Genomic DNA, 57671 nt, shown 5'->3' with positions numbered 1-57671 from the left:
AAGACGCTCAAGCTGGTCCGCGACTTCTGCCTGGACACGGTCGCCGAGGTGCGCAGCGCGGTGATCTACGAGAAGTCCCACTCGCTGGTGAAGTGCGAGTACGTGTGGAAGCGCACGGACGACTGGATCAACTTCCCGTGGAGCGTCGAGAAGCCGGTGGTCAGCCGGCCCGGGCAGGTGCTCGACTCCTGACGGGCACGGGCACGGGCACGGTCCCGGGCACGGGCACGGTCCCAGGCACGGACGCCGGCACGGGGCCCAGGCGCGGACCCGGACCCGGACCCGGCCCCGGAGACACGGAGGAGGCCCCCGGCCGCGTGCGGAACGCGGTCGGGGGCCTCGTGCGTGCGCGGCCGGAGGGCGGCGTCAGAAGGTGCCCAGCTTGACGATCGAGAGCAGCGCGATCAGCTGGATCGCGGAGGCTCCGAGCGCCTTCGGCCAGGGGAGCTCGTGCGAGCGGGTCACCATCAGGGTGAGGAGCGCGCCGCCGGCCAGCCAGGTCAGCCAGCCGAGGACCTGCACCACCGGGGCGTCGCCGCCCATGAACATGGCGACCAGCAGACGCGGCGCGTCCGAGATGCACATGATCAGCATGGACAGGCCGACCGTCGGCTGCCAGGCGCCGTTGCCGCCGAGCTGGCGGGCGACGGTGTGGGTGACCACGCCGAGGATGAAGGAGCTCAGCGTCATCGCCAGGCCGGTCGCCAGCACGATCGGGATCGCCGTACTGAGGGTGGCGTCGATCGCGTCCTCGCGGGCGCCGTCGAAGCCGAAGACGGCGAGCAGGCCGTAGACGAAGGCGACGGTGAGCGCCGGACCCCACATGCGGTAGTCGCGCATCCGCAGGAAGGTCTGGTTGGGGGAGAGGACGATGCCCTTCAGCAGGTCCTTCCAGTGCAGCGGCGGGCCGATCGGGCCCGAGGGGGCCTCCTCGCCGTACTGCCCGGCGTAGGGGTCCGCGTCGGGGTGGACGGAGAACGCCTGGGTGTGACCCGGGTTGTTCGCCGCGTACGGGTCGGGGCGGTGGGGCCGCCCGTGGCCCTGCGGGTGTCCGTGGCCCTGCGGGTGCCCGTGGGCCGGGCCCTGGTGGTGCCCCGGGTGGTGCGGGTAGGCCCCGTCGTCGAAGTACTCGGGCCCGTCACCTCCGGGCGCGCCGTAGCCGCCGCCGTACGGCGGCCGCTGGGCGCCCTGGGGCGGGTACCCGTACGAGGGCGGCCCGGCCGGCTGTCCCGGCCGTCCGTACGGCTGCTGCCCGTACGCCTGCTGTCCCTGCGGGGCGCGGTCGTCCCGCCCGCCGCGTCCGATCCTGAATCCAGCCACGTCTTCGAACGTACCTGGTGTTCCGGCCGGACGTGCGGGGACGAGGGGGCACGGGAGCGCTTTGCTGCCGAGATGTGACATCCCGTAAGGGGAGAGTCAGGGGAAACCCTGAGGCGGGCCGCCGACCGGGCGGCCCGCCCCCGGGTGAGGGCGATCAGTCGGCGAAGGTCTCGCCGAACTGCGGGTTGCCCGCCGTGGAGACGCCGACGGAGGTCGGGGAGACCGACCGCGACCCGGTGCCGGTGATCCTCGAGCCCGAGGAGGGCAGCTGGACGACGCTTCCGTTGGAGTTCTCGAAGGTGCCGACCAGCAGGTCCGCCCGGCCGTCGCCGGTGACGTCGTCCAGCTTCACGTCCCGGCCGAACTGGTCGTAGTCCTCGTTGGCGCCGGGGACGCCGGCGGTGTCCTGGTGGATCGCCTGGGCGCCGGTGCCCGTGATGCCCTTCGCGGAGCCGTAGAGCACCACCACGCTGCCGGCCCGGTAGGCGTCGCCCACGGTCTCCTGGATCGTCCCGACCGCCAGGTCGAGGTAGCCGTCCTTGTCGACGTCGCCCAGGTCCACGTCCCACCCGAAGCAGTCGCCCTCCTCCGAGGCGCCGGGGACGCCGGCGGTGTCCTGGGAGACCGCGGCGATCCTGCCGACGCCCGTGGCGGAGCCGTAGCCGATCCACACCTGGCCGCCGGTCGCCGTGTACGGCCAGGAGGTGCCGTCGGAGCTGGTGGTGGCGTGGTAGGCGCCGGAGACGACGTCGCCGTAGCCGTCCCGGTCGATGTCGCCGATGGCGCTGATGTTTCCGGGGCGCAGCTTCTGCACCGGCAGCGAGGACAGGCCGTCCGGGCCCCCGGTGTACAGGCGGTTGGTGAGGCCGTCGTCCTCGCCGAGCTGGCTTCCGGAGGTGACCAAGTCGGTGGCGCCGTCGCCGTTCACGTCGCCGGCGGTCAGGTCCGAGGGGTAGTAGCCGGTCGGTGTGCGCAGCGCGTAGCGGGTGCTGTGCGTGCCGGCCTTCGTGATGCCCTCGAAGACCTGCAGGGACTGGTCCCGGTCGAGGACCAGCAGGTCGTCCCGGCCGTCGCCGTCGAAGTCGCCGGCCGCGAGCGAGGAGCCCCACCGGTCCCCGCCGACGGGGTCGTCGATGTTCACCGCGTTCTGCCCGGAGAGGCCGGCGGCGGAACCCCAGAGGACGGTGACGGATCCGGCGTCGGCCCGGTCGCCGATGTCCTCCTTGGGGGCGGAGACGGCGAGGTCGTCGTAGCCGTCGCCGTCGAAGTCGCCGTGGGCGAGGTCGTCGCCGAAGGTGTCGTCGGGCTCCGGGGTGCCGGGCACGCCCGCGGTGTTCTGGGCGATCACGGTGCGCCTGGTGGCGGCCACACCGGTGCCGCTGCCGTACAGCACGACGATCTGGCCGGCCTCGGCGTGCCCGCCGACGTGCGTGCGGAAGCCGCCGAAGGCGGTGTCCCCCTTGCCGTCGCCGTTGAAGTCGGGCGTGGCCACCCGCGTGCTGTCGGCGGCGGTCGCGGGTGCGGTGGCGAGGGTCAGGAGGCCGCCGGTGAGGGCGACGGAGGTGAGGGCCGCCAGGGTGGTGCGGGCCGCCAGGGTGGTGCGGGTTCTGTTGCCGGGACGCAAAAGCACTCCTCGTTCTCGGCGGACGGGGCGGCGCGGCCGGGGGGCCGCGGCCGGAGGACGGACGTCCGCGCAGGAGCGGACATCCGTCGGGGACCAAGACCTCCGGCGGGGCCGAACGGTTGCCTCCGGTTCCGGGAACGGCGCGGCCGGGGCGCCTGCGAGCCGCGCCCCGGCCGGGGATGGTGAGCCTGCGGGCCGCCGGACCCGCTCGGTGAGCGGAGTCAGTCGGCGAAATTGACGCCGAAGCCCGGGTTGCCGGCGGTGGAGACGCCGACCGCGCTCGGGGAGATCGAGCGGGAGCCGGTGGCGGTGATCTTGCCCGTGGTGGTGTTCACGGGCAGGTACACGATGGAGCCGTTCGCGTTCTCCCAGGAGCCCGCCACCAGGTCGGCGCGGCCGTCGCCGGTGACGTCGTCCAGCTTCACGTCCATGCCGAGCTGGTCGCCGTGCTCGTTGCCGCCGGGGAAGCTCGCCGAGCCCTGGTGGAAGGACTGGGCGCCGGCGCCGGTGATGCCGTCGGCGGAGCCGTAGAGGACGACGACGCTGCCGGCGTCCTCGTAGCCGTCCACGTCCTCGCCGGGGACGCCGACCGCGAGGTCGAGGTAGCCGTCCTTGTCGACGTCGCCGAGATCCAGCTCGTAGCCGAACATGTCCGCGGTCTCCGAGGCGCCGGGCACGCCGGAGGTGTCCTGGGTGATGGACGTGATGTCGCTGACGCCGGTCCCGGTGCCGTAGGTGATCCAGACCTGGCCGCCGCGGGCGCCGTAGGGGGCCTCGCCGAACTCGTCGGCCTCGTCCCACTGGGCGCCGCTGACGATGTCGCCGAAGCCGTCCCGGTCGACGTCGCCGATCGCGGTGACGATGCCGGGGCGGAGCTCCTGGTAGCTCTCCGCCTGCAGGCCGGACTTGCCGCCGAGGAACAGGAAGTTGTGCGGGTAGCCGTCGTACTCGTCGAACTCGAGGCCGTCGACCACGAGGTCGGTGGCGCCGTCGCCGGTGACGTCACCGGCGTGCAGGTTGTACGGCGGGTAGTCCGGTATCTCGTTCAGCGGGTCGGGCTCCCCGGTGAACAGCGGGGTGACCACGCTGTACCAGCCGCCGGTGGCGCCCGCCTTGGTGATGCCGCCCTTGTAGACGTAGAGCAGCGTCTTGGTGGTGGTGGCCGCCAGGTCGGCCTTGCCGTCGCCGTCGAAGTCGCCGACCGCGAGGGTGCTGCCCCACTGGTCGTGCTTGGTGGAGGCCGGGTCGGCGACCGTGACGGATCCGCTGCCGGTCAGGCCGGAGGCCGAGCCCCACAGGATGGTGACCGAGCCGCCGTCCTTGTCGCCGGAGACGTCCTCGCCGGGCGCGCCGACGGCGAGGTCGTCGCAGCCGTCCTTGTTGAAGTCGCCGTAGGCGGTGTCCAGGCCGAAGTTGTCGCCGGCCTCGGCGGAGCCCGGAACGCCGGAGGTGTCCTGGCTGATCACGGTGCGCTTGGTGGCGGACACGCCGGTGCTCGTGCCGTAGAGGGCGACGATCTGGCCCGCCTCGGCCTTGCCGCCGACGGAGGCGTAGGCGGCGCCGGTGACGACGTCGCCCTTCTTGTCGCAGTTGAAGTCGGGCTTGAGCACGGTGGCCGCGTCGGCGGCGACCGCGGTGGAGGCGGTCGCCACGGTGAGCAGGCCGCCGGTGAGCACGGCCGCGGCGGCGGTCGCCAGGGCGGTGCGGGTTCTGTGGTGCACGTGGATCCCCCCAGGTCGCACGGGGAGCGCGGGCGGTGCGTCCCCGGAGAACGAAGCGGCCGAGTGCGGCCGGCAGTGATCAAGACGGGTGAACGGAGGGGATGGTTGTGCTGAGCCCCCGAACACGTGGGTGACGGATCGGCCGGGGCGCCGTGGTGGCGCCCCGGCCCCGGGTGGTGGTCCGGCCCCGGGTGGTGGTCCGGCTCCGTCGGTCAGTCGGCGAAGGTCCAGCCGAAGCTGGGGTAGCCGGTGGTGGAGACGCCGACCGAGGTCGGGGAGATGGAGCGGGAGCCGGTGGCGGTGATCTTGCCGCCGCTCGCCGGCAGGTAGAGGACCGCGCCGTTCTCGTTCTCGTCGGAGCCGGCGATCAGGTCCGCCCGGCCGTCGCCGGTGACGTCGTCCAGCTTGACGTCGACGCCCAGGAAGTCCCAGGTCTCGTTGTTGCCGGGCACGCCCGCGGAGCCCTGGTGGAAGGACTGCGCGCCGGTGCCGGTGATGCCGTCGGCGGAGCCGTAGAGGACGACGACGCTGCCGGTGTCCGCGTAGCCGTCCACGTCCTCGCCGGGCACGCCGACCACCAGGTCGAGGTAGGCGTCGCCGTTGACGTCGCCGAGGTCCAGGTCGGCGCCGAAGGCGTCCTCGGTCTCCGAGGCTCCCGGGACGCCCGCGGTGTCCTGGTTGATGTTGCTGGTCCTGGCGATGCCGTCGGCGGAGCCGTAGGAGACCCACACCTGGCCGCCCTTGGCGGCGCCCGTGACCGGCACGCCGTCCAGGGTGTCGTCCCAGCCGATGCCGCTGACGATGTCGCCGTACTTGTCCCCGTTGATGTCGCCGATACCGGTGATCAGGCCCGGGGCCAGGCGCTGGTGGCCCTCGGCGGTCAGGCCGGAGGCGCCGCCGAACACGAGGATGTTCTGCTCCGGCGTGTAGTGGTCCGCGGTCGGGTCCGGCTCGCCGGGCTCGGGCACGCGGTCGCCGTTCACCACCAGGTCGGTGGCCCGGTCGTTGTTCACGTCGCCGGCGTGGAGGTTGTAGGCGCCCCAGTACAGCGGCACGTCGACGGTGTAGCGGCCGCCGGTGCCGCCGGTCTTGGTGAAGCCGCCCTTGAAGACGTGCAGGGAGCTGTCGGCGGCGCCGACGGCCAGGTCGGTCCGGCCGTCGCCGTCGAAGTCGCCGGCGGCCAGGGTCGCGCCCCAGTACCGCTCGGTGCCGGCCGCCGGGTCCTTGAGGGTGATCGCACTCGTGCCGGTGAGGCCGGAGGAGGTGCCCCACAGGACGGTGACCGAGCCGGCGTCCTCGCCCGCGGTGGCGTCCTCGCCCGGCGCGCCGACGGCCAGGTCGTGGTAGCCGTCGCCGTTGAAGTCGCCGTAGGCCATCTCGGCGCCGAAGGCGTCCTCCGCCTCGGCGGCGCCGGGGACGCCGGCGGTGTCCTGGCTGATCACGGTGCGCTTGGTCGCGTTGACGCCGGTGCTGGTGCCGTAGAGGGCGATCACCTGGCCGGCGGAGGCGTACCCGTTGACGTGGGCGTCGGCGGCCGAGGTGGCCACGTCGCCCTTCTTGTCGTTGTTGAAGTCGGCCTTCGCGACGACGGTCGCGTCCGCGGCGACGGCCGACGCGGCGGTGAGGCTCAGCAGCCCGCCGGTCAGCGTGGCCGCGGTCACCACGGCCAGGGCGGTACGGGTCTTCTGGTGCACGTGGGTCCCCCCATGTCACGCGGGGAGGACGCGGTGGCGCGTCGCATCCCCGGGAAACCGAGGCCGGCCGAAGGTGGCCGGCGATGATCAGACCGGTGACGTGCGGGGATGGTTGTGCGGGTGTGGCGGGCGGGAGGTAAAGGATCGGCAAACGGGCCGGGGCCGGGGCGCCGTGGTGGCGCCCCGGCCCCGGGGTGAGGATGCGGAGCGGTCCCCCGTCAGTCGGCGAAGTTGGCGCCGACCATGGGGTAGCCGGTGGTGGCGACGCCGAGCGCGGACGGCGAGAGCGAACGGCCGGTGCCGCTGATCTTGCCGTTGGTGGACGGCACGTAGACGATGCTGCCGTTGCCGTCGTTCTCCGTGCTGCCGACGACCAGGTCGGCGCGTCCGTCGCCGGTGACGTCGTCCAGCTTCACGTCGATGCCGAAGGAGTCGTAGGCCTCGTTGGAGCCGGGGACGCCCGCGGTGTTCTGGTCGATGTACTGGGCGCCGGTGCCGGTGATGCCGTTGGCGGTGCCGAAGAGGACGACGACGGAGCCGGTGTCGGTGACGCCGTCGACGTTCTCGCCGGCCACGCCGACCGCCAGGTCGAGGTAGGTGTCGCCGTTGACGTCGCCGAGGTCCAGCTCGTAGCCGAACATGTCGTTGGTCTCGCCGGAGCCGGGGACGCCGGAGGTGTCCTGGGTGATGCCCTGGACGGTGCCCACGCCGTACGCGGAGCCGTAGGTGATCCAGACCTTGCCGCCCTTGGCGGTGTGCGGCTCGGACACGCCGTTCTCGACGGGGTCGAGGTCGAAGCCGCTGACGATGTCGCCGAAGCCGTCCTTGTTGATGTCGCCGATGCCGGTGATGACGCCCGGACGCAGCTCCTGCGCGCTGTACTGGTCCAGGCCCGAGCCGGTGCCCAGCAGCAGGTAGTTGCGGTTGCGGTAGTAGTTGTCGGCCTCGGGCTCCGGCGTGTAGCCGTTGACCACCAGGTCGGTGAGGCCGTTGCCGTCGACGTCGCCCGCGGTGATGTTGTACGCCGGGCCCTCGGTCCAGACGGGGGCCTGGAGGGTCTGGCGGCTGCCGGAGGTGCCCGAGCGGGAGATGCCGCCCTTGAAGACGTACAGCTTGGTCTTGCTGGTGCCGACGACCAGGTCCTGGCGGCCGTCGCCGTCGAAGTCTCCGGCCGCGAGGGTCCGGCCCCACAGGTCGTGGGAGGAGGAGGCCGGGTCGTTGACCTGGACGGCGCCCTTGCCGGTGATGCCGGAGGCGGAGCCCCAGAGGATGGTGACCATGCCGGCGTCCTTGTCGGTGCCGAGGTCCTCCCCGGGCGCGCCGACGGCGAGGTCGTCGTAGCCGTCGCCGTCGAAGTCGGCGTAGGCGGTGTCGGAGCCGAAGCCGTCCCCGGCCTCCGCGCCGCCGGGAACGCCGGAGGTGTCCTGGCTGACCACGGTGCGCTTGGTGGTGGTCAGGCCGGTGCCGCCGCCGTAGGCGACGACGACCTGGCCCGCCTCCTTCTTGCCGCCGACGTACGCGCCGGCCGCCGAGGTCGCGACGTCGCCGACGCCGTCGTTGTTGAAGTCGGCCTGCGAGGCCACGGTGCCGTCGACGGCGGTGGCCGTGGTCGCGGTGGCGAGGGTGAGCAGCCCGCCGGTCACCGCGGCGGCGGCGACGGTCGCGAGGGTGGTGCGGGTCCTACGGTGCATATGGGTTCTCCCTGGCCGGCGGGAGGCCGCGTCGAGGGGCCTGTCCCGCGCAGAGGACGTCCGGCTCGATCGTCCGGACGCCGATCAAGACCCACGATGCGTACAGATGGTTGTACGAAAAATGAGAGCGAAGTGAACTCGTGTGCCGACCGCCCCCCGGCCCCCGGCCGCCCCCTCCGGGGCAGGCGGAAAAAGGGCCGGGGCCCGGCCGAGCGTGATGCTCGGCCGGGCCCCGGCCACCGGTGCGGGTGCCGTTACCGGACCGGCTGCGGCTCCGGCGCGTCCTCGGTCTCCGCCTCGCCCGCCGGGTCGGACGGCGTCTTGACGGACTCCAGCAGGAGCTGGGCGACGTCCACGACCTGGATGGACTCCTTCGCCTTGCCGTCGTTCTTCTTGCCGTTGACCGAGTCGGTCAGCATGACCAGGCAGAACGGGCAGGCCGTGGAGACGATGTCCGGGTTGAGGGCGAGGGCCTCGTCGACGCGCTCGTTGTTGATGCGCTTGCCGATCCGCTCCTCCATCCACATCCGCGCGCCACCGGCGCCGCAGCAGAAGCCGCGCTCCTTGTGGCGGTGCATCTCCTCGTTCCGCAGGCCCGGGACGTTGGCGATGATCTCGCGCGGCGGCGTGTAGATCTTGTTGTGGCGGCCCAGGTAGCAGGGGTCGTGGTAGGTGATCAGGCCCTCGACCGGGGTGACCGGGATCAGCTTGCCCTCGTCGATGAGGTGCTGGAGCAGCTGGGTGTGGTGGATGACCTCGTAGTCGCCGCCGAGCTGCGGGTACTCGTTGCCGATGGTGTTGAGGCAGTGCGGGCAGGTCGCGACGATCTTCTTCGCGGACCTCGGCTTCCGCGACTCGTCCGTCACCTTGCCGTCGTCGTCCATCTCCTCGCCGAACGCCGTGTTCAGCGCCATGACGTTCTCCATGCCGAGCTCCTGGAACAGGGGCTCGTTGCCGAGGCGGCGGGCGGAGTCACCGGTGCACTTCTCGTCGCCGCCCATGATCGCGAACTTGACGCCCGCGATGTGCAGCAGCTCGGCGAAGGCCTTGGTGGTCTTCTTCGCGCGGTCCTCCAGGGCGCCGGCGCAGCCGACCCAGTAGAGGTACTCGACCTCGGTGAGGTCCTCGATGTCCTTGCCGACGACCGGGACCTCGAACTCGACCTCCTTGAGCCACTCCAGCCGCTGCTTCTTGGCCAGGCCCCAGGGGTTGCCCTTCTTCTCCAGGTTCTTGAGCATCGTGCCCGCCTCGGACGGGAACGCCGACTCGATCATCACCTGGTAGCGGCGCATGTCGACGATGTGGTCGACGTGCTCGATGTCCACCGGGCACTGCTCGACGCAGGCGCCGCAGGTGGTGCAGGACCACAGGACGTCCGGGTCGATGACGCCGTTCTCCTCGAGCGTCCCGATCAGCGGGCGCTCGGCCTCGGCGAGGGCGGAGGCGGGGACGTCCTTGAGCTGCTCCGCGGTGGCCTTCTCCTCGCCCTCCATGGTCTTGCCGCCGCCGGCCAGCAGGTAGGGGGCCTTGGCGTGCATGTTGTCGCGCAGCGACATGATCAGCAGCTTGGGGGAGAGCGGCTTGCCGGTGTTCCACGCGGGGCACTGCGACTGGCAGCGGCCGCACTCGGTGCAGGTGGAGAAGTCCAGCAGGCCCTTCCAGGAGAACTGCTCGACCTGGGAGACGCCGAAGACGTCGTCCTCGCCGGGGTCGGCGAAGTCGATCGCCTTGCCGCCGGAGGTCATCGGCTGCAGGGCGCCCAGCGCGGTGGAGCCGTCGGACTCACGCTTGAACCAGATGTTGGGGAAGGCCAGGAAGCGGTGCCAGGCGACACCCATGTCCGTCCGCAGCGAGACCACGATCATCCAGATGAAGGACGTCCCGATCTTGATCATCGCGAAGAGGTAGATCAGGTTCTGCAGCGTCGGGACGCTCAGCCCGTCGAAGGCCAGGACCAGCGGGTACGAGGCGAAGTAGGCCGGCTCGTAGTGCGGGACGTCCAGCAGGGCGCCCTCGAGGCCGCGCAGCACCATGATCGCGACGCCGATGGTCAGGATGACCGTCTCGACGAAGTAGGCCTGGCCGGCGTTGGACCCGGCGAAGCGGGACTTGCGGCCGGGGCGGGTCGCCTTGGAGAGCTGGCGGATGACGATCAGGGTGAGGATGCCGAGCGTGGTCATCGTGCCGATGAACTCGACGAACATCTCGAACGGCGTCCAGTGCCCGATGAACGGGATGGCGAAGTCGGCCCGGAAGAGCTGGCCGAAGGCGGTGATCAGGGTGGGCACCAGCGAGAAGAAGCCGACGGCGACGAACCAGTGGGCGATGCCGACGATGCCCCAGCGGTTCATCCGCGTGTGGCCGAGGAACTCCTTCACCAGCGTCACGCTGCGCTGGTAGGGGTTGTCGGTCCGGGTACCCGCGGGCACGGGCTGACCGAGCCTGAAGTACCGGACGAACTGACCGACGGCACGCGCGAGCAGCGCGACACCGACCACGGCCAGGACCAGCGACACGATGATCGCGGCGAGTTGCATGGGAGGCTCCTCGGGCCTGCGAGGTCTACGACTGAGCGACTGGCGACTGCATGGGTATTACTAAGCGGTAACTTATCCAGTCCGTTCGAGACTATCCATATCTTGCGCCGCCCCGCAGCCGCCGGAGCGGTGATCTGCGTCGCTGAGGGTTACCTCAGTATCCCTCCGGGCAGGGGCGGGAGGCGTCCGCCCCGACCGGGCCCCGCGCACTTCCCTCCGATGCCCCGCCCGATGCCGGCGTCCGGATCCCGGTGCGGACGGGGTCGTTCGCCGGCGCCATGCAAAAAGTTGAGCCGAACCGGCTCAGCTCTGTTGCTTCGGGTCGTGGGGATGCGGCACACTTGAGCCTGTTCCACTCAAGTCAGCTGGAGGAAGATCACCATGGCACGTGCGGTCGGCATCGACCTGGGTACGACCAACTCGGTCGTCAGCGTTCTGGAGGGCGGTGAGCCCACCGTCATCACCAACGCCGAGGGCGCCAGGACCACGCCGTCCGTCGTCGCCTTCGCCAAGAACGGCGAGGTGCTCGTCGGCGAGGTCGCCAAGCGCCAGGCCGTCACCAACGTCGACAGGACCATCCGGTCGGTCAAGCGCCACATGGGCACCGACTGGAAGATCAACCTGGACGGCAAGGACTTCAACCCGCAGCAGATGTCCGCGTTCATCCTGCAGAAGCTGAAGCGGGACGCGGAGGCCTACCTGGGCGAGAAGGTGACCGACGCGGTCATCACCGTCCCGGCGTACTTCAACGACTCCGAGCGCCAGGCGACGAAGGAGGCCGGCGAGATCGCGGGCCTGAACGTCCTGCGCATCGTCAACGAGCCCACCGCGGCCGCCCTGGCGTACGGCCTCGACAAGGACGACCAGACCATCCTGGTCTTCGACCTCGGTGGCGGCACCTTCGACGTCTCGCTGCTGGAGATCGGCGACGGCGTCGTCGAGGTGAAGGCCACCAACGGCGACAACCACCTCGGTGGTGACGACTGGGACCAGCGCGTCGTCGACTACCTGGTCAAGCAGTTCCAGAACGCGCACGGCGTGGACCTGGGCAAGGACAAGATGGCCCTGCAGCGTCTGCGCGAGGCCGCCGAGAAGGCCAAGATCGAGCTGTCCTCGTCCACCGAGACCTCGATCAACCTGCCCTACATCACGGCCTCCGCCGAGGGCCCGCTGCACCTGGACGAGAAGCTCACCCGCGCCCAGTTCCAGCAGCTGACCGCGGACCTGCTCGAGCGCTGCAAGGTGCCGTTCCACAACGTCATCAAGGACGCCGGCATCCAGCTCAGCGAGATCGACCACGTCGTCCTCGTCGGCGGCTCGACCCGCATGCCCGCCGTCGCCGAGCTCGTCAAGGAGCTGACCGGCGGCAAGGAGGCCAACAAGGGCGTCAACCCGGACGAGGTCGTCGCCATCGGCGCCTCGCTCCAGGCCGGTGTCCTCAAGGGCGAGGTCAAGGACGTCCTGCTCCTCGACGTCACCCCGCTGTCCCTCGGCATCGAGACCAAGGGCGGCATCATGACCAAGCTGATCGAGCGCAACACCACGATCCCGACCAAGCGCTCCGAGATCTTCACGACGGCCGAGGACAACCAGCCGTCCGTGCAGATCCAGGTCTACCAGGGCGAGCGCGAGATCGCGGCGTACAACAAGAAGCTCGGCATGTTCGAGCTGACCGGCCTCCCGCCGGCCCCGCGCGGCGTCCCGCAGATCGAGGTCTCCTTCGACATCGACGCCAACGGCATCATGCACGTGACCGCGAAGGACCTGGGCACGGGCAAGGAGCAGAAGATGACCGTCACCGGCGGCTCCTCGCTGCCGAAGGACGAGGTCGACCGCATGCGCGAGGAGGCCGAGCGCTACGCGGAGGAGGACCACAAGCGCCGCGAGGCCGCCGAGACCCGCAACCAGGGCGAGCAGCTCGTCTACCAGACCGAGAAGTTCCTCAAGGACAACGAGGACAAGGTCCCGGGTGACGTGAAGACCGAGGTCGAGGGCGCGGTCGCCGAGCTGAAGGAGAAGCTCAAGGGCGAGGACATCGCGGAGATCCGCACCGCCACCGAGAAGGTCGCGGCCGTCTCCCAGAAGCTGGGCCAGGCGATGTACGCCGACGCCCAGGGCGCCCAGGCCGCCGGTGGCGCTCCCACCGACGGTGACACCAAGGCCGCCGACGACGACGTGGTGGACGCCGAGATCGTCGACGACGAGCGCAAGGACGGTGCCGCGTGACGGAGGAGACCCCGGGTTTTGACGAGAAGCCCGACGTCCCCTCCGGCAGCGGTTCCGAAGACGCCGAGCCGCAGGCCGCGGACTCCTCCGCCAAGGAGGAGCCGGCGGCCCCGGCCGGGGACGCGGCACAGTCCGCAGGCCTGACGGCGCAGCTCGACCAGGCCCGCAAGGCGCTCGAGGAGCGCACCGCGGACCTGCAGCGGCTCCAGGCGGAGTTCCAGAACTACCGCCGCCGGGTCGAGCGCGACCGGATCGCGGTCCGGGAGATCGCCGTGGCGAACCTCCTGACCGAGCTCCTGCCGGTGCTCGACGACATCGGGCGGGCCCGTGAGCACGGCGAACTGGTCGGCGGCTTCAAGTCGGTGGCCGAGTCGCTGGAGACGGTGGCGGCCAAGATGGGTCTGCAGCAGTTCGGCAAGGAGGGCGAGCCCTTCGACCCGACGATCCACGAGGCGCTGATGCACTCCTACGCGCCGGACGTCACCGAGACCACCTGCGTGGGCATTCTGCAGCCCGGGTACAAGATCGGCGACCGGATCATCCGCCCCGCGCGGGTGGCCGTGGCCGAGCCCCAGCCGGGCGCCCAGGCGGGCCAGTCCGAGGAGTCCGGCACGTCCGGAACCGAGGACGCCAAGAAGTCCGAGGACTCCGCCGCGGGGGACGACAAGGAGAACGGTGGCCCGGACGAGGGCTGACGTGAGGCGGCGCGCGCGGTCCGCGCGCGCCGGTGACGGACGGAAGGAGGGACGTCGGGGATGAGCACCAAGGACTTCATCGAGAAGGACTACTACAAGGTTCTCGGCGTCCCGAAGGACGCCACCGAGGCCGAGATCAAGAAGGCGTACCGGAAGCTCGCCCGCGAGTTCCACCCGGACGCCAACAAGGGCAACGCGGCGGCCGAGGAGCGCTTCAAGGAGATCTCCGAGGCCAACGACGTGCTCGGCGACCCCAAGCGGCGCAAGGAGTACGACGAGGCCCGCACGCTCTTCGGCAACGGTGGCTTCCGGCCCGGACCGGGCGCCGCCGGAGGAACGTTCAACTTCGACCTGGGCGACCTCTTCGGGGGCGCCCAGGGCGGGGCCGGCGGCGGCGGTGGCGGCTTCGGCGGCGGGGGTGGCCTCGGCGACGTCTTCGGCGGCCTCTTCGGCAACCGCGGCGGCGCGCCGGGCGGCGCCCGCACGCAGCCGCGGCGCGGGCAGGACATCGAGTCCGAGGTGACGCTCAGCTTCACCGAGGCGGTGGACGGCGCGACGGTGCCGCTGCGGATGTCCAGCTCCCAGGCGTGCAAGGCGTGTTCGGGGACGGGCGACAAGAACGGCACGCCCCGGGTGTGCCCGACCTGTGTCGGCACCGGCCAGGTGGCCCGCGGGTCGGGCGGCGGCTTCTCGCTGACCGACCCGTGCCCGGACTGCAAGGGCCGCGGCCTGATCGCCGAGAACCCCTGCGACATCTGCAAGGGCTCCGGCCGGGCCAAGTCCTCGCGCACGATGCAGGTCCGCATCCCCGCCGGGGTGAGCGACGGACAGCGCATCCGGCTGCGCGGCAAGGGAGCCCCCGGCGAACGGGGCGGCCCGGCGGGCGACCTGTACGTGGTCGTCCACGTCGACGACCACCCGGTGTTCGGCCGCAAGGGCGACAACCTGACGGTGACCGTGCCGGTGACCTTCACCGAGGCCGCCCTGGGCGGCGAGGTGCGGGTGCCCACGCTGGGCGGGCCGCCGGTCACCCTGAAGCTGCCTCCCGGCACGCCCAACGGGCGCACCATGCGCGCCCGGGGCAAGGGCGCGGTCCGCAAGGACGGCACCCGCGGCGACCTGCTGGTCACCGTCGAGGTGAGTGTTCCCCAGGACCTGTCGGGGAAGGCTCGGGACGCACTCGAGGCGTACCGCGAGGCGACCGCGGGGGAGGACCCGCGAGCGGAGCTGTTCGAAGCCGCGAAGGGAGCATGACGAGATGGACGGCCGTCGGCGCAACCCGTACGAACTGACCGAGGACACCCCGGTCTACGTCATCTCGGTGGCGGCCCAGCTGTCCGGCCTGCACCCGCAGACCCTGCGTCAGTACGACCGCCTCGGCCTGGTCTCCCCGGACCGCACGGCCGGGCGCGGCCGGCGCTACTCGGCCCGCGACATCCAGCTGCTCCGCCAGGTGCAGCAGCTGTCGCAGGACGAGGGCATCAACCTGGCGGGGATCAAGCGGATCATCGAGCTGGAGAACCAGGTCGCCGCCCTCCAGTCCCGCGTCGCGGAGCTGCAGTCCGCGGTCGAGGGCGCGGCGGCGACGATCCGGGCCCGTGAGGCGGCGGTGCACGCCTCCTACCGGCGGGACCTGGTCCCGTACCAGGAGGCGGCCCGCACCAGCGCGCTGGTCGTGTGGCGCCCGCCGACGCGTCAGCAGGACCGCTAGGGCCCTCCCGGCCCACCACCCGTACGGCCCGAGGGGGCCGGAGGACCTCACGGTCCTCCGGCCCCCTCGGCGTGCACGGCGCTCCCGGTGGCGGGTCAGACCACGTCGTGCCGGATCACCGAGGTGTGGACGGCCGGGAGTTCCGTGCCGTCGGCGCGGACCGCGACCACCCGGTACCAGTTCACCGTGTGCGGAAGCTGGTACGGGTCCTCGTGGCGGATCCACCCCTGGACCCCGCCCGGGGCGGTGCCCAGGGACTGCCAGCCGCCGCCGGTCCAGCGGCTCACCCGGTAGCCGGTGATCCCGGCGCACTCGTCGACGCCCGAGCAGAACCAGACCGGAGCCAGGGGCGTGGTCGACGTCCGCGGGCCGGCGGAGACCGGTCCGGACCTGTCCACCACCGGCTCACCGGGGGTGACGACGCGTTCGGTGGTGGTCGCCCGCGGCAGGCGCGCGTCGTCCAGCGGGATCATGTTGCCGAAGTGGTCCTCCGCGCGCACCGTGTAGGTGACCGTCTGGCCGTCGGGGAGGTCCGGGCACAGCCGGGCGTGCGGCGTCTCGTACATCACGGTGCAGGTGACGTCCTGCCAGGTGGTCGAGCCGTCGCTGCCGGTGATCCCGCGCCGGATCCGGTAGCGGTCGATGTCGTCCTCCGGCGGCGTGTCCCAGCGCAGCTCCACGCCGTTGTCACGGGGCGTGGCCGTGAGGCCGGTGAGCGGGGCCGGCGCGGTCCGGTCGGTGCTGAGCAGGGTGACCGGCGCCGACGGGGCGGACGCGTTGCCCGACCCGTCCTCGATCCGTGCCGTGTAGGTGTACGTGGTGTCCTCGGCGCGGGTCCGGTCGGCGCACTGGAAGACCACCTCGTCGCGGTCCACGGTGTGCGAGGCGCCGGTGACCGGGTCGCCGTCCTCCACGTCGCAGTCGACCGCCACGGTCCTCGCCGCGGCCCCGGTCCCCTCGGTCCGGTACAGCAGGCCCTTCGCCCCGTTGTCGATCTCCTCCAGGACCGGGTTGAGCGGCGCCCTGAAGGTCGTGTGGACGACACCGGGCCGTGCGGAGGCGCGCAGCGCGGAGGGCGCGGCCGGCGCCACGGTGTCGGTGCCGTCGAGGGTGACGGCGTCGGAGAGGGCGCCCGGGTTGCCCGCGGCGTCGATGCCGCGCACCTGGTAGACGCCGGTCATGTGCTCGCGGTCGTGGTACGCCGTCCCGTGGAGGTCCGTCGCCACCACCGCCTGATCGCCCGTCCTCGGGTCCTCACGGACGACCTCGTGGCGGACCGCGTCGACGACGGAGCTCCACGTCAGATGGGCGCCGTCGAAGTCGGTGGCCCCGCGGAGGCCGGTGGGCGCGGCGGGGCCGGTGAGGTCGACGGTGGTGACGCCCTTGTCGGCGGTGCCGGTGGAGGCGTTGCCGGCCTTGTCGTAGGCGCGGACCTCGTAGAAGTAGGCCTTGCCGTCCTTGGGCGGGGTGTCCGTCCAGGACGTCGAGGCCGAGGTCGTGGTCGCGAGCGGCTGGGCGGGGTAGGAGCCGCCGGAGACGCGGCGGTAGACGCGGTAGCCGGCGAGGTCCATCTCCGGGCTCCTGGTCCAGGACAGCTTCGCCTTGTGGGTGGTGGTGCTGTAGGTCAGCGCCGCCCCGCCCGGGGTGAGGGGCTTGACCTTGTCCACGGTGGCCGAGGTGCGCGGCGCGTAGGCGAACGTGACGTTGGCGGAGCCGGTCCAGTTGACGAAGTCGATCCGCAGGCTGTGCCGGCCGGCCGGGACGGTGAGGTTGACCGTCCTGGAGACCGTCGAGGAGACGTTCTTCCACAGGTCGACCTTGCGGACGCCGTCGAGGTACACGCGGATGCCGTCGCGTGAGGAGGCGGTGAAGGTGAAGGGGCCGCCGGAGCCGAAGTCGCGGGTGACGGACCAGCGGACGCCGAAGTTGTTGGACGGCAGGCCGGAGGCCGGCGCTCCGGTACCCCAGTTCTGGTCGATCGCGCTGTCGCAGTCGGTCTTCTTCGGGGTGCCGGAGAAGGCCGTGTTGGCGAAGAACTGCCGTTTGAACACCGGGGAGGTGCAGGTGACCGCCGCGGAGGCGGTGCTGACGGCCGCGCCGAGCAGGCCACCGGAGGTGGCCAGGACCACCGCGGTGGCGGTGGCCGCGCGAGCCGGGGAGAAGCGCTTCACGGGAGGGGAGCTCCTCAAGGGGTCCGTGGGAGACGTGCCGTCGGCCGGGACGGCCGTGGGAAGAGACCTCCAAGGGGCGGCCGGGGTTGTGCGCGGGATGTGTGATCTTGGCGCTGATTCCCCGGCAGACCCAGGGAGACGTGTGAAAGCGCACTGGCTATGATTCCGCTCTGTCTTCACACGAGCCGCCGAACGTCGTCCCGGCAGCGCCGCCGGCCGGTTCCGCTTCAGGCGGTTTCCGGCCACGACGCACCCGTCGGCCCGGTGTCGTGGTGGGACACCCTGACCCGAACGCAGAAGTGGGCCCTCCAATGCGTCGTTATGCCATATCCGTGGCCGCCGTCACGCTGTCCTTGTCGCTCGCCGCGTGCGGAAGCTCTCCGGGGGAGGACGACGCCGCCGCCCTGGCCGACGAGAACGACATCACCATCGGCCTGCTGATGCCGGAGAAGGTGATCTCCCGCTACGAGCAGTTCGACTTCCCGATCTTCAAGGACAAGGTCGAGGAGCTCACCGACGGCAAGGGCGAGGTCCGCTACGCCAACGCCGTCGGCGACCAGGACGAGCAGAACCGCCAGATGCGCTCGATGGTCGAGGACAAGGTCGACGTCATCGTGGTGGACCCGGTGGACGCCAAGGCGGTGGCGCCGGAGGTGACGCGGGCCAAGGAGGCCGGCGTCCCGGTGATCGCCTACGACCGGCTGGCCGAGGGCCCGGTCGACGCGTACGTCTCCTTCGACAACACTGTGGTCGGCGAGGTCCAGGGCCGCTCCCTGGCCCAGGCAATCCCGGGCGACACGTACGTGATGATGAACGGGTCGCCCGCCGACCCCAACGCCAAGATGTTCAAGGACGGCGCCCAGGGCGAGCTGAGCGGCCTCACGGTCCTGAAGTCCTACGACACCAAGGGCTGGGACCCCGACGAGGCCAAGAAGAACATGCAGGACGCGATCGCGGAGTTCGGCGTCTCCAAGATCAAGGGCGTGCTCTCCGCCAACGACGGCATGGCCGGCGGCGTGGTCGCCGCCCTGAAGGAGGCCGGCGTCACCGAGATGCCGCCGATCACCGGTCAGGACGCCGACATCGAGGCCGTGCAGCGCATCATCACCGGTGAGCAGTACATGACGGTCTACAAGCCGTACCCGAACGAGGCCGAGGCCGCCGCGGAGATGGCCGTGGCCAAGGTCCGCGGCCACAACATCCAGTTCGACGCGCTCACCCGCGACTCGGTGGACAGCCCCACCCACAAGGACATCCCGGCGGCGCTGGTGCCCGTGGTCGAGCTGACCCGGGACAACATCAAGGAGACCGTCGTCGCGGACGGCATCCACACGGTGAAGCAGATCTGCACGGCGAAGGTCCGCGCCGCCTGCCAGGCCGCCGGCCTTCTCTGAGCGGTCCGGCGTCCGTCCGCCGACCGGCCCCGGGTTCCCTCGGGGCCGGTCGCGTATTGCGGCACGGGTGCGCCGCCGCGCATAGTGGCGCTGCGAACAGGCGGCGCTACCGGGGGTGGAGAACTGAATGTCCGGTGAGGCGGGCGCGGTCCGTGCTCCGCAGGGGCATCCGCACGGTCCCGAGCGCCTCTGCGACGACGGCGACCGGGTGTACTCCCGTGCCGTCCGCCGGGGCCGGGTACCGCGGCGCGAGGCCGAGGCGGTGCCCTGCCTGCTGGACCTGGGCCTGCTGCACCCCGACCCCGACGACCTGGGGCAGCTGCTGCCGACGGCCCCGCAGGAGGTCATGACGCGGCTGCTGCGGGAGCTGTGCGCGGAGCTGGGGGACGCGCACCGCAGGATGGGCTCGGCCCTGTCGGCCGCCGACCGCTACGCGGTGCTGGAGAGCCGCTTCCCGCCGACGGGTGCGGCGGAGGGGGTCGCCGGGGCCGGCACGGGGGCGTCCCTGCGGGTGCTGGACGGGCTGCCGAGGATCCAGACGGCGATCGACGAGGCGACCGGCGCCTGCGTCTCGGAGGTGCTGACCGTGCAGCCGGGCGGGATCCGCCCCGAGCACGAGCTCAGCGAGGGCCTGCCGCGCGCCATGGAGCTGCGGCGCCGCGGGGTGCGGATGCGCGACCTGTACACGCACGTCGCGCGGCACGGGCAGGGGCTGCTGGGCTACCTGGAGCTGATGGGCGACGCCGTGGAGGCCCGCACCCTGGACGAGGTGCCGGAGCGGCTGATCCTCTTCGACCGCACGGTGGCCTTCGTGCCGGCCAACAACAGCCGGACCATGGCGCTGGAGCTGCGGCACCCGGCGCTGGTGGACTACCTGGCCACCGTCTTCGAGCGGCTGTGGTGGCTGGCGGTCCCGGTCGGCTCGCCCGTCCCCGCGCCGGAGAACGGCGTGCCGGGGGTGTCCCACCGGGAGCGGTCGATCGCCGCGCTGCTGGCCGAGGGGCACCAGGACGCCGCCATCGCCGAACGGCTCGGCATCAGCGTCCGCACCTGCCGGGCGCACATCGCGCGCCTGTCCGAGCGGCTGGGCGCCACCAGCCGGACCCAGCTCGGGGTCCGGATCGCCCACGCGGGCCTGGACCGGCCGCCGGGGGCGGACGGGCTGGCGGGCGGACTCACCGCGTAGCTCCACGGGCCCGGGACCCGCGTGCGGGCCCCCTGGCCGCGCGCGACGGGCGCGGGGGCCAGGGTCCCGCTGGGCCGCGTGCGCCCATGCCTGCGCGCCGCGGGGCGCGGGTCCGCCGCGCCCGGCCCTGCCCGCTCCCTCCGCCGCCGCGAGACTCCTTGCCCGCCTCCCTGGTCGGCGCGGGCTCCTGTCCGGTCGCTGCGAGGCCGCGGGTCCCTGGCGGCGCGTGGGCCGTCGGCGGGCTCCTGCCCGGTCGCTGCGGCGCCGAGGGTCCCCTGGCCCGCCGCGTGGGCGGCGCGGGCTCGTGCCCGGTTGCTGCGAGGCTGCGGGTCCCTGGTGGACCGTGGGTCGTCGGCGGGCTTCTGCCCGGTCGCTGCGGCGCCGCGGGGCCCCTGGCCCGCCTCCCTGGGCGGCGCGGGCTCCTGCCCGGTTGCTGCGGGGCCGCCGGTCACCTGGCGGCCCCCGGGGCCGGGTGGGACTTGGGCCGGGGCCGGGGGTCCTACGCCCCCGGGGTAGGGCCGCGGGTCCTACGCCTCCGGGGTGGCGCCGCCGTTCGGGGCGTCGGTCCCGCACGCGGGCGGGACGGCCGCCGAGCCGTCGGCCGGGGTGTCCGCGTCGCCGTCGTCCAGCAGGCCCGAGCGGGCGATCAGGTAGCCCAGCTGGGCCCGGCTGCCGCTGCCCAGCGCGGCGGCCAGCTTCGCGATGTGGGCGCGGCAGGTCCGGACGTTCATGCCCAGGCGGCGCGCGATGGCCTCGTCGACCTGGCCCTCGACCAGCAGCCGGGCGATGGTCCGCTGGACCTCCGGGACGCCGTCCACGGCGGCCTCGCGGGGCTGCTCCTGGAAGAGCGGGACGGCGTTGCGCCACTGCTGGTCGAAGACCTTGACCAGGTAGTCGACCAGGCCGGGGTGGCGCAGCTCCAGGGCCACCTTGCGGTCGTCCTGCGCGGGGATGAAGGCGACGGAGCGGTCGAAGATCATCAGCCGGTCCACGAGTTCCTGGGCGGTACGGAACTCCACGTGGGCGTCGTTCATCAGGCGGGCGTAGGTGAGTGTGCCGGGGCTGTGCCGGGCGGTGTGCTGGTACAGGATGCGGGCCCCGATGCCGCGCTCCAGGGCCTCCTGGCCCAGCCGGAACGCCGTGGTCAGCGTGTGCTCGCTGCGGCCGCCGCCGGGCTGCACCGACAGGATCTCCGAGCGGCAGTTGGACTGCGCCAGCAGGATCGCCTCGTTGATCCGCTCGACCCCCTCCAGGACGGTGAGCGCGTGGGTGTCGGGCCGGCTGTGCGTCGCGATGGAGAGGAACGGCTCGAAGGCGTGCGTGAGCTGGATCGCCTGCTCACGGCGCTGACGGATCTCCCTCTCCAGAGGGTGCAGCCGCTGGGACAGGGCTGTCATCGGCGGCACGGGGCGGAGCCAGGCCGAGTCGTCGGGATCCGGCTGGAGCAGGGCCAGCTCCAGCAGGCAAGGTGCGGTTTCGGCCTCGGAACGCCGGATGCGGCCCAGCCGGAGGGCATCGGCGTAGAGGCGCCCGCCGTTGTCGCACAACTCCTCCATCCCGTGGGGATGCGTCCCTGTTGTGCCGGTGTGTCGCATATCTCCGCCCCCCAGGGTCCTGAACGTGCAGGAACATGATGCATCTTCGAACTGGCCATCGTGTGCCGGTATGGGCCATCGTTTTGTTTCGGCGGGGGACCGAATTGGGAAGTGAGGACGAAGCCCATCATGTGCAAGAGATTGCTTCTCTCGGCGCTTGCTGTTGCCTTCTCAGCGGGCGCCATCCTCGGTGCCGCCGGCCCGGCGGACTGGGTGTGGGACGGTCCTGGCAAGGACTCCGGCACCTCCGCTCGGGCCGACTGGGTGTGGGACAGCATCTCGGCAGACCCGGAGATCCACGCCCAGGGCGACTGGGTCTGGGACAGGATCACCGTGGACCCCGCCGGCGGCAAGGCCGAGGCGGGCGTGAGGGCATGACCACGCCGCCGGACGACCGCTCGTTCCGTCGCGAGATGGCCGTGGCCTACCGGTCCGGCTGGCACTTCGTCGACCTGGTCACCGCGATCCCCCACTCCGGTGACTCCCTGATGGTCACCGTGTTCGGGGAGCCGGTCGTGGTGACGCGGGACGAGGAAGAGGACGTGCGGGCGTACCGGTGCCTGCGGCGGCCCCGCGGGGCGCCGCAGCCGGTCCGATGCGCCATCCGTTATGGAATGATTTTCGTGAACCTGGACCAAAGGGACCATCGGGAGTTCGCCCCCCACGAGCTTCCGGGAATCCCCTCAGCCACCCCCCGCAGTGCCTGACGGCGATACCCCCAACGTCGACGATCGCCTCAGGCGCTTCCCCCCGGCAGCGGCGCCACCGTGACCTGAACACGGTGGCGCCGCTGTCGTATGTCCGTGGAACTCTTCCCCGCGCCCACGCATTGAGTGGAATAGACTCAAGTTTGTGGACGTTGGCCGCGTCAGAGTGGGTATCCGAGGGGTATCCGCCGCCTGATCGTGTGGCTGCCAGGGAGGAGAAACAGGACGTGGACGCCGAGCTGACCAACAGGAGCCGGGAGGCGCTGAACGCGGCGAGCAGCCGCGCGGTGACCGAGGGACACCCGGACCTGACGCCGGCCCATCTGCTGCTGGCCCTGCTGTCGGGCCAGGAGAACGAGAACATCGTGGACCTGCTGGCCGCCGTCGAGGCGGACCTGGCGGCCGTGCGGCAGGGCGCCGAGAAGGTGCTCGCCGGCCTGCCCAGCGTGACCGGCTCGACGGTCGCGCCCCCGCAGCCCAACCGCGACCTGCTCGCGGTGGTCGCGGACGCCGGCCTGCGGGCGAAGGAGCTGGGCGACGAGTACGTCTCCACGGAGCACCTCCTGATCGGCACGGCCGACAAGGGCGGCGCGGCCGGCGACGTACTCTCGCGGCAGGGAGCCGACGCCAGGAAGCTCCTGGACGCGTTCCAGAAGATCAGGGGAGGACGCCGGGTGACGACCCCCGACCCGGAGGGCCAGTACAAGGCGCTCGAGAAGTTCGGCACCGACTTCACCGCCGCCGCGCGGGACGGCAAGCTGGACCCGGTCATCGGCCGGGACCACGAGATCCGCCGCGTGGTGCAGGTGCTGTCGCGCCGCACCAAGAACAATCCGGTGCTCATCGGCGAGCCCGGCGTCGGCAAGACCGCCGTCGTCGAGGGCCTCGCCCAGCGGATCGTGAAGGGGGACGTGCCGGAGTCGCTGAAGAACAAGCGGCTGGTGGCGCTGGACCTCGGCGCGATGGTCGCGGGCGCCAAGTACCGCGGCGAGTTCGAGGAGCGGCTGAAGACGGTCCTGGCCGAGATCAAGGACTCGGACGGGCAGATCATCACCTTCATCGACGAGCTGCACACGGTCGTCGGCGCGGGCGCCGGCGGCGACTCGGCGATGGACGCGGGCAACATGCTGAAGCCGATGCTGGCCCGCGGCGAGCTGCGCATGGTCGGCGCGACCACGCTCGACGAGTACCGCGAGCGGATCGAGAAGGACCCGGCGCTGGAGCGGCGCTTCCAGCAGGTGCTGGTCGCCGAGCCGTCGGTCGAGGACACCATCGCGATCCTCCGCGGCCTCAAGGGCCGCTACGAGGCGCACCACAAGGTGCAGATCAACGACAGCGCCCTGGTCGCCGCGGCCACCCTCTCCGACCGCTACATCACCTCCCGCTTCCTGCCGGACAAGGCGATCGACCTGGTCGACGAGGCCGCCTCCCGGCTGCGCATGGAGATCGACTCCTCGCCCGTCGAGATCGACGAACTCCAGCGCTCCGTCGACCGGTTGCGGATGGAGGAGCTGGCCCTCTCCAAGGAGACCGACCAGGCCTCCAAGGAGCGGCTGGAGCGGCTGCGGCGCGACCTCGCCGACAAGGAGGAGGAGCTGCGCGGCCTCAACGCCCGCTGGGAGAAGGAGAAGCAGTCCCTCAACCGGGTCGGTGAGCTGAAGGAGAAGCTGGACGACCTGCGCGGCCAGGCCGAACGCGCCCAGCGGGACGGCGACTTCGACACCGCCTCCAAGCTGCTCTACGGCGAGATCCCGACGCTGGAGCGCGAGCTGGAGGCCGCCTCGGAGGCCGAGGCGGAGGCCTCCCGGCAGGACACCATGGTCAAGGAGGAGGTCGGCCCGGACGACATCGCGGACGTGGTCGGCTCCTGGACCGGCATCCCGGCCGGGCGGCTGCTGGAGGGCGAGACGCAGAAGCTGCTGCGGATGGAGGACGAGCTGGGCCGCCGCCTGATCGGCCAGAAGCAGGCCGTGGCGGCCGTCTCCGACGCGGTGCGGCGCACCCGGGCCGGCATCGCGGACCCGGACCGCCCCACCGGGTCGTTCCTCTTCCTCGGCCCGACCGGTGTCGGCAAGACGGAGCTCGCCAAGGCGCTCGCGGACTTCCTCTTCGACGACGAGCGGGCGATGGTCCGCATCGACATGTCGGAGTACAGCGAGAAGCACAGCGTGGCCCGGCTGGTCGGCGCGCCCCCCGGGTACGTCGGCTACGAGGAGGGCGGTCAGCTCACCGAGGCGGTGCGGCGGCGCCCGTACAGCGTGGTGCTGCTGGACGAGGTCGAGAAGGCCCACCCCGAGGTCTTCGACATCCTGCTCCAGGTCCTCGACGACGGCCGCCTCACCGACGGCCAGGGCCGCACGGTCGACTTCCGCAACACCATCCTGATCCTCACCTCCAACCTGGGCAGCCAGTTCCTGGTGGACCCGCTGAGCAGCGAGGAGACCAAGCGGGAGCAGGTGCTGGAGGTCGTGCGGGCGTCCTTCAAGCCGGAGTTCCTCAACCGGCTCGACGACCTGGTCGTCTTCACCGCGCTCACCAAGCCGGAGCTGGAGCGGATCGCCGAGCTGCAGATCGGCCGGCTGGCCAAGCGGCTCGCGGAGCGGCGGCTCACGCTGGACGTCACCCCCGCCGCGCTGGCCTGGCTCGCCGAGAAGGGCCTCGACCCGGCCTACGGCGCGCGTCCGCTGCGCCGCCTGATCCAGACGGCGATCGGCGACAGCCTGGCCAAGGAGATCATCTCCGGCGAGATCAAGGACGGCGACACCGTCCGCGTCGACCGCGCCCCCGGGACGGGCGCCGGCCTGACGGTCACGGCGGGCTGACACCGCACCCGTGCCACCGCACCGCCCCGGGGTCCGCCCCGGGGCGGTTCCGTTCGCTCAGATCCCGATCGCCCGCCACGTCACGGTGGAGGTCCCGTCCGCGCGGGGCGTCACCTCCACGTGGACGGTGGACGCGGTGCCGGGCGTCTCCCCGAGGCCGACCTCCAGGTGCAGGACCCGGTCGCCGTCCGTCCAGGGCTCCTCGCCCGGGTAGGCGTCGGCCACCCAGGACCGCGCCCGGTCCGCCGGGAGGCGGAAGGTGACGTCGTAGGTCGTCATGTCCCACGTCTCGACCTCGCACCTGAGGTCCGTGGCCCGGGCCGGCGGCGGCCCGGCCGCGCCGTAGGCCAGGGCCTTGCCGCAGTCGGCTGCCGACGGTGACGCGGCCGCCCACCACCACCAGAGGCCCGTCAGGAGCGACCCCAGGAGCAGCGCCGCCAGCACGAGCACGACGATCTGCGTGCAGCTCGGCCGGTTGTCCGGATCTCTCATCGCGCCCCTTCACCACCCCGCCGACCGGGTCGGATCACGCCATACACGACGCCCCGGCCGCCACAGGGGTTGCAGCCCCCCTCCCCCCGTGGGGGAGACTGGCGGGAGATCCGTACGAAGGGAAATTCACGGTGAGCATCGACCCGTCCTCGATTCCGAACTTCGGGGGCCAGCAGCCCGAGCCGCAGCCCCAGGGACCGGCGGGCCCCGTTGTCCCGGATCAGGACCTGGTGAAGCAGCTTCTCGACCAGATGGAGCTGAAGTACGTGGTGGACGACGAGGGTGACCTCGCCGCCCCGTGGGAGAACTTCCGCACGTACTTCATGTTCCGCGGCGAGAACGAGCAGGCGATCTTCTCGGTGCGGACGTTCTACGACCGCCCGCACCCCATCGAGGCCAAGCCGCAACTCCTGGAGGCCATCGACGACTGGAACCGCCGCACCCTCTGGCCCAAGGTCTACACCCACACCCACGACGACGGCACGGTCCGCCTCATCGGCGAGGCGCAGATGCTGATCGGCATGGGCGTGAGCCTGGAGCACTTCGTGTCCTCCACCGTCAGCTGGGTCCGCGCCGCCATCGAGTTCGACAAGCACCTGGTCGAGACCCTCGGCCTGGAGCAGCAGATCGACGAGGCGGAGAAGCCCGACGACGAGGCCTGAGCCACGGTGCCCGTGCCGCGGTGCCCGTGCCGCGGCGCCCCGCAGGTCCCTACAGCGGTGACGTCGCCATGACGACGAGGTACGCCCCGTAGGCGAACGAGAGCCCGGCCAGGGCCGCGACCACCAGCGTCGCGTGCCGCGGCCGGGCTCTCGCCGTGCGGGTCAGCGCGGCGGCGAGCGGCAGCAGCAGCGGGAACGCGGGCAGCAGGAACCGCGGCTTGGACGCGAAGTAGCCGGAGCCGCCCACCGTGATCAGCAGCAGCACCCCGCTGTGGACGACCAGCGGCAGCGGCGCCCGGTCGGCGATCAGCAGCCCGAAGAGCAGCAGCGCCAGCAGGACGATCACCAGGGCCACGGTGAACACCAGCTTGTCCGGGTGGCGCAGCAGGTGCCCGACGAACTCCAGGTTCCCCCGGCCCAGGTCGAAGGCCGATCCCCACTTGCGCTGGACCTCGAAGTAGCCGCCCAGCGGATCCCCCTGCCGCACCCCGACCCACAGGACGAAGCCGGCCCATCCGAGGGGCGCGAGCGCCACCGCGGACAGCGGTTTCCCCAGGCTGTGGACGGACAGGCGGCGCTCCCGCACCAGGGCGGCCACGTGCAGGGCCGCGGCGGCCGCCACCGCCGCGGCGACGGCCGCACCGCTGGGCCGCGACAGTCCGGCCAGGCAGGCCAGCGCGCCCGCCCAGAGCCACCGGCCGGTCATCGCGGCGTACAGCGCCCAGGCGGCGAGCGCGGTCAGCAGCGGCTCCGTGTAGGCGAGGCTCAGCACCACGGAGTGCGGCATCAGCCCCCACAGCACCGCCAGCAGCACCCCGGCGCCGCGGCCGTGCAGCCGGCGGCCGATCCGGTAGATCCCGCAGGCCGCCGCCCCGGCCGCCACCCAGGAGACCAGCACCCCGGCGGCTCCGCCGCTCAGCGGGAGCACCGCCGTCACCCCGCGGATCAGCCAGGGGTAGAGGGGGAAGAACGCCAGGTCGTTGAGGACCAGCCGGGTGTACTCGCGGACCTCGCCGTACCCGTCGGCGGCGATCCCGATGTACCAGAGCGAGTCCCAGGTGCGGCCCAGCAGCGTGGTGGCGTCCTTGCCCTCGGAGTGCGCCAGCAGGGTCAGCACCAGCACGCCGGCGAACCGGGCGGCGAGGAACAGCCCCAGGGCGGTGACCACCGTGGGCACGGTGCGGCGGACCGGCCGGGCCGGTGGGTGCGGGCCCGGAGCCGCGGGCCCGGGCGCGGCGGTCTTCCGGCGGGAGGGCGACGGCACGAGGGAGGCGAGCATCGGCTTCACATCACGCACGATGCAGGGCAAACCGGACAGGGGTGGTCGCGGCACGCCGGGCGGCTCCAGGGTTCCCGCCCGCACCGCCGCCCCGCGCCGGGGTCGCCGGGCCGGCGCTGCCTCGGAGCCGGCGCTGCCTCAGCGCCGGCGCTGCCTCAGAGCCAGCGCTGGGTGGCCGAGCCGTCGCAGGCCTGGCGGAGCAGGAGGAATCCGTTGACCCCCAGGCACTCGCCGGTCCTGTTCACCCGGAGGGTGCCGGTGGAACCGCGGGTCCAGACCTGTGTGTCCCCGACGCCGCACGGTGCCATGTGGACGCTGCCGTAGGAGGTCAGGCAGTGTCCGGTGTTCTGCGAGACGATCTGGACGCCGCCGGAGACCGACCGGAACGTCCAGGAGGCGGCGGCGCCGGAGCAGGACCCGGCGGAGGCGTTGCCCTGCCCGGCGACCAGGCACCTGGAGGTCGAGGCGTTCTGGATGGTGGGGCCGGTGGTGACGCCGTCCGCCGTGCCTCCCGGGGCGCCGCCGACCGAGGACCCGCCGCTCGACCCGCCCGACGAGCCGCCCGAGGAACCGCTCGACGACCCGCCCGAGGACCCGGTCGACGACCCGCCGCCGGAGCCCGAACCGGTGTCGGCGCCGGGTTCCTGCCCGCCCGGGCCGCCGTCCCCGGCGCGGTCGTCGCCCGTGCCGTCCTGGCCCTCCCGGTCCTCGTCCTTGTCCCCGTCCCCGTCTCCGCCCTCGTCCCCGTTCTCGCCCTCGTCGGAGGGGCGGGACGACGGCGACGCGCTCGCGTCCCCGTTCTCGCCCTCGTCGGAGGGGCGGGACGACGGCGACGCGCTCGCGTCCCCGGACGGGACGCCGGAGGAGGCCCCGCCGGCCGCCGCGGGGGCGCTCGCCGTGACCCCGGGACCGGACGCCCGTCCGTCGGCGTCCGCGTCGTCGATGACGTACGGGAGCAGTTGCACCGCCAGGGTGGTGCCGACGCCGATCACCACGGGGATGATCACCGGCAGGAACCGGGTCCGGCGCTTCGGCCTCTTTGCCGCCCCGACCGGTTCCCGCGGCTCGTCGCGGACGTCCTCCGGCTGCCGGGACGGCTTCCCGGCCGGCTCCTCGGGCGTTCCCGGCTCTTCCCGCTCCCCCGGCTGCTCGCCCCCCTCGGTCTCCGGCGGGCCGGCCGGCACGGGCCGCGCGGCGAAAGCCGCGCGCTCCGCGACCACCTCGGCGACCGGCTCCGGCCAGAGCGGCGCCGTGAACGGCCCCTTCGCGGCGGCCGACCGCAGCAGCTCGGCGGCGGTCGGACGGTCCTCGGGCCGCTTCTCCAGGCAGGACCGCACGACGTCGGCGAGTTCCGCGTCCACCTCGGCCAGGTCGCCCAGGTCGGGCTCCTCGTGGACGATGCGGTAGAGCACGGCGGGACCGGACTCGTCCCCGAACGGCGGAGTGCCGGTCGCGGCGCAGGCCAGGACGGAACCGAGGGCGAAGACGTCGACCGCGCCGGTCAGCTCGCCGCCCCGCTTCCCCGACGCCTGCTCGGGCGCCATGTAGGCGGGGGTGCCGATCACCATGTCGGTGCGGGTCAGCTGGGTCTGGTCGGCCGCGCGGGCGACGCCGAAGTCGATGAGCGTCGCCCCGTCGGGGGTCAGCATCACGTTGGACGGCTTGAGGTCGCGGTGCACCATGCCCAGCTCGTGCACGGCGGCCAGGCTCTCGGCCGCCTCGCGCAGGAGCAGCCACAGCGCGGACGCGGGGAGGGCGCCGCCGCAGAGCGCCCGCGCGTCGCTCAGCGTGATCCCGGGGACGTAGGCGGTGGCGAACCAGGGCGGTCCGGAGGGGCCGGCCGTCCGGTCGCTCACCAGCAGCGGGGCGGTGGAGTCGGCCGGCAGCCTGGCGAGGTTGTCCAGTTCGTGCCCGAAACGCCGCAGGAACAGTTCACCCTCGTTGCTGAGCGAGGGCAGCACCTGCTTGACGGCGACGTACCGGTCCTCGTACACGCCGAGGTACACCCGCCCCATGCCGCCCGCGCCGAGGCGGCCGAGGACGCGCACCGGGCCCACGCGGCGTGGGTCCGGCGCCTCCAGCGGTGTCGCACCGCTGCCACGCAGGCCGTCGTGCTCGGTACCGGTCACAGATGCCCCCGTTCGGCGATGCCGCGGCCCGACGCCGCGCCGGCCGGCCCCGCGCGAGCCCCGTGGGGGTGCCACCGGCGAGGCGCGGTCCGGAACGCGTTCAGTGTGCACGGACCGCGCCGGGGGCGAGAGATCTTTCGCAAAGCTTCACCGGACGGTGCCCCGGCCTCCGTGGGGCCCCGGCGAGGCCGGGGCGGGAGGGATCAGCCGGCGAGGGAGGCGAGCCGGGTCGCCGCCTCGCGCAGCACCTCGTCCTTCTTGCAGAACGCGAACCGGACGAAGGGCGCGCCCGCCTCCCGGTCGTCGTAGAAGACCGCGGTGGGGATGGCCACCACGCCCGCCCGCCGGGGCAGCTCCCGGCAGAACGCGACGCCGTCGCCCTCCCCGAGCGGGCGGATGTCGGCGGTGACGAAGTAGGTGCCCGACGGGCGGAACACACCGAACCCGGCGGCCTCCAGACCCGCCGTCAGCAGTTCCCGCTTGGCGGTGAGGCCGGCGCGCAGCCCGTCGAAGTAGGAGTCGGGCAGCGCGAGCGCCTCGGCCACCGCGTACTGGAAGGGGCCGGCGGAGACGTAGGTGAGGAACTGCTTCGCCGAGCGCACCGCGGTGACCAGCTCCGGGGAGCCGGTGATCCAGCCGACCTTCCAGCCGGTGAAGGAGAACGTCTTGCCGGCGGAGGAGATGGTGACCGTGCGCCCGCGCATGCCGGGGAAGGAGGCGAGCGGGACGTGCTCGGCGTCGTCGAAGACCAGGTGCTCGTAGACCTCGTCGGTGATCACCAGCAGGTCGCGCTCCACCGCGAGTTCGGCGACGGCGGCCAGCTCCTCGCGGGTGAGGACCGTGCCGGTCGGGTTGTGCGGGGTGTTGACCAGCAGCAGCCGGGTGCGGTCGGTGACCGCGTCCCGCAGCTCGTCCAGGTCCAGGCGGAACGCCCCCTCGTGCGGGCGCAGCGTCACCGGCACCCGGCGGCCGCCCGCCATGGCCACGCAGGCGGCGTACGAGTCGTAGTACGGCTCCAGCGCCACCACCTCGTCGCCCGGTTCCACCAGGGCCAGCAGGGCGGCGGCGATCGCCTCGGTGGCGCCCGCGGTCACCAGCACCTCGGTGTCCGGGTCGTACGCCAGGCCGTACCGCCGCCGCTGGTGGTCGACGACCGCCCGCCGCAGCTCGGGAACGCCCGGCCCCGGCGGGTACTGGTTGCCCCGGCCGTCCCGCAGGGCCCGCACCGCCGCCTCGCGGACCTCCTCCGGTCCGTCGGTGTCGGGGAAGCCCTGGCCCAGGTTGATGGAGCCGGTGGCCGCCGCCAGGGCGGACATCTCGGCGAAGACGGTCGTCCCGAACTCGGCGAGACGGCGGTTGAGGAGGGGGCGGTGTGCGGCCCTGTCGGGAGTGCTCATGGCGGCCATCCTCCGCCCAAGCTCTGAGCTTGCTCAACTATGTGTTGGGCGTTCCCGCGCTCGGGCATCACCCCGGCACGCTGAGCGAGCGAGGCGCCCACGGGGGGCCGCTTCGGGGGAAGCGTGGAAGGAGGGCGGTGGCTGTGCTGACTGCCATCATCATGATCGTCGTGGTGCTACCGGTGCTGCTGTTCGTCGGCTGGGTGGCCTGGATGGCGACGAGGACGGCCCGGCGGCCCGGGGGCGGGGGCGCCGTGCACCGGTCGGGCGGGAGCCGGAGCCGCTCCGGCCGCTTGAGCTCCGGTCACTCCGGCTCCGGTCACACGGGCGCCTGGTGGGCCGGTGACAGCGGGTCGTCGGGGTCCTCCTGCGGGAGCGGCTCCTCGTCCTCCTGCGGGAGCAGTTCCTCCTCGTGCGGGAGCAGTTCCTCGTGCGGCGGAGGGGGCGGGGGAGGCTGCGGCGGCGGAAGCTGACCGTGCCCGGCACCGCGCGCCCGTCGGGGGCTCCGGCCCCCGGCGGGCGGTCGCGCGTTCGGACAAGTGGGCGAATCCGGTGCGACGTTGAACAGGTGAGCCTAAGAGCCCACCGAAGGATGGAAAGCCGATGAACTTGGGTAAAAACGCTGTGGCGTTGCCGGGGTTCGTGATTCCCTCTACTCGCCGACGCAGCCCCGCGGACGGCCGCGCCCACTGACGCGGCCGCCTTTCCCGGCCGGGGCAGAACCGTCTCCCCCGGTGCCGACCCCAGGGGCGCCGGTCCGACATCCCCTTCTGCGTGCTTGCGGAGCCGATCCATGCTCACGACCCTTCAGACCTCGTACAGCGACACGCGCGCCTCCGACCTGGCCTGGGCGCTCGGGCAGGAGCCGCTGCCCGCACTGGCCAGCCTCGACCTCCGATTCACCGACGTGCGACTGGAGTTGAGGCTGCTCGGCGCCTCCCACCAGGTCATCGTCGAGCGGGAGGACGGCAGTTGCTCGGAGACGGTCGCCTGCATCCCGGGATCCAGCACGCCGCTGCCGCTGGGCGTGGCCAAGCGGGTGGGCGGCTGGGACTACCAGTTCGCGGCCCGGGTGGAGGTGCTCTCCCCGGGGGCGTTCGCCGGGCGGGCGCAGGAGCTGATCGCGCTGGTGTCCGACCATCCGAACGGCCTGGTCGGCGTCTTCCCGGGCAGCCCGCACGCCTTCACGGCGCTGCTCGCCCAGCGCACCCAGGGCGAGACCGTCTGGCGGACCTGGCACTCCTACCCGCAGGACGGCCAGCTGGTGGCCACCCGCACCACGCTCGGTCTGGGCGTGGGGGCCGAGACGGTGGCGGGCCTCGGCCGGCTGCCCCTGGCGACACTGGGCTGAGCCGGGGCGCCCGGTGGTGCACGCGGCGGCGCGCTCGGCCGGGCGCCGCGCGCCGCGCGTGCGCCAGTACCACCCGAGCGAGTGACGTAGAGCATTCGATCGGTGACGTACGGTCGTCATGTGATCGAACCGCACGCCCCACCAGCACCACCTGCCCGTGCGTCCGGGGAGGAGGGCGCTGGCGGAGTCGGAGAGGGCCGCCGTGCGGCCGGCACCGGCACCGGCACCGGCGGGGCGGCCGGGGTGGGCGGCGCGGGCGGCACCGGCGGTGCGGCCGGCGGGGGTGGCGCGTCCGGGGCGGGCGGGGCGGCCGGGAGCGGTGTGCGGGGCGGCGCGGGGGCGGCGCGGCTGCCGTTGCGGCCGGGGGCGGCGCGGTTCCTGGTGCTCACCGGGGTGTTCGTCTGCGCGGCGTGCGGGCTGGTGTACGAGCTGGAGCTCGTCGCCATGGCCTCGTACCTGATGGGCGACTCGGTCACCCAGGCCTCCGTGGTGCTGTCGGTGATGGTCTTCGCGATGGGCCTGGGCTCGCTGGCCGCCAAGCGGCTGCGGCGCCGTGCGGCGGCGGCCTTCGGCGCCGTGGAGGCCGCGCTCGCCCTGGTCGGCGGGTGCAGCGCCATGGCGCTCTACGCCGTCTTCGCCTGGACCGGCGCGTGGGGCGGGATGTGGCGGGACGGTCCCAGCCTGGTGCTGGTCGCGATCTCGCTGGCGACCGGGCTGCTGATCGGCGTCGAGGTGCCGCTGCTGCTGGAACTGATCCAGCGGATCCGGCGGCAGGACCCGGGCGGCGCGGTGGCCGACCTGTTCGCGGCCGACTACGTGGGCGCGCTGGTCGGCGGACTCGCCTTCCCCTTCCTGCTGCTGCCCCGGTTCGGGCAGCTCGGCGGGGCGCTGCTCACCGGCGCGGTCAACGCGGTGGTGGGCGCGGCGCTGGTGCTGTGGCTGTTCGGGCGGGACCTCGGCCGGCGGGCCCGGCGGGTGCTGCTGGTCGCCAACGTGCTGGTGCTGGTGCTGCTCGGCTCGGCCGCGGTGCTCGCCGACGACTTCGAGCGGGCCGCCGGACGGGCGCTCTACGGGGGCGACCTCCGGGTGGCGGTGCGCACCGAGGCGCAGGACGTGGTCCTCACCGGCGGGCCGGGCCGCCCGCTGGGCCTCTACCTGGACGGCACGCTGCGGGTGGACGCCCGTGACGAGCGGCGGTACCACGAGGCGCTGGTGCACCCGGCGATGAACGGTCCGCGGGAGCGGGTGCTGGTCCTGGGCGGCGGGGACGGCCTCGCGGTCCGCGAGGTGCTGCGGTACCGGGGCGTGCGCGAGGTGCACGTGGTGGACGCCGACCCCGAGCTGGTGCGGCTGGCCCGCACCGACCCCGGGCTGTCCGCGCTCAACGGGCGGGCGTACGGCGACCCGAGGGTGCGGGTCACCGCCGACGACGCGTTCGCGCGGCTGCGGGTGGAGCGCGGCGGGCCGTACGACGTGGTGATCGCCGACCTCCCCGACCCGGGGGACACCGCCGCCGCCAAGCTCTACTCGCGGGAGTTCTACGGGCTGGCGCGGCGGGTGATGGCGCCGGGCGCGCGGCTGGCCGTGCACGCCGGGCCGGTGGCGGCGCGGCCGCGGGAGTACTGGACGGTCGAGGCGACGCTGCGGGCGGCGGGCCTGCGGACGGTGCCGTACCGGGTGGCGGGCGCCGAGGGCCGCGAGTGGGGGCTGTTCCTCGCCTCCTGGGGGCAGCGGGCCCCCCGGCTCGGCCTGGCGCCCGGCGGGCCGCGTCCGCGCACCCTGGAGGAAGGTTCCCTCACGGCGGCGGCCCGGGCGGCCGAGCGCACCAGGATCCGGGGGCTGCCGGCCTCGACGCTGGCCCACCCGCGCCACTGAGGCGGGGGCCGGGGGCGGGCGCGGGGGTGCCTTCCCGGGTGCGCCGGGCGTCTACCGGGGGCCTGCGGTGCCGGGGGTGTACTGGGGGTCTGCGGTGCCGGGGGTGTTCCGGGGCGTCGGGGGTGTCGCGGGCGTTCCGGGGCGTGGGAAACATGTGCCGATCGGCCTTCGGCCGGGGTGCGGTTCGCGTCCCCGTCGGTAATGTCGGGCCCCATGGAGCATGAGGTGTTCGTTCCGGTACCCGCCGACCACCTGGCCGCCGCGCTCGCCGACCCCGGCCGGGTCGCCCTGGCCCTCCCCGAGCTCCAGCGGGACGCCGCGGCGGAGGGCGTCGCGGGCCGGCTCAAGCTGCGGGTCGGCGGCAGCAGCGTGACGTACCGCGGCTCCCTGGGCATCACCCGCCAGGACGACGGCACCTTCACCGCCGAGGCGGCGGGCGGCGAGGCCCGCGGCGACGGCACGGTCCGCGCGACCGTCCGCGTGACGCTGCACCCCCGGCCGGACGGCACGGTCCTGCACTTCGCCGCCACCGGCAGCGCGGGCGGGCGGATCACCGGCTTCGAGCCCGACGCCGTGCGGTCCGCCCTGACCCGTCTGATGGAACGGTTCGCCGCGGACCTGCCGGGGCAGTCAGGAGAGGACGCCGACGACAGCCGGGGAGGGGTGAGCGCAGCGGTGACCGCCGACGGCCACGACGAGGTCCTGCCCGGTGCGGGCGAGCCCCTGGTCCCGGAGTTCGCCCCCGCCGCCGACGGCGACTTCGACGCCCGCCCCGACGCGGAGGACCCCACCCCGGCCGGACCGGACCGGGACGGGGCGCCCTCCCGCGAGGACGCGGCGGACGCCGGGGGCGGGCCCGCGGACGGCGCGGGAGCCGGGACGGACGGGAACGTGGACGAGCAGGGGGAGACCGTGGAGCACCAGGACGGACGCGAGCCGGACGGCGCCGACACCGGGGCGGCGCCCGCGAACGCGGACGCCGCGGACGGGAACGCCGCGGACGGGAACGCCGCCGCGGGCGAGGACGCGGCGGCCCGCCGGGGAGCGGCCGCGGGCGAGCACGCGGGCCCGGAGTCCGGTCCGGGCACGGGCCGGGAGGTGAACACCGCGGCGGACTCCGGCGTCGAGGCGGCGTCGGACACGGGTGCCGCCACGGGTGCGGACCCGCGTGCGGGCGCGGCGGGCACCCCGGCGGCGGGCACCGACGAGGAAGCGGCGGCCGACGCGGACGCGGGCCCGGCGGACACGGGTGCCGCCACGGGTGCGGACCCGCGTGCGGGCGCGGTGGACACCCCGGCGGCGGGCACCGACGAGGAAGCGGCGGCGGACGCGGACGCGGGCCCGGCGGACACGGGTGCCGCCACGGGTGCGGATCCGCGTGCGGGCGCGGTGGACACCCCGGCGGCGGGCACCGACGAGGAAGCTGCGGCGGACGCGGACGCGGGCGCGGCGGTGAATGCGGGCGCGGGCGCGGCGGAGAACGCTGCGGCGGACCCGCGTGCGGGCGCGGTGGACACCCCGGCGGCGGGCACCGACGAGGAAGCGGCGGCGGACGCGGACGCGGGCCCGGCGGTGAATGCGGGCGCGGGCCCGGCGGAGAGCGCCGGGGCGGACACCGGCGCGGATGCGGAGGCGGGCCCCGGTGAGGGCGCGGCGGCGGAGGTGGGCGAGGAGGGGGACCCCGGTGAGGACCGGGCGGCGGAGGACGGGGAGGACGACGGTGGTGAGGGGGACGCGGCGCGCCGGCCGTCGGTGTTCGACGCCCCCGTCCCGCCCCCGTCCCTCGACCCGGCCGCGGAGTTCGACGAGGTCGACGGGGAGGACCCCCTGGAGTTCCCCGGGGAGGACGCCCCGGTGGCCGACGCCGCCCAGGCCCGGCGGACGATGATCGGCCGCAGCGCCGAGGAGGTCGACCACGCCCCGCCGCGCGGACGGTACGCACCCGTGCCGGTGCCCCCCTCCGGCATGGCGGACCGCACGCTCCGCTGGGCCGGCCCCGCCGCGGCCGCGCTGGCCGTGGCCGCCGGGGCGATCGCCGTCACCCGCGCGCTGCGCCGCGGCGGCCGGTGACCGCGCGCCGCTCCCGCCGCCCCCAGTAGGGTCGTGGGCCGTGAGCACCCAAGACGACTTCACCCTGACCGCCGGCGACGCGGAGGCGACCGTGAGCCCCCGGAACGGCGGACGGATCACCAGCCTGCGCGTCGGCGGCGTCGAACTGCTGCGGCAGGGGGAGCGGTACGGCTGCTTCCCCATGGCCCCCTGGTGCGGCCGGATCCGCGACGGCCGGTTCCGCGACGGCGGCACCCTGCACCGGATGCCGCTGAACGCCCCGCCGCACGCCATCCACGGCACCGCCCGCGACCACGCCTGGCGCACCGCCCGCCGGGAGCAGGACGAGGCGGTGATCACCCTGGACCTCACCGACCCCTGGCCCTACCCGTCCCGCCTCACCCAGGTGGTGGCGCTGACCGAGGAGTCGCTGACCCTCACCCTGGCGATCGAGACGTACGAGTCCTCGTTCCCGGCCCAGCTCGGCTGGCACCCGTGGTTCAACCGCACCCTGGAGGGCCCGCTCGGCGGGGGCGAGGGCGCGCGGATCGAGTTCGAGCCGGCCTGGCAGGAGGAGCGCGGCGAGGACCACCTCCCCACCGGCAACCGCCTGGAGAAGCCGCTGCCCGGCCCGTGGGACGACTGCTTCGGCATGCCGCGGGGCGTGGACGTGGCCGTGGTGTGGCCGGAGCGGCTGGAGCTGCGGGTGACCAGCCCGGAGAAGTGGGTGGTGGTCTACGACGAGCAGGACGCCGCCGTCTGCGTGGAACCGCAGACCGGCCCGCCCAACGGGCTGAACACCGCTCCGCGCCTGGTCACGCCGCTGGAGCCGCTGGAGGCCACGACCACCTGGCGCTGGCGCGCGCTCTGAGGCGAACTAACCTTGCCGCCATGAGCGACGTTCGCGGCGAGCTGCTGCAGCAGATCAAGGACAAGGCCGTGGTGCACGGCAAGGTGACCCTCTCCTCCGGGCTGGAGGCCGACTACTACATCGACCTCCGCCGCATCACCCTGGACGGGACGGCGGCCCCGCTGGTCGGCCAGGTGCTGCTGGACCTCACCGAGGACCTGGAGTTCGACGCGGTGGGCGGCCTGACCATGGGCGCCGACCCGGTGGCCGCCTCCATGCTGCACGCGGCCGCCGCGCGCGGGCGCTCCCTGGACGCGTTCGTGGTCCGCAAGGCCGCCAAGGCGCACGGGCTGCAGAAGCGGGTGGAGGGTCCGGACATCGCCGGGCGCCGCGTGCTGGTGGTGGAGGACACCTCCACCACCGGCGGTTCGCCGCTGACCGCCGTCGAGGCGGTGCGGGAGGCCGGCGCGGAGGTCGTCGCGGTGGTCACCATCGTCGACCGGGCCACCGGCGCCGCGGAGATCATCCAGGACAAGGCGGGCGTGCCCTACCGGTTCGCCTACTCCAAGGACGACCTCGGCCTGGACTGACGCCGGGACCGCGGGGGCACGGGGATCCTTGCCGCCAGGGCCGCCAGGGCCGCCAGGGCCGCCAGGGCCGCCAGGGCCGCCAGGGCGCTGCCGGGACCGCCCCGTGACGCCGGGAACGGCCGGGAACGCCCGGCTCGGGCGCCACTGTCCGGGACGCGCGTCCGGGCGGGCTCCCGCGTCTGGAAAGATGGTGCCGACGACGACGTCACCTAGGTCAGGGCTGGCAAGGACAACACCCGCAGAACCATCAAGGAGCGGACAGGATGCCCATCGCAACCCCCGAGGTCTACAACGAGATGCTCGACCGGGCGAAGGCAGGCAAGTTCGCCTACCCGGCCATCAACGTGACCTCTTCCCAGACCCTGCACGCGGCCCTCCGCGGCTTCGCCGAGGCGGAGAGCGACGGCATCATCCAGGTCTCCACCGGCGGCGCCGAGTTCGCCGGCGGCCAGTACAGCAAGGACATGGTCACCGGCGCCGTCGCCCTGGCCGAGTTCGCGCACATCGTGGCGGAGAAGTACGACATCACCGTCGCCCTGCACACCGACCACTGCCCCAAGGACAAGCTGGACGGCTACGTCCGTCCGCTGCTGGCGGTGTCCGAGGAGCGCGTGAAGGCGGGCCGCAACCCGCTCTTCCAGTCGCACATGTGGGACGGCTCGGCCGAGACCCTCTCCGACAACCTGGCCATCGCCGAGGAGCTCCTGGAGCGCGCCCGCGCCGCCAAGATCATCCTCGAGGTCGAGATCACCCCGACCGGTGGCGAGGAGGACGGCGTCACGCACGAGATCAACGACTCCCTCTACACCACGGTGGACGACGCGATCCGCACCGCCGAGGCCCTGGGCCTGGGCGAGAAGGGGCGCTACCTGCTCGCCGCCTCCTTCGGCAACGTGCACGGCGTCTACAAGCCGGGCAACGTGGTGCTCCGCCCGGAGCTGCTCAAGGAGCTCGCGGAGGGCGTGGGCGCCCGCTTCGGCAAGGAGAACCCGTTCGACTTCGTCTTCCACGGCGGCTCCGGCTCCACCGAGCAGGAGATCGCCACCGCGCTGGACAACGGCGTCGTCAAGATGAACATCGACACCGACACCCAGTACGCGTTCACCCGTCCCGTCGCGGACCACATGTTCCGCAACTACGACGGCGTGCTGAAGGTGGACGGCGAGGTCGGCAACAAGAAGACCTACGACCCGCGCACCTGGGGCAAGCTGGCCGAGGCGTCCATGGCGGCCCGCGTCGTCGAGGCGTGCCGGCACCTGCGCTCGGCGGGCACCAAGCTGAAGTGACCCGCCCCTGACGCGTCACACCGGCGCCCCGCCGCCCACCGGCCGGCGGGGCGCCGTGCTGTCCGGGCCCGGTGACCGGTCCGGGCGTGCGAAGGCCACGGCCACCGTGAAGGTGCGCCGTGGCCTCGTCGTTCACGTCCTGCCGGGCGTCAGCCGGACCTCAGCTGGACTTCAGCTCCTGGTACGCCTCGTCGTCGCTGTCCCGCAGGAACTGGCGGCAGCGCTCGGCCTCCTCGGTCTCCTTGATGGCCTCGGCGGCGCGGGCGAGGGCGGCGAGGCAGCGGAGGAAACCGCGGTTGGCGCGGTGGCTCCACGGGACGGGCCCGTGGCCCTTCCAGCCGGCGCGGCGCAGGGCGTCCAGGCCGCGGTGGTAGCCCGTGCGGGCGTAGGCGTAGGACTCCACGGTCCGGCCCGCCTCGAAGGCGTCGTCGGCGAGCATCGCCCAGGCGAGCGAGAACGTCGGGTGCGCCGCCGCGACCTCGGCGGGGGCCGCGGAGTCGGCGAGCATCCGGTACGCGTCCTCGTTCTCCGGGAGGTGCGTCGGCGCGGGGCCGCCGAGGAGGTTCTTGTGTTCCGTCATGCCTTCAGTCTGCCGGAAGCCGGACGACGGTGGTGCCGGTGGTCAGGTCGACGGTGGTGCCGGTGGTCAGGTCGGCGGTGGTGCGGCGCGGGCCCGCGCCGGAAGGGCGGGCCCGCGTCCCGCCCCGGCCGGTGTCAGCGGGTGAGGCCCGACTCCCAGGCCCAGGCGGCGATCTCCACCCGGTTGCGGAGCCCCAGCTTGGTCTGGATGTTGGTCAGGTGGGTCTTCACCGTGCCCGCGCTGATGTGCAGGGCGGCCGCGATCTCCGTGTTGGTGTGGCCGCGGGAGACGAGGACGGTGACCTCGGTCTCCCGCCGGGACAGCGGCGAGGGGCGCGCGGGGGCGGTGTCGGGCCCGGTGAACCGGCGCAGCAGCCGGACCGTGATCGACGGGCTGATCAGGGCCTCGCCGGAGGCCGCCGAACGGACCGCCTCGGCCAGCAGCCGCGGTCCCGCGTCCTTGAGCAGGAAGCCGCAGGCGCCGTCCCGCAGGGCCTGGTGGACGTACTCGTCGTCGTCGAAGGTGGTCACCATGACGACCTTCGGGGCGTGCGGCGCGCCGGGCCGGCACAGGTGCCGCAGCGCCTCGATGCCGTTCAGGCGCGGCATGCGGATGTCCATGAGGACGACGTCCGGGCGGTGCGCCTCGGCCTGCTGGATCGCCTCGACGCCGTCGGCGGCCTGGGCGACGACCTCGATGCCGTCCTCGGCCGCCAGGATCATGGCCATGCCGGTGCGGACGATCGCCTGGTCGTCCGCCAGGAGGACGCGGATGGTCACCGGCGCACCTGCCTCAGGGGGAGGGGGAGCCGGAGGGAGACCTGCCATCCCCGCCCGGCGGCCGGCCCGTCGCCGGCCGGACCCGCGGCCAGTGTCCCACCGGCCGCCTCGGCCACCTCCCGCAGGCCCCGCAGTCCGTAACCACCGTGGGCGGGGGCCACGGCCTTGTCCCGCGGGCCGTGGCCGCCGCCGGTGGTGTCCGGCGGGTGCGGGTGGCCGTCGTCGGTGATGTGGGCGGTGACCCGGCGGCGCGAGACGTCCAGGGCCACCGTCACGGCGGTGCAGTCGCGGGCGTGCCTGCGGACGTTGGTGAGCGCCTCCATGACCACGCGCTCCACCAGGTGCGCGGCGTCCGCGGGCAGTCCGGCGGCCGGACCGGACTCGGTGAACTGCACCCGCGCGCCGGGCAGCACGGCCTCCTCGGCCAGCGCCCGGATCCCGTCCGTGCCGGGGGCCCGGTTCCGCGGTCCGGTGTCCTCCCGCAGGGCTCCGACCATCTCGCGCATCGCGGTCAGCGCCTCGGCGCCGGTGCTCTCGATCAGCTCGAGGGCGTCCGCCACGGCCTGCGGCCTCTTCGCCGCGACGGCCCGGGCGCCCTGCGCCTGCACGACGATGCCCGAGATGTGGTGGGCCACGAAGTCGTGCAGGTCGCGGGCGAAGGCGAGCCGCTGCTCCAGCCGGATCTGTTCCTCGCGCTGACGGCGGGAGACCACCACCAGCCGCCCGGTGAGCCCGCCGGCCAGGGCGCCGCTGGCCACCAGCGTCAGGATCAGCGCGACGACGCTGCTGCCCTCGTCCACGTCGATCACCAGCGGCCGCAGGACGACCGCCGTCATCAGCAGCGGCAGGGCGACGGCGGTACCGGCCCGGGAGCCGCGCCGCGCGGTCAGCGCCAGCAGCACGATCAGGGCGGTCGGCTCGAACAGGGCGTAGACGTCCGAGGCCTGGTCCAGCGCGGAGTCCTCGCCCGCCGCCGCGCCGAGCAGGGCCGAGCAGGCCAGCGACACCACGGCCGCGCCGCAGGCCGGCCAGGCCAGCGGTCCGCCACGCAGCCGGAGGGCGACGGCCGGGAGGACCACGACCGCCGCCGCCCCCGCCGACAGGTACAGCAGGGCTCCGGCTCCCTGCGAGGAGAGGGATCCGGCGCCGAGGTCGACGAGGAGCGCCAGGCCGAGGGCGCAGAGCGGCAGCGCGCCGCCGGCGAACCGGCCCACGGCCGCCGCCCGGGGTGTTCTGAGCATGTCGGTCACTCTAGGCGGGCGGGTTCGCGGCGCCCTCTGCCGAAAGTCGTAGCCGTGCCCCGGTGAATGGGCCGTTCGGGAGATCCGCCGGGCCCGGCGCGGGAGCGAGGCTCGTCCTCGTCAGCGCCGCCCGTCCCGACCGAAGGAACCCCACCTCATGGACATCCGCTTCGAAGTGGCCTCGTCACTCGTTCTCGGCCCGCTGCTCCTGCTGTTCGCGCTCCTCACCGGCGTCCAGGTGTGGCGGGACGCGTGGAACGTCCGGCGGGCCCTGCTGCAGATGGCCGCGGCCGTCTACGCGGCCGCCGTCCTCTCCCTGACGATCTTCCCGCTGGAGGTGACCTGGGGGATGTACGCCAACCAGGCGCCCTGGTACGGGCAGATCAGCTTCGTCCCGCTGATCGGCGCCGACGTCACCATGCTCGCCAACGTCCTCCTGACGGTCCCGGCCGGTTTCCTGTTCCCGCTGCTGTCGCGCCGCGCGACCTCGGCGAAGGAGACCGCGCTGCTGACGGGGCTGGTCAGCCTGGGCATCGAGGCCGCCCAGCTGCTGTCGTACGTCGCCCTGAACAACGGCCGCGCGGTCGACGTCAACGACCTCGTCGCCAACACGCTCGGCGGGTTCCTCGGGTACCTGCTGCTGTCCGTCGTCCTGCGTTCCACGACGCTGCGCGGCCCGCTGCTCGCCGCGGCGCTGCCCCGGTCGGCGGCCCTCCAGGAGGACCGGCGGGCCGCCGTCTCCGCCGGGCGCTCCGCCGTCCCGGCCTGAGGCGGGGGTACGGCCCGCCCGCGCGGGCACGCACGACACGCACGACACGCACGACACGCACGACACGCACGAACGGCGGCCGGGGCTCTGCGCCCGGCCGCCGTTCGTCCTCTGCGGTCCCGCGACGGTGCGCGCGGGTCCGGCCCGTGTCAGCTCTCGCGGCGGTCGTCGGCGTCGTCGCCGCGGCGGTCGTCGCTGTCGTCCTTGTCGTTCTTGTCGTCGTCCCGGGCGTCGTCGCCCTGGTCGTCACCCTTGTCGTCGCGGTCGTCGCGGTCGTCGCGGTCGTCGCGCCGGTCGTCGGCCCCGCCGGCGGCGGCCTTCCCGCTGTCCGCGTCGACGCGGACCTCGCGCTCCTCGCCGTTCTCGCCGAGCACCTCGACCTCCCAGGCCGGCGTGCCCGCGCGGTCGTCGTCGTCCCCGTCGTGCTCGAAGTCCAGGGAGACGACCGTGCCGGGGGCCTGCTTCAGGGCCGCCTCGGCGGCCGCGGAGGCGTCGGTGCCGGCCTTGCGCAGGGCGGCGGCCTCGTCGCGGTCGTCGTTGTCGTCGTCCTCGTCGCGGGAGCTGCCGAGCACCTTGCCGTTGCCCGGGTCGACCAGGACCTCGGTGCGGGAGCCGTCCTTGCCGACGACGTCGACCTCCCAGACGGGCCGGTCGCCGTCGTCCCCGTCGAGTTCGGCCGACGCCACGGCGCCGCCCTTCGTCTTCGCCAGGGCCGCGGCGACGGCGGCGCGCACATCGGTCTTCGCGGCCCTCGCGGCGGCGACCTCGTCGTCGCGCTCGTCCGCGTCGTCCCGGTCGTCGTCGCGGTCCGCGTCGTCCTCCCGGGCCGAGGAGGCGGTGGCGCTCCGGTCGCGCTCGCCGTCGTCCCCGGACGCGGCGACGGCCACGGCGGTGCCTCCGCCCACCAGGACGGCGACGAGCAGGGCGGCGAGGGCGGCGCGGCGGCGGGACGGGGTGCGGTCGTCGGAGCTCATGGGGGTCCTCCCGTGGAGTCGGTGCGGTGGTCTCGACAGGCATCACTGTGGACGGGCGACGCTGAAGCGGGGCTGAAGGAAGCTGAAGGGGCCTTCAGGAAGGCTCTGCGACCCTTGACCGCATGCGTTTGCTGATCGTGGAGGACGAGAGACGCCTGGCCACCGCCCTGGCGAGGGGACTGGCGGCCGAGGGCTTCGCCGTGGACGTCGTGCACGACGGGGCGGAGGGCCTGCACCGGGCCCAGGAGTACTCCTACGACCTGATCGTCCTCGACATCATGCTGCCCGGCATGAACGGCTACCGGGTCTGCTCCGCCCTGCGCGCGTCCGGCGACGAGACGCCGATCCTGATGCTCACCGCCAAGGACGGCGAGTACGACGAGGCCGAGGGGCTGGACACCGGCGCCGACGACTACCTGACCAAGCCGTTCTCCTACGTGGTCCTCCTCGCCCGGATCCGCGCCCTGCTGCGCCGCCGCACCCGCGGGGGCACGCCGGTCCTGCGGCTGGGCGACCTCAGCGTCGACCCGGCGGCGCAGCGGGTGAGGCGCGGCGGGCAGGAGATCGCGCTCACCACGCGGGAGTTCGCCGTCCTGGAGCAACTGGCCCTGCGGGCGGGGGAGGTGGTCTCCAAGACCGAGATCCTCGAGCACGTGTGGGACTTCGCCTACGACGGCGATCCCAACATCGTGGAGGTCTACGTCAGCGCGCTGCGCCGCAAGATCGACGCCCCGTTCGGGGTCCGCTCGATCACCACGGTGCGCGGGGCCGGCTACCGGCTGGAGCGGGACGGGGGTGCGCCGTGACCGGGGGGTGGCTCTCCTCGGTGCGCGCCCGCACCACGCTGGGCGCCACCGCCGTCGTCGCCGTCGCCCTGGTCGTGGCGGGCCTGGCGGTGACAGCGACCCTGCGCGGGGGCCTGACCGACAACACCCGTCTGGTGGCGGAGTCCCGGGCGCGCGAGGTCGCCGTCCAGGTCGCGGTGGAGCGGTCCCCGCAGGACGTGGCCGGCCTGGACACCGACGACCCGGTGCAGGTCGTCGACGCCGACGGCAGGGTCATCGCCTCCAGCGACGCCCTCACCGGCGCCCCGCCCATGAGCGGGGTCGACCGCCCCGCGCCCGCCCGCTCCGGCGACCGGGGCGGGCAGGACGCCGGCGCCGCCCGGGACGACGCCGGCAACGCCGACCGCCCGGACGACGACGATGACGACGACCGCGGCGGTGACGACGACGACCGGGGCGGAAACGGCGACCGGGGCGACGACGAGGCCTCCGCCGCGGGCCGGGTGGCCGAGGAGGCCGTCTTCGACCGCGTCTCGCTGCCGGTGGACGACGAGGGCGAGGCGACCTCCGACCCGGGCGACGCGGAGGGGCGTGCCGACTTCACCGTCGCCGCGGTGCGCTCCGAGGCCGCCGACGGGACGGCCGTGACCGTCTACGCGGGGTCGTCGCTGGCGGTGCCGGAACTGGCGGTGACCGGCACCGTCCGGGCGATGCTGATCGGGCTGCCCGCGCTGCTGGTCGTGGTGGGGGCGGTGACCTGGCTGGTCACCCGCCGCGCGCTGCGCCCGGTGGAGGGCATCCGGGCGGAGCTGGCGGAGATCACCGGCAGCCGCGACCTGTCCCGCCGGGTGCCGGTGCCGTCCTCGCGCGACGAGGTGGCCCGGCTGGCGGCCACCACCAACGGCACCCTGCAGGCGCTGCAGGAGTCGGTCGAGCGGCAGCGCCGCTTCGTCGCGGACGCCTCGCACGAGCTGCGCAGCCCGATCGCCTCGCTGCGGACCCAGGTGGAGGTCGCCGCGGCACACCCGGCGCTGCTGGAGGTCGGCGAGCTGCTGGAGGACGTGGTGCGGCTCCAGCACCTGGCCGCCGACCTGCTGCTGCTGGCCCGCCTCGACGCGGGCGAGGGGCCCCGCACGGCACGCCTGGACCTGGCGGCCCTGGTGCGGGAGGAGACGGCACGCCGCCCGGAGCCGGTGCGCGCCGGTGAGCTGGAGGAGGCGGTCGTGTCGGGCAGCCGGGGCCGGCTGGAGCGGGTGCTCGGCAACCTGCTGGACAACGCGCAGCGGCACGCCCGGGAGCGGGTCGAGGTGCGGGTGCGCACCGAGCGCCCGGACCGGGGCGAGGGGGCCGGGGCGGGACCCGGCTGGGCGGTGCTGTCGGTGGCGGACGACGGGCCGGGCGTCCCGGAGGACGAGCGGGAGCGGGTCTTCGAACGGTTCGTGCGGCTGGACGACGCGCGGGCGCGGGACGACGGCGGCGCGGGCCTGGGGCTGGCGATCGTCCGCGAGATCGTGACGCTGCACGGGGGGACCATCTCGCTCGGCCAGGCCCCCGGAGGCGGCGCCCTCTTCACGGTCCGCCTCCCCCTGGCCACCCCCACCGAAGCCGCCCCGCCCCACCCCTGAACCACCACCCCGGCGTGACTGACCATCCGGCCGACCCGGCCGAGGAGGCCGGCGCCCCGGGCGCGACCACGTCCGGTCGACCCGGCTGACGAGGTTGGCGGGTCGGTGCGGCGGCTCTGCCCGGTGACGTCCGGCTGACCGGCCCGGCGCCCGGGCGGCCCGGTCCGGCTGACCGGTGCGGCAACCCGGTCCGGTGACCTGGGCTGGACCGGTCCGCCACCCCGGCGCGACGCCCGTCCGGTCGACCCGGCTGACGGGCCCGGCGCCCGGGCTGCCTCGCTCCGCACCCTCGGGGTCCTCCGCGCCCCGGCCCCGCTCCGCCCCGCCGCCGGGGAAAGGGGAACGCCCCGGTGGCCGTGGCCACCGGGGCGTCCCTCCGTGCGCGTTCCTACAGGAACGAGTTGATCTCGATGGTCTCGTCGCGGCCGGGGCCGACGCCGATCGCGGAGATCGGGGCGCCGGACATCTCCTCCAGCGCCTTCACGTACGCCTGCGCGTTCTTCGGCAGGTCGGAGAAGGACTTCGCCGAGGAGATGTCCTCGCTCCAGCCCGGCAGGTACTCGTAGATCGGCTTCGCGTGGTGGAAGTCGCTCTGCGAGTAGGGGAGTTCCTCGACCCGCTTGCCGTCGATCTCGTAGGCGACGCAGACCGGGATCTGCTCCCAGCCGGTGAGGACGTCCAGCTTGGTGAGGAAGAAGTCCGTCAGGCCGTTCACCCGCGTGGCGTACCGCGCGATGACCGCGTCGAACCAGCCGCAGCGGCGGTCGCGCCCGGTGGTGACACCGCGCTCGCCACCGATGCGCCGCAGCGCCTCGCCGTCCTCGTCGAACAGCTCGGTCGGGAACGGGCCCGAGCCGACGCGCGTGGTGTACGCCTTCAGGATGCCGATGACACGGCTTATCCGCGTCGGGCCCACGCCCGCGCCCGTGCAGGCGCCGCCGGCCGTCGGGTTGCTGGAGGTGACGAACGGGTAGGTGCCGTGGTCGATGTCGAGCAGCGTGCCCTGGCCGCCCTCGAAGAGCACGACCTTGTCCTCGTCGAGCGCCTGGTTGAGGACCAGGACCGTGTCGGCGACGTACGGCTTCAGCTGGTCGGCGTAGCCCAGCAGCTCCTCGACCACCTGCTCCGCGGCGATGGCGCGGCGGTTGTAGAGCTTGCTGAGCATCTGGTTCTTGACCTCGAGCGCCGCCTCCACCTTCTGCTGGAGGATCGACTCGTCGTACAGGTCCTGGACGCGGATGCCGGTGCGGTTGATCTTGTCGGCGTAGGTGGGGCCGATGCCGCGACCGGTGGTGCCGATCTTGCGCTTGCCCAGGAACCGCTCGCTCACCTTGTCGAGCGTGACGTTGTACGAGGTGATGATGTGCGCGTTGCCGCTGATCAGCAGCTTCGACGTGTCGACGCCCCGCTCGTTGAGACCGCTCAGCTCGGAGAGCAGCACCGAGGGGTCGACCACGACGCCGTTGCCGATGACGGGGACGCAGTTGGGGGACAGGATGCCGGACGGCAGCAGGTGGAGCGCGTACTTCTGGTCGCCCACCACGACCGTGTGGCCGGCGTTGTTGCCGCCCTGGTAGCGCACCACGTAGTCGACGGAGCCGCCGAGCAGGTCGGTGGCCTTTCCCTTGCCCTCGTCACCCCACTGAGCACCGAGCAGCACAAGTGCGGGCACAGGCGTACACCCCTTCCGGGCGGGGCATGTCCTGGGTCGGGGCGCGCGGCACGACCATGCCGTGCCTCGTGCGCCCGGCGGCCCTCGTCGGCCGCGGTTCCCGTCGGACCGGTTGCCCCGGAATAGACGAAGCCCCTGGCACGAGGAACGCGGCGCAAGGGGCTCTTGCACAAAGATGCTACCCGAGGACCCGAGGAAGCGAGGCATGACCGAGGTGGCTTCGGACCAGCTTCTGGTGGTCGTCGACCCGTTCGCCCGCAGGACGGACGGCGAGTCCGTCCGGATCGCCAAGGACGTGCTGTGCGCCGCCGCACGGGTGAAGTGGTGCCTGCCGGAGGGGCCGGACGAGTTCTCGCGGGCGCTGGAGCGGCGTGGTTCGCGGCGGCCGGTGGTGGTCGGGGACGACCACGCGCTGCTGCGGGCGGTGGCCGTGCTGGAGCGGCACGGCGAGCTCGACGGGTGCGCGCTCGCGGTGGTGCCGGTGGGGGCGCGGGCGGCCACCCTCGCCGTCGCGCGGTCGCTGGGCGTCCCGCCGGGCACGGTCGCGGCGGCCCGGGCGGTGCTGGAGGGCGCCCCCCGGCGGCTGGACCTCCTCGCGGACGACGCGGGCGGACTGGTGCTGGGGGCGCTGCGCATCCCGGCGGCGGACCCGGCGGCGGGCCCGGCGGCGGGCCGGCGGTCCCCGGCGCGGCGGCGGTACCGGTCACTGGTGAGCGCGCTGAGCCGCCCGTCGCGGCCGCAGGCGGAGCCGCCGGGCGGCGGGCCGAACCCCTCCCGCCTCCGCGTCGAGGCCGACGGTTCGACCCTGGTGGACCTCGACCAGCCGGTCCGCGCGGTCACCGTCACCCCCGGTTCCACGGGCCGCGCCGATGTCGAGGTCCGGCCCCTGTCGGTGGGCGCCGAGGCGGCGCCGCTCCAGGCCGCCGCCCACACCGTCACGGTCTCCGGGGCCGACTTCCGCTACCGCGCGGACGCCACCATCGCCGGCCCGGTCCGCACCCGGACCTGGACCGTCCGCCCGGGGGCGTGGAACCTGACGCTTCCGGCGTGACGACGCGTCCCACGGCCGGGACCGCCCCCGCAGGCCGGTGACCGTCCCCGCAGGCACCGGAACCGCCCCCGCAGGCACCGGAACCGCCGCCGTCACGCCCCGCCGGCGGCCCCCCGCTTCTCCCGCCACCGCCGCATCATGTCGTTCAGCTCCCCCTCGATGAACTCGAAGAACTCGAGGGTCTCCCGCAGCCGCCGCTCGGCCGGGGAGCCGGGGCTGACCGCGGTGACGCCCTCGCGGACGGCGGACTGCCAGTTGCGCAGCAGCCCCTCGCGGTTGGCGATGGCCTCGTACCACTGGTTGTTGTGGACCCGGTAGCGCTCGCGCCGGGAGCCGGGCTCGCGCTCGCGGGAGATCAGGTGGGTCTGGGAGAGGTAGCGCACCGCGCCGGAGACCGCGGCGGGGCTGACCTGCAACTGGTCGCCCAGTTGCGCCGAGGTGAGGACGCCGTCGTCGGAGGCGAGCAGCGCGGCGAAGACCCGCGCGGGCATCCGGGCCATCCCGGCGTCGGTCAACTGGCCCGCGAAGAGCTCCACGAACCGCGACACCGCCTCCGGGTCCCGTTCCTTCGGGGACGCCCCGGCCTCCGTCATGCCCTGTCCTCGCCTTCGCCGTGTGCGGCCTCCGAGTTTATACGTTTCCTTAACTTCACAACTTTCTGAAGGAAGCGTAGCTTCGGAAGCATGACGCAGGACTCCCTCGCGATCGAGGCAACCGGACTCCAGAAGTCGTTCGGCGCCACCCGCGCCCTCGACGGACTCGACCTGACCGTCCGCACCGGAGAGGTGCACGGCTTCCTCGGCCCCAACGGCGCCGGCAAGTCGACCACCCTCCGCGTGCTGCTCGGGCTGCTGCGCGCCGACGGCGGCGTCGCGCGGGTGCTCGGCCTCGACCCGTGGGACCGGGCGGTCGAGGCGCACCGCCGCCTCGCCTACGTGCCCGGGGACGTGGAACTGTGGCCCAACCTCAGCGGCGGCGAGGCCATCGACCTGCTGTCGCGGCTGCGCGGCGGGATCGACCGGCGGCGCCGGGACGAACTGGTCGACCGGTTCGACCTGGACCCGCGCAAGAAGGGCCGGGCCTACTCCAAGGGCAACCGGCAGAAGGTCGCCATCGTCGCGGCCCTCGCCTCCGACGCCGAGCTGCTGCTGCTCGACGAGCCCACCTCGGGCCTCGACCCGCTGATGGAGGTCGTCTTCCAGGACGTCGTGCGCGAGGCCAAGGAGGCCGGGCGGACGGTGCTGCTCTCCAGCCACATCCTGGCCCAGGTGGAGAAGCTGGCCGACCGGGTGTCGATCGTCCGCCGCGGCCGCACCGTGCAGTCCGGCACCCTCGCCGAGATGCGCCACCTCACCCGCACCACCGTCGAGGCCGAGACCGAACGGCCGGTCACCGGGCTCCAGGAGCTGCCCGGCGTGCACGACGTGACCGTGGACGGTCCGCGGGTCCGGTTCGCCGTGGACGGCGGGCGGATCGACGCCGCCGTGCGCGTCCTCGGCGAGTCCGGCATCCGCGGCCTGGTCAGCCACCCGCCCACCCTGGAGGAGCTGATGCTCCGCCACTACGGCGACGAACTCGCCGCGGGCGGCCACCGCGGGGACGACGCGGCCGCCACCGAGGGCGGCGGCCGGCGATGACCACCGTCACGACCCGTCCCGCCGGCGGCGCCACGACGGCCGGCCCCGCCCCGCGCGCCCCGTTCGCCGGCCTCACCGTCCTGCTGCGGTTCGCCCTGCGCCGCGACCGGGTCCGCCTGCCGGTCTGGCTCGCGGCCCTGCTCCTGGCCACCGTGGCCACCGCTGACAGCTACACCGCGCTCTACGACAGCCCCGAGGACCGGGCCACCGCCGCGCGGACCATGGCGACCCCGGCCGCGCTGGCCATGACCGGCCCGCGGCGCTTCCTCGAGGACTACACCCACGGCGCCATGCTCAGCCACGAGATGATCGGCTTCATGGGCGTGCTGACCGGCCTGATGAGCGTCCTGATCGTCACCCGGCACACCCGCGCCGAGGAGGAGACCGGCCGCGCCGAGCTGATCCGCTCCGCCGTCGTCGGACGCCACGCCCAGCTCGCCGCCGCGCTCTGCCTCGCCGTCCTGGCGAACCTGGCGCTCGCCCTGCTGCTCGCCGCGGGCCTGGCCGGCCTCGGCATCGCGTCGGTCGACCCCGCCGGCGCGCTGACCTACGGCTCCGCGCACGCCGCGGCCGGCCTGGTCTTCGCCGGCGTCGCCGCGGTCACCGCCCAGATCACCTCCTCCACCCGCGGCGCCTCCGGGCTCGCCCTCGGGGTGATCGGCGCCGCGTACGTCCTGCGGGCGGCCGGCGACAGCGGCGGCGACGACGTGCTCTCCTGGGCGTCGCCGATCGGCTGGGCACAGCGCTCCTACCCCTTCGTGGACGACCGCTGGTGGCCGCTGCTGCTGTGCCTGGGCGCGGCGGCGGCCTGCGCGGCGGCCGGGTTCCTGCTCTCCGTCCGCCGTGACGTCGGAGCCGGACTGCGCCCGGTCCGCCCGGGCCGGGCCACCGCCACCCGGGCCCTCACCACCCCGTTCGGCCTGGCGCTGCGCCTGCAGCGCGGGCTGCTCGCCGGCTTCGGCGCGGGCCTCTTCGTGATGGGCGCCATGTACGGGTCGATCATCGGGGACATCGAGGACATGCTCGGCGGCGTCGAGCAGATCCAGCAGGCCCTCGCCGAGATCGGCGGCGCCACCCTGGCCGAGTCCTTCGCCTCGATGGTGATGGTGGTCATGGCGGTGGTCTCCATGGTCCACGTGGTCATGGCCACCCTCCGCGCCCGCGCCGAGGAGAACGGCGGACGGGCCGAGGCCCTGCTGACCACCGGGCTCTCCCGGACCGCCTGGCTGGGCGGTCACCTGGCGGTCGCCCTGCTCGGGGCCGTCGTCACCCAGCTGCTGGCCGGGCTCGGCTTCGGGCTCGCTGCCGCCGCCACCACCGGCGACACCGCGATGACCGGCGACCTGATCGCCGCCGCCCTGGTGCACGTCCCCGCCCTGTGGGTCGCGGCGGGCGTCGCCCTGGTCCTCGTCGGCCGGTGGCCCCGGGCGGCCGCGCTGGCCTGGGCGGTGCCGCTGTACGCCTTCGCCGTCGGCTACCTCGGGGAGATCCTCCGCTTCCCCGAGTGGACGAACGACATCTCGCCGCTCGGCCACGTGCCCGAGCTGCCGGCCGCGCCGATGGCGTGGACGCCGCCGCTGGTGCTCACCCTGGTCGCCGTCGTGTTCTGTGTCACCGGTCTGGCGGGTTTCCGGCGGAGGGATGTGGAGACGAAGTAGAGACCCGGGGCGGACCCCCCGGGTCGCGCCGCGACGTCCGGGCACCCAGAAATCCCGAGGCTCCTTTAGCCTGGGGGTTTCCGGTGCCGTCGTCGGCGGCGCCCTGGGAACGGCGATCAGAACGAGGAACCGAACGGCCCATGCTGCGCAACCAAGCCGTGGGACCGGACCCTGACACGGAGTCCGCGCGGATCGCGGCGGTGCGCCGCTACGAGATCCTCGACACCCCACCGGACGCCTCCTTCGACCGCGTCGCCCGGCTCGCGGCCCGTCTCTTCGAGGTGCCGATCGCCGCGGTGACCTTCGTCGACAGCGACCGCATATGGTTCAAGGCCCGGCACGGCCTGGACGACATGACCGAGATCAGCCGCGCCGACGGACTGTGCGGCCTGGCCCTCCTCGAGGACGGGCCCCTGGTCATCCCCGACACCCTGCACCACCCCCTGTCCGCCTCCAACCCCATGGTCACCGGGGGCATCGGCATCCGCTTCTACGCCGCCGCCCCGATCGTCACCGCGGACGGGCACAAGCTGGGCACGGTCACGATCTTCGACACCCGCCCCCGGGAGCTCGGCCCCGAGGACGTCACCGCCCTGAAGGACCTGGCGGCGATCGTCCTGGACGAGATGGAGCTCCGGCTGACCGCGCTGCGCGCCCTGCGCCGGGAGCAGGAGCGGCGCCAGGCGGTGGTCCGCCAGGTGGAGGACGAGCGGGCCGCGCGGCTGCGGGCCGAGAAGGACCGCCGGGTCCTCGAGTCCCTGACCAGCACCCTCCAGCGCACCCTGCTCCCGCCGGCCCTCCCCGCCGTGCCCGGCCTGGAGCTGGCCTGCCACTACCACGCGGCCTCGGTCCACGACCTGGGCGGCGACTTCTACGACGTCTTCCCGCTGGACGGCGAGCGCTGGGCGTTCCTGCTCGGCGACGTGTGCGGCAAGGGGCCGGACGCGGCCACCGTCACCGCGCTCGCCCGGCACACCCTGCGCGCCGCCGCCCACCACGCGCCCGACCCGGTGGCCGTGCTGGACACCCTGAACCAGGCACTCCTCGAGGACGCCCTGACCAGCAAGTTCTGCACCGCGATCTTCGGCGTCCTCACCCCGCGCGAGGAGGGCGGCTTCACGGTCGAGCTGGGCACCGGCGGCCACCCCCCGGCGTACCACGTCGGCCGCGGGCCCGGCGGCGAGCCCCGGGTGCGCGCGGTCGGGCTGGAAGGAGGCATGCTGATAGGGGCGCTTCCCGAGGCCCGCTTCCGGTCGCGTACGGTCGTCCTGTCCCCCGGAGAGGTGCTGCTCCTGTACACCGACGGGCTCATCGAGGCCCGGGCCGGCGAGGACAGACGGATGATCGGTGACGAGGGCCTGGCCGCCTTCCTCGCCCGCCGCCGCGGTACGGGCGGTGCCACCGGTCTGGTGGACGACATCGTGGATCTGCTGGACTCCCTGCCCGAAGGGGCGGAGGATGACGTTGCGCTCCTGGCGCTCTCGGTGCCCACCGCCGAGGACGCCGAGCGGCAGATGCCGGGCGTGACGTCCACCGCGCACACCACGACATTGCCCACGGACGCTACGGACGAGGAGCACTGAAGACGTGTCCGAGCAAGAGCTGCTCCTGACCGTGGAGGAGATCCACGGTCCGCTGGCCGTGGCCGCGGTCGGCGGCGAGATCGACTTCCATACCGCGCCGATACTCCGCTCGCGGGCCCTCGACCTGATCGAACAGGGCCGCACCCGTCTCGTCCTGGACCTGTCGGGCGTCGGGTTCTGCGACTCGGCGGGACTCAACGCGCTGATCAACATCTGGCACGCGGCCCAGGCCGTCGGCGGCGCGATGGCACTGGCCGCGGTCCCGGCGCGGCTGGACCGGATGCTCAAGCTGACCGGCCTGGACACCGTCCTGGCCATCCACCCCACGGCCGCCGACGCGATCGCCGCGGTGGGACCGCGGCCGGGCGGCGAACAGACCGTCGGCTGACCGCCCCGGCCGGCCCGGTCCCCACCCGGCCGCCCCGCCACCTCGCCCGGCCGCCCCACCGCCGGTTCACGGCGGGCCGGAGGTCAGGCGGGCCGGAGGGGCAGCACCGGAGGGGCAGGACCGGAGGTCAGGCGATCTCCACCCGCAGTTCCTCCAGGCCCCGCATCACCAGGTCGGGCCGCCGCACCGGCTCGGCGGCGAGCCGCATCCCCGGTGCGCGCTCCAGCAGCGCGGTCATCGAGGCGGCCAGCTCCATGCGGGCCAGCGGCGCCCCGATGCAGTAGTGGATCCCCGCGCTGAACGAGATGTGCGGGTTCCGCCGCCGGCCCAGGTCCAGCCGGTCCGGCTCCGCGAAGACCGCGGGGTCGCGGTTGGCGGACCCGAACAGCAGCGCCAGTTCGGCGCCCCGCGGGACCACCGTCCCGTCGATCTCCACGTCCTCCAGAACCCAGCGTTCGAAGAGCTGCAGCGGGGTGTCGAAGCGCAGCAGTTCCTCCACCGCGGACGGCACCAGGGATCGGTCCGCGCGCAGCGCCGCCAGCTGCCCCGGGTGCTCGAACAGCGTCGCCCAGGCGTTGCCGGTGCCGTTGACGGTGGCCTCGTGGCCCGCGTTGAGCAGCAGCACGCAGGTGGAGATCATCTCCTGCTCGGTGAGCCGGTCGCCCTCGTCGTGGGCGGCTGTCAGGGCCGAGACCAGGTCGTCGCCGGGCCGCCGGCGGCGTTCGGCGATCAGTTCCCGCAGGTAGTCGGTGAACTCCAGCGACGCCCGGACCGCCCGCTCGGCCGTCTCCGCGGACGGATTGAGCTCGTACATCCCGCAGATCGCGGCCGACCACGGCCGCAGCGGCGCGCGGTCCGCCTCCGGGACGCCCAGCATCTCGGCGATCACCGCCACCGGCAGCGGCTCGGCCACCTCCGCCAGCAGGTCGCCGCCGCCCGCCTCCACCAGCCGGCCGACGAGCTCCCCGGCCAGGGCGTGGACGTACGGCGCGAGCCGCTCCACGGTGCGCGGGGTGAACGCCTGGGAGACCAGCCGCCGGATCCGGGTGTGGTCCGGCGGCTCCAGGTCCAGCATCCCGTGGTCGTTGAGGGTGTGGAACGGCTCGTGCTCGGGCGGGGGCGGGGTGCGGCCGAACTCCTCGTGGGTGTACCGGTGCCGGTACGTACGGCCGAGCCGCCGGTCCCGCAGCAGCGCCGACACGTCGGCGTGGTGCGGCACCAGCCACTGGCCGGTCTCCTCGCACCACAGCACCCGGCCGCGGGCGCGCAGCTCGGCGTAGGCCGGGTAGGGGTCGGCGACGAAGTGCGGGTCGGAGGGCGCGAAGGGCAGGGCGTCTGCGGAGGTCACGGCGGCGTTCACCCGTTCACCATGCCAGCTGGGCGATCTCCTCGGCCACCACCGCACAGGCGCCGGCGGCCGGGTCGATCAGCGGGAAGTGGCCGACGCCCGGCAGCAGGGTCACGCCCACCACCTCGCCCGCCCGGGCCGCCGCCTCGGCGTACGCCTCCGAGACCGCCGGCGGCACGTCCAGGTCCTCCCGGCCGTGCACCACGGTGGTGGCGACGCCGCTGGGCACCAGCAGCGCCGGGTCGGCCTGCGGGCGGCGCTCCTCGAAGAGGTCCGGTCCGCCGAGGAACTGCAGCGAGGCGTGACCGCAGACCTCCAGCTTCTCGGCGACCTCGAGGTCGGCGATGGGCGCCAGCGCCACCACGCCGCGGATCCGGGGCGGGGCGTCGGTGCGCCAGGGACTGCCCTCGGGGAGCAGGTGCCGGGCGGCCGCCCACAGCACCAGGTGGCCGCCGGCCGAGTGACCGGTGAGGACCGTGCGGCGGACGTCGGCCCGCCCGCCCAGCGCCTCCGCGGCCAGCCGGGGCAGCGCGTCCAGGGCCGCCGCGACGTCGTCCGGAGTCCGGGGCCAGTGCCCCGCCTCGCCCTCCGCGGCCCCGCCGCGCCGGTACTCGGGCACCGCCACGGCGAACCCGCGCCGGGCCAGGAACCGGGCGAACGGGGTGACGTGCGCCCGGTCGTACGGGGCCCGCCAGGCGCCGCCGTGCACCACCACGACCAGCGGGGCGGGCGCGCTCCCGGAGAGCGGGGCGTAGAAGTCGATCACCTGGTCCGGATGGTCCCCGTAGGCGCGGGTGGCGTCCGGGGCGACCGGCTCGTGCGAGAAGAGGGACCTCTCCTCGGCGGCCGACCGCCCCTCGTCCTCGGCCGCCCTCTGTGCGTCGGTCATGCGTTCCAACCTCTCTCGGCCTCGTCGTGCACCGGCCATCGTCGACGGAGTGTGCCGGAAGGCTCCCACCAGGCGGGTATTGCCGGACCGGGGGATCATTACGGAGGATTGCCGCGGGGACCGGGGCCCCCGTGCCGGTATCGGCAGGGGCGGACCGCTACCCGGAGTACAGCAGGAGACAGCGATGTCCCGACAGGCTCAGCAGACCTTCGAGCCGGAGACCCCGCATCTCGAGTTCGACGGCTCGACGCCCTACGAGGACTACGTCCGGGCGGATGTACTGACCCACCTCCAGCAGCTCCGCTCGGACGACCCGGGCGAGATGGTCTTCCTGGTGACCACCCAGGTCATGGAGCTGTGGTTCACCGTGATCGTCCACGAGTGGGAGACGGCCGCGCAAGCCCTCCGCCGTGACGACGTGCCGACCGCGACCGACGCGCTCAAGCGCTCGGTGCGCGAGCTGGAGGCCCTCAACGCCTCCTGGATCCCGCTGGGGCAGCTCACCCCGGCCCAGTTCAACTCCTACCGGGGCGCCCTCGGCGAGGGCTCCGGCTTCCAGTCGGCGATGTACCGCCGCCTGGAGTTCCTCCTCGGCGACAAGTCCCGTTCGATGCTGGTCCCGCACCGCGGCACGCCGCGCGCCCACGCGGAGCTGGAGAAGGCCCTCCACGAGCCCTCGCTCTACGACGAGGTGCTGCGCTTCCTGGCCCGCGCCGGCCACGCGGTGCCGGAGGCCGTGCTGCGGCGTGACGTCTCCGCCAAGTACGAGCCGTCGTCCGAGGTCGAACGGGTGTGGACCGACATCTACACCCGGGACCAGAACGACCCGCTGGTCCGCCTCGGCGAGGCGCTGACCGACGTCGCCGAGCTGGTCTGGCGCTGGCGCAACGACCACCTGGTCGCCACCCGCCGCGCGATGGGCGCCAAGACCGGCACCGGCGGCTCCGCCGGCGTCGCCTGGCTGGAGAAGCGCGCCCGCAACACCGTGTTCCCCGAGCTCTGGACGGCGCGCTCCTATGTCTGAACTCCTGTCGAAGGCCACCGAGCTCGACGCCCGCGACCCGCTCGCCGGCCTGCGGTCCCGCTTCGTCCTCGACGACGCCGTCTACCTGGACGGCAACTCCCTGGGCGCGCTGCCCGTGGGCGTCGCCGAGCGGATGCAGGACGTCGTGCGGCGGCAGTGGGGCGAGCTGCGGATCCGTTCCTGGGAGGAGAGCGGCTGGTGGACCGCGCCCGAACGGGTCGGCGACCGGATCGCCCCGCTGATCGGCGCGGCGCCCGGGCAGGTCGTGGTGGGCGACTCCACCTCGGTCAACGTCTTCAAGGCGCTGGTCGCCGCCGTCCGCATCGCCCGTGAGGGCGACGGGGCGGTCGAACGGGACGAGATCCTGGTCGACGCCACCACCTTCCCCACGGACGGCTACGTCGCCGAGTCCGCGGCCCGGATGACCGGCTGCTCGCTGCGGCCGGTGCGGCCCGGCGAGGTGCCGGCCGCGCTCGGCCCGCGCACCGCGGCGGTGCTGCTCAACCACGTGGACTACCGCGCCGGGCGGCTGCACGACCTGCCCGGGCTCACCGCCGCGGTCCACGCGGCGGGCGCGGTCGCCGTCTGGGACCTCTGCCACAGCGCGGGCGCCC

General features: G+C 73.8%; 47 protein-coding genes (2 of these 47 only partly in view). 27 read left to right on the top strand and 20 right to left on the bottom strand.

Annotated features, from left to right (window positions below; genetic code table 11):
• A protein-coding gene (locus ABZ836_RS16395) for a phosphoribosyltransferase (RefSeq protein WP_356139268.1) crosses the window boundary here: on the top strand, positions 1–192 show its final stretch. Its footprint begins 315 nt before the window's first position; only the last 192 of its 507 coding nucleotides appear in the window; its start codon lies off the left edge, out of view; it ends in the stop codon at positions 190–192.
• Between the two features lie 174 nt (positions 193–366).
• Here ABZ836_RS16395 and ABZ836_RS16390 read toward each other — a convergent pair whose 3' ends face one another.
• The 6 genes from ABZ836_RS16390 to ABZ836_RS16365 form a co-directional block, all read right to left on the bottom strand.
• Positions 367–1401 carry a YIP1 family protein gene (locus tag ABZ836_RS16390; protein WP_356139266.1) on the bottom strand — a complete coding sequence of 345 codons (1035 nt, stop codon included), beginning with the start codon at positions 1399–1401 and terminating at the stop codon, positions 367–369.
• A gap of 73 nt (positions 1402–1474) precedes the next feature.
• Complete coding sequence (locus ABZ836_RS16385; RefSeq protein ID WP_361142653.1) at positions 1475–2944, bottom strand: FG-GAP repeat protein; 1470 nt, start codon at positions 2942–2944, stop codon at positions 1475–1477.
• Positions 2945–3165: 221 nt separating this feature from the next.
• A complete protein-coding gene (locus tag ABZ836_RS16380) occupies positions 3166–4665 on the bottom strand; it encodes an FG-GAP and VCBS repeat-containing protein (RefSeq protein ID WP_356139262.1) in 1500 nt (499 codons plus the stop codon).
• Between the two features lie 212 nt (positions 4666–4877).
• The gene (locus tag ABZ836_RS16375) at positions 4878–6359 is read right to left on the bottom strand and encodes an FG-GAP and VCBS repeat-containing protein (protein WP_356139260.1); all 1482 of its coding nucleotides are present in this window, start codon (positions 6357–6359) and stop codon (positions 4878–4880) included.
• Positions 6360–6577: 218 nt separating this feature from the next.
• On the bottom strand, positions 6578–8050 hold the full coding sequence (locus ABZ836_RS16370) for a VCBS repeat-containing protein (RefSeq protein ID WP_356136681.1): 1473 nt from the start codon (positions 8048–8050) through the stop codon (positions 6578–6580).
• A gap of 254 nt (positions 8051–8304) precedes the next feature.
• A complete protein-coding gene (locus ABZ836_RS16365) occupies positions 8305–10587 on the bottom strand; it encodes a (Fe-S)-binding protein (protein ID WP_361142648.1) in 2283 nt (760 codons plus the stop codon).
• A gap of 381 nt (positions 10588–10968) precedes the next feature.
• Between ABZ836_RS16365 and dnaK the strand changes: the two genes are divergently transcribed.
• Genes dnaK through ABZ836_RS16345 form a run of 4 tightly spaced genes read left to right on the top strand, consistent with a single transcriptional unit; the run spans position 10969 to position 15219 of the window.
• Complete coding sequence (gene dnaK, locus ABZ836_RS16360; RefSeq protein ID WP_356136685.1) at positions 10969–12813, top strand: molecular chaperone DnaK; 1845 nt, start codon at positions 10969–10971, stop codon at positions 12811–12813.
• Positions 12810–13508, top strand: a complete 699-nt coding sequence (gene grpE, locus ABZ836_RS16355) for a nucleotide exchange factor GrpE (RefSeq protein ID WP_356136687.1) — start codon at positions 12810–12812, stop codon at positions 13506–13508. Before dnaK ends, grpE begins: the two co-directional genes overlap by 4 nt.
• Positions 13509–13568: 60 nt before the next feature.
• Positions 13569–14762, top strand: coding sequence for a molecular chaperone DnaJ (gene dnaJ / locus ABZ836_RS16350; RefSeq protein WP_356136689.1), 1194 nt, complete (start codon positions 13569–13571; stop codon positions 14760–14762).
• Between the two features lie 4 nt (positions 14763–14766).
• A complete protein-coding gene (locus ABZ836_RS16345) occupies positions 14767–15219 on the top strand; it encodes a helix-turn-helix domain-containing protein (protein ID WP_356136690.1) in 453 nt (150 codons plus the stop codon).
• A gap of 95 nt (positions 15220–15314) precedes the next feature.
• On the opposite strand, the gene ABZ836_RS16340 is transcribed toward ABZ836_RS16345, so the two are convergent.
• Complete coding sequence (locus tag ABZ836_RS16340; protein ID WP_361142642.1) at positions 15315–17390, bottom strand: PA14 domain-containing protein; 2076 nt, start codon at positions 17388–17390, stop codon at positions 15315–15317.
• 311 nt (positions 17391–17701) lie between these two features.
• Between ABZ836_RS16340 and ABZ836_RS16335 the strand changes: the two genes are divergently transcribed.
• A complete protein-coding gene (locus tag ABZ836_RS16335; protein WP_356136694.1) occupies positions 17702–18784 on the top strand; it encodes a substrate-binding domain-containing protein in 1083 nt (360 codons plus the stop codon).
• A gap of 127 nt (positions 18785–18911) precedes the next feature.
• Positions 18912–19970: a LuxR C-terminal-related transcriptional regulator gene (locus ABZ836_RS16330; RefSeq protein WP_356136696.1), complete on the top strand. Its 1059-nt coding sequence runs from the start codon at positions 18912–18914 to the stop codon at positions 19968–19970.
• A 527-nt stretch (positions 19971–20497) separates the two neighbouring features.
• On the opposite strand, the gene ABZ836_RS16325 is transcribed toward ABZ836_RS16330, so the two are convergent.
• The gene (locus tag ABZ836_RS16325; RefSeq protein WP_361142639.1) at positions 20498–21526 is read right to left on the bottom strand and encodes a helix-turn-helix transcriptional regulator; all 1029 of its coding nucleotides are present in this window, start codon (positions 21524–21526) and stop codon (positions 20498–20500) included.
• A 168-nt stretch (positions 21527–21694) separates the two neighbouring features.
• Here ABZ836_RS16325 and ABZ836_RS16320 point away from each other — a divergent pair, with 168 nt between their 5' ends.
• The 3 genes from ABZ836_RS16320 (at position 21695) to clpB (ending at position 25094) form a co-directional block, all read left to right on the top strand.
• Positions 21695–21943 carry a hypothetical protein gene (locus tag ABZ836_RS16320; protein WP_356136700.1) on the top strand — a complete coding sequence of 83 codons (249 nt, stop codon included), beginning with the start codon at positions 21695–21697 and terminating at the stop codon, positions 21941–21943.
• Complete coding sequence (locus ABZ836_RS16315; protein WP_356136702.1) at positions 21940–22272, top strand: hypothetical protein; 333 nt, start codon at positions 21940–21942, stop codon at positions 22270–22272. The genes ABZ836_RS16320 and ABZ836_RS16315 overlap by 4 nt, the downstream gene beginning before the upstream one ends.
• Before the next feature lie 227 nt (positions 22273–22499).
• Positions 22500–25094: an ATP-dependent chaperone ClpB gene (gene clpB / locus ABZ836_RS16310; RefSeq protein WP_356136704.1), complete on the top strand. Its 2595-nt coding sequence runs from the start codon at positions 22500–22502 to the stop codon at positions 25092–25094.
• A 57-nt stretch (positions 25095–25151) separates the two neighbouring features.
• On the opposite strand, the gene ABZ836_RS16305 is transcribed toward clpB, so the two are convergent.
• Positions 25152–25586, bottom strand: a complete 435-nt coding sequence (locus tag ABZ836_RS16305; RefSeq protein WP_356136706.1) for a hypothetical protein — start codon at positions 25584–25586, stop codon at positions 25152–25154.
• Between the two features lie 131 nt (positions 25587–25717).
• Between ABZ836_RS16305 and ABZ836_RS16300 the strand changes: the two genes are divergently transcribed.
• Positions 25718–26248, top strand: a complete 531-nt coding sequence (locus tag ABZ836_RS16300) for a YbjN domain-containing protein (protein WP_356136708.1) — start codon at positions 25718–25720, stop codon at positions 26246–26248.
• 49 nt (positions 26249–26297) lie between these two features.
• On the opposite strand, the gene ABZ836_RS16295 is transcribed toward ABZ836_RS16300, so the two are convergent.
• From ABZ836_RS16295 to ABZ836_RS16285, 3 genes are all read right to left on the bottom strand, one after another.
• A complete protein-coding gene (locus ABZ836_RS16295; RefSeq protein WP_361142634.1) occupies positions 26298–27545 on the bottom strand; it encodes a glycosyltransferase family 39 protein in 1248 nt (415 codons plus the stop codon).
• A gap of 137 nt (positions 27546–27682) precedes the next feature.
• Entirely contained in the window at positions 27683–29656 is a 1974-nt protein-coding gene (locus ABZ836_RS16290) for a protein kinase (RefSeq protein WP_361142631.1), read from the bottom strand.
• 203 nt (positions 29657–29859) lie between these two features.
• A complete protein-coding gene (locus ABZ836_RS16285; RefSeq protein WP_361142628.1) occupies positions 29860–31062 on the bottom strand; it encodes a pyridoxal phosphate-dependent aminotransferase in 1203 nt (400 codons plus the stop codon).
• Between the two features lie 784 nt (positions 31063–31846).
• Between ABZ836_RS16285 and ABZ836_RS16280 the strand changes: the two genes are divergently transcribed.
• The 6 genes from ABZ836_RS16280 (at position 31847) to fbaA (ending at position 39054) form a co-directional block, all read left to right on the top strand.
• Entirely contained in the window at positions 31847–32404 is a 558-nt protein-coding gene (locus ABZ836_RS16280) for a DUF2617 family protein (RefSeq protein ID WP_356136712.1), read from the top strand.
• 321 nt (positions 32405–32725) lie between these two features.
• Entirely contained in the window at positions 32726–34279 is a 1554-nt protein-coding gene (locus ABZ836_RS16275) for a polyamine aminopropyltransferase (protein ID WP_361142673.1), read from the top strand.
• A gap of 225 nt (positions 34280–34504) precedes the next feature.
• Positions 34505–36349 (top strand): SRPBCC domain-containing protein, encoded by a 1845-nt coding sequence (locus ABZ836_RS16270; RefSeq protein WP_361142625.1) that lies wholly within the window; start codon positions 34505–34507, stop codon positions 36347–36349.
• A gap of 40 nt (positions 36350–36389) precedes the next feature.
• Positions 36390–37199, top strand: a complete 810-nt coding sequence (locus ABZ836_RS16265) for an aldose 1-epimerase (protein ID WP_361142622.1) — start codon at positions 36390–36392, stop codon at positions 37197–37199.
• Between the two features lie 20 nt (positions 37200–37219).
• On the top strand, positions 37220–37768 hold the full coding sequence (pyrE, locus tag ABZ836_RS16260; RefSeq protein ID WP_356136717.1) for an orotate phosphoribosyltransferase: 549 nt from the start codon (positions 37220–37222) through the stop codon (positions 37766–37768).
• Positions 37769–38031: 263 nt separating this feature from the next.
• Positions 38032–39054 carry a class II fructose-bisphosphate aldolase gene (fbaA, locus tag ABZ836_RS16255; RefSeq protein WP_356136719.1) on the top strand — a complete coding sequence of 341 codons (1023 nt, stop codon included), beginning with the start codon at positions 38032–38034 and terminating at the stop codon, positions 39052–39054.
• A 160-nt stretch (positions 39055–39214) separates the two neighbouring features.
• Here fbaA and ABZ836_RS16250 read toward each other — a convergent pair whose 3' ends face one another.
• From ABZ836_RS16250 to ABZ836_RS16240, 3 genes are all read right to left on the bottom strand, one after another.
• Positions 39215–39634, bottom strand: a complete 420-nt coding sequence (locus ABZ836_RS16250) for a DUF3151 domain-containing protein (RefSeq protein ID WP_356136721.1) — start codon at positions 39632–39634, stop codon at positions 39215–39217.
• A 134-nt stretch (positions 39635–39768) separates the two neighbouring features.
• Positions 39769–40413, bottom strand: a complete 645-nt coding sequence (locus tag ABZ836_RS16245; protein ID WP_361142617.1) for a response regulator transcription factor — start codon at positions 40411–40413, stop codon at positions 39769–39771.
• The gene (locus ABZ836_RS16240) at positions 40410–41654 is read right to left on the bottom strand and encodes a histidine kinase (RefSeq protein ID WP_361142614.1); all 1245 of its coding nucleotides are present in this window, start codon (positions 41652–41654) and stop codon (positions 40410–40412) included. The genes ABZ836_RS16245 and ABZ836_RS16240 overlap by 4 nt, the downstream gene beginning before the upstream one ends.
• A 157-nt stretch (positions 41655–41811) precedes the next feature.
• Here ABZ836_RS16240 and ABZ836_RS16235 point away from each other — a divergent pair, with 157 nt between their 5' ends.
• Positions 41812–42423, top strand: a complete 612-nt coding sequence (locus ABZ836_RS16235) for a VanZ family protein (RefSeq protein ID WP_361142611.1) — start codon at positions 41812–41814, stop codon at positions 42421–42423.
• Positions 42424–42572: 149 nt separating this feature from the next.
• Here ABZ836_RS16235 and ABZ836_RS16230 read toward each other — a convergent pair whose 3' ends face one another.
• Positions 42573–43397: a PepSY domain-containing protein gene (locus ABZ836_RS16230; RefSeq protein ID WP_361142608.1), complete on the bottom strand. Its 825-nt coding sequence runs from the start codon at positions 43395–43397 to the stop codon at positions 42573–42575.
• A gap of 122 nt (positions 43398–43519) precedes the next feature.
• On the opposite strand from ABZ836_RS16230, the gene ABZ836_RS16225 reads away from it, so the two are divergent.
• Complete coding sequence (locus ABZ836_RS16225; RefSeq protein WP_356136731.1) at positions 43520–44203, top strand: response regulator transcription factor; 684 nt, start codon at positions 43520–43522, stop codon at positions 44201–44203.
• Positions 44200–45807, top strand: coding sequence for a HAMP domain-containing sensor histidine kinase (locus ABZ836_RS16220; protein WP_361142604.1), 1608 nt, complete (start codon positions 44200–44202; stop codon positions 45805–45807). The genes ABZ836_RS16225 and ABZ836_RS16220 overlap by 4 nt, the downstream gene beginning before the upstream one ends.
• Before the next feature lie 388 nt (positions 45808–46195).
• On the opposite strand, the gene ABZ836_RS16215 is transcribed toward ABZ836_RS16220, so the two are convergent.
• Positions 46196–47479, bottom strand: a complete 1284-nt coding sequence (locus ABZ836_RS16215; RefSeq protein ID WP_356136734.1) for an adenylosuccinate synthase — start codon at positions 47477–47479, stop codon at positions 46196–46198.
• Between the two features lie 205 nt (positions 47480–47684).
• On the opposite strand from ABZ836_RS16215, the gene ABZ836_RS16210 reads away from it, so the two are divergent.
• A complete protein-coding gene (locus ABZ836_RS16210; protein WP_361142601.1) occupies positions 47685–48530 on the top strand; it encodes a diacylglycerol kinase in 846 nt (281 codons plus the stop codon).
• Positions 48531–48622: 92 nt separating this feature from the next.
• Here ABZ836_RS16210 and ABZ836_RS16205 read toward each other — a convergent pair whose 3' ends face one another.
• Positions 48623–49123 (bottom strand): MarR family transcriptional regulator, encoded by a 501-nt coding sequence (locus ABZ836_RS16205; RefSeq protein WP_361142598.1) that lies wholly within the window; start codon positions 49121–49123, stop codon positions 48623–48625.
• Between the two features lie 90 nt (positions 49124–49213).
• On the opposite strand from ABZ836_RS16205, the gene ABZ836_RS16200 reads away from it, so the two are divergent.
• The 4 genes from ABZ836_RS16200 (at position 49214) to ABZ836_RS16185 (ending at position 53796) form a co-directional block, all read left to right on the top strand.
• A complete protein-coding gene (locus ABZ836_RS16200; protein ID WP_356136739.1) occupies positions 49214–50167 on the top strand; it encodes an ABC transporter ATP-binding protein in 954 nt (317 codons plus the stop codon).
• Positions 50164–51825 carry an ABC transporter permease gene (locus ABZ836_RS16195; protein WP_361142594.1) on the top strand — a complete coding sequence of 554 codons (1662 nt, stop codon included), beginning with the start codon at positions 50164–50166 and terminating at the stop codon, positions 51823–51825. Before ABZ836_RS16200 ends, ABZ836_RS16195 begins: the two co-directional genes overlap by 4 nt.
• Positions 51826–51965: 140 nt before the next feature.
• Positions 51966–53408, top strand: coding sequence for a SpoIIE family protein phosphatase (locus ABZ836_RS16190; protein WP_361142591.1), 1443 nt, complete (start codon positions 51966–51968; stop codon positions 53406–53408).
• Positions 53409–53412: 4 nt separating this feature from the next.
• Positions 53413–53796, top strand: coding sequence for an STAS domain-containing protein (locus tag ABZ836_RS16185; protein WP_356136745.1), 384 nt, complete (start codon positions 53413–53415; stop codon positions 53794–53796).
• A 127-nt stretch (positions 53797–53923) separates the two neighbouring features.
• On the opposite strand, the gene ABZ836_RS16180 is transcribed toward ABZ836_RS16185, so the two are convergent.
• Both ABZ836_RS16180 and ABZ836_RS16175 read right to left on the bottom strand, forming a co-directional pair.
• Positions 53924–55144 (bottom strand): cytochrome P450, encoded by a 1221-nt coding sequence (locus ABZ836_RS16180; protein WP_361142588.1) that lies wholly within the window; start codon positions 55142–55144, stop codon positions 53924–53926.
• 16 nt (positions 55145–55160) lie between these two features.
• Complete coding sequence (locus tag ABZ836_RS16175; RefSeq protein ID WP_361142585.1) at positions 55161–56033, bottom strand: alpha/beta hydrolase; 873 nt, start codon at positions 56031–56033, stop codon at positions 55161–55163.
• 184 nt (positions 56034–56217) lie between these two features.
• On the opposite strand from ABZ836_RS16175, the gene ABZ836_RS16170 reads away from it, so the two are divergent.
• Both ABZ836_RS16170 and kynU read left to right on the top strand, forming a co-directional pair.
• The gene (locus tag ABZ836_RS16170) at positions 56218–57057 is read left to right on the top strand and encodes a tryptophan 2,3-dioxygenase family protein (RefSeq protein WP_356136751.1); all 840 of its coding nucleotides are present in this window, start codon (positions 56218–56220) and stop codon (positions 57055–57057) included.
• On the top strand, positions 57050–57671 hold the 5' portion of the coding sequence (kynU, locus tag ABZ836_RS16165) for a kynureninase (protein ID WP_356136753.1). 581 nt of this gene lie beyond the right edge of the window; the window shows 622 of its 1203 coding nt (coding positions 1–622); the start codon lies at positions 57050–57052; its stop codon lies off the right edge, out of view. The genes ABZ836_RS16170 and kynU overlap by 8 nt, the downstream gene beginning before the upstream one ends.

This window comes from Streptomyces sp. NPDC047130, from assembly GCF_040643475.1.
In the GTDB taxonomy this organism is placed as follows: Bacteria; Actinomycetota; Actinomycetes; order Streptomycetales; family Streptomycetaceae; genus Streptomyces.
Note: the sequence above shows the minus strand (reverse complement) of the source record. Positions and strands in the feature narration are given on the sequence as shown.

Coding starts and splice junctions, on each gene's coding strand:
- ABZ836_RS16390 (WP_356139266.1), bottom strand. CDS start 1,401: ATGTCACATCTCGGCAGCAAAGCGCTCCCGTGCCCCCTCGTCCCCGCA.
- ABZ836_RS16370 (WP_356136681.1), bottom strand. CDS start 8,050: ATGCACCGTAGGACCCGCACCACCCTCGCGACCGTCGCCGCCGCCGCG.
- ABZ836_RS16365 (WP_361142648.1), bottom strand. CDS start 10,587: ATGCAACTCGCCGCGATCATCGTGTCGCTGGTCCTGGCCGTGGTCGGT.
- dnaK (WP_356136685.1), top strand. CDS start 10,969: ATGGCACGTGCGGTCGGCATCGACCTGGGTACGACCAACTCGGTCGTC.
- dnaJ (WP_356136689.1), top strand. CDS start 13,569: ATGAGCACCAAGGACTTCATCGAGAAGGACTACTACAAGGTTCTCGGC.
- ABZ836_RS16345 (WP_356136690.1), top strand. CDS start 14,767: ATGGACGGCCGTCGGCGCAACCCGTACGAACTGACCGAGGACACCCCG.
- ABZ836_RS16335 (WP_356136694.1), top strand. CDS start 17,702: ATGCGTCGTTATGCCATATCCGTGGCCGCCGTCACGCTGTCCTTGTCG.
- ABZ836_RS16330 (WP_356136696.1), top strand. CDS start 18,912: ATGTCCGGTGAGGCGGGCGCGGTCCGTGCTCCGCAGGGGCATCCGCAC.
- ABZ836_RS16325 (WP_361142639.1), bottom strand. CDS start 21,526: ATGGAGGAGTTGTGCGACAACGGCGGGCGCCTCTACGCCGATGCCCTC.
- ABZ836_RS16320 (WP_356136700.1), top strand. CDS start 21,695: ATGTGCAAGAGATTGCTTCTCTCGGCGCTTGCTGTTGCCTTCTCAGCG.
- ABZ836_RS16315 (WP_356136702.1), top strand. CDS start 21,940: ATGACCACGCCGCCGGACGACCGCTCGTTCCGTCGCGAGATGGCCGTG.
- ABZ836_RS16305 (WP_356136706.1), bottom strand. CDS start 25,586: ATGAGAGATCCGGACAACCGGCCGAGCTGCACGCAGATCGTCGTGCTC.
- ABZ836_RS16285 (WP_361142628.1), bottom strand. CDS start 31,062: ATGGCCGCCATGAGCACTCCCGACAGGGCCGCACACCGCCCCCTCCTC.
- ABZ836_RS16280 (WP_356136712.1), top strand. CDS start 31,847: ATGCTCACGACCCTTCAGACCTCGTACAGCGACACGCGCGCCTCCGAC.
- pyrE (WP_356136717.1), top strand. CDS start 37,220: ATGAGCGACGTTCGCGGCGAGCTGCTGCAGCAGATCAAGGACAAGGCC.
- fbaA (WP_356136719.1), top strand. CDS start 38,032: ATGCCCATCGCAACCCCCGAGGTCTACAACGAGATGCTCGACCGGGCG.
- ABZ836_RS16250 (WP_356136721.1), bottom strand. CDS start 39,634: ATGACGGAACACAAGAACCTCCTCGGCGGCCCCGCGCCGACGCACCTC.
- ABZ836_RS16240 (WP_361142614.1), bottom strand. CDS start 41,654: ATGCTCAGAACACCCCGGGCGGCGGCCGTGGGCCGGTTCGCCGGCGGC.
- ABZ836_RS16235 (WP_361142611.1), top strand. CDS start 41,812: ATGGACATCCGCTTCGAAGTGGCCTCGTCACTCGTTCTCGGCCCGCTG.
- ABZ836_RS16230 (WP_361142608.1), bottom strand. CDS start 43,397: ATGAGCTCCGACGACCGCACCCCGTCCCGCCGCCGCGCCGCCCTCGCC.
- ABZ836_RS16225 (WP_356136731.1), top strand. CDS start 43,520: ATGCGTTTGCTGATCGTGGAGGACGAGAGACGCCTGGCCACCGCCCTG.
- ABZ836_RS16210 (WP_361142601.1), top strand. CDS start 47,685: ATGACCGAGGTGGCTTCGGACCAGCTTCTGGTGGTCGTCGACCCGTTC.
- ABZ836_RS16205 (WP_361142598.1), bottom strand. CDS start 49,123: ATGACGGAGGCCGGGGCGTCCCCGAAGGAACGGGACCCGGAGGCGGTG.
- ABZ836_RS16200 (WP_356136739.1), top strand. CDS start 49,214: ATGACGCAGGACTCCCTCGCGATCGAGGCAACCGGACTCCAGAAGTCG.
- ABZ836_RS16195 (WP_361142594.1), top strand. CDS start 50,164: ATGACCACCGTCACGACCCGTCCCGCCGGCGGCGCCACGACGGCCGGC.
- ABZ836_RS16190 (WP_361142591.1), top strand. CDS start 51,966: ATGCTGCGCAACCAAGCCGTGGGACCGGACCCTGACACGGAGTCCGCG.
- ABZ836_RS16175 (WP_361142585.1), bottom strand. CDS start 56,033: ATGACCGACGCACAGAGGGCGGCCGAGGACGAGGGGCGGTCGGCCGCC.
- ABZ836_RS16170 (WP_356136751.1), top strand. CDS start 56,218: ATGTCCCGACAGGCTCAGCAGACCTTCGAGCCGGAGACCCCGCATCTC.